Source organism: Verrucomicrobiia bacterium (assembly GCA_035629175.1).
Classification (GTDB): domain Bacteria; phylum Verrucomicrobiota; class Verrucomicrobiia; order Limisphaerales; family DASXHY01; genus DASXHY01.
This window is the reverse complement of record DASPIL010000071.1, coordinates 1-48,594: the sequence shown is the minus strand read 5'-3', so window position 1 is coordinate 48,594 and position 48,594 is coordinate 1. Positions and strand designations below refer to the sequence as shown.

The following is a 48,594-nucleotide window of genomic DNA, read 5'->3' as shown; positions in this document are numbered from 1 at the left end:
ATCGGTTCCGGCCCAGTTGAATCCGCGTGTCGCAAGAGACAGTGCCGATTCAAACGTCCCGGACAAAGTTGGACCCCTTTAGGCATGCGCCATCTCGGCTCCCTCATGGAAGCCCGCTACAACGATCATTGGGATGAGTTGCTGAACCCGTGATCTGGGGCAGTGTCAGAATGCACCCGCCGATGCAGCGCAGTGCGTTGAGCGAGCGCAAGATGACAAATAACGACCAACGCCAGCGCCGATGCAACAAACCACCCGTACGCGAGCAGTTCCGGATTCCGAAACCAATCAAACCAAACGAGCGAGCAAAGTCCAGCCATTGAGACCCACGAAGCGAAGCCAAGCATTCGACGAACCCACGCTTGGATCGGCATCAGTCCTGATGAAAACGCGAGGCCTCCCAGGCTGCCGAGCAAAAGGGAATCGGCGCGCGTGTCGAGACCGAGGTTGGCGCGGCGCAGCAGCTTCAGCGAGGTCGGGTCCATTTGAATGACAATCACGCGCAAAACCATCGCGAGAAAGCACAGCAGAAATATCCAGGAGAGCGCCGAGGATCGCGTGGTTTTCTTCAGGAACAGGCCGAGCACAAGCGGCCACAGCAGATAAAACTGTTCTTCGATGGCGAGGGACCATGTGTGGTTGAACGGGTTGTGACGGCTGTAATGCGAAATCTGCGCCCAATTGGTCCAGTAAAACAGGGCGTGCAGCGCGTCCGCTCCCAGCGCGCTGAAACGGCGGGAAATATCGGAAAACGCGCCGAGCAGCACAAAAACCATCAGCATGGCAATTAGCGCAGGCAGCAATCGTAGCGCGCGCCGCAGATAGAATCTGCGCAGGCTGATCGAACCGTTTTGATTCCATTCCTCGGTGAGCAGGGCGGTGATCAGGAATCCGCTGAGCACGAAGAACGTGTTTACGGCCACCCCGGAAAAGGTGTCGTCGATCCATCGAACGTGCGAGAACACCACCAGCAGTACCGCGACGCCCCTGATGCCGTCGAGCGATGGCACATAGCCCAGGCGTGGCGTCGATTCGCTTCGGAACGCTGTGGCTGCTGCTGCGGGCTTTGCCGGTTGGGGTTCAAGGCGCATGTAGCAGACGATGTCTCAATGCGGCCAGACTGTGGGACTTTGGAGCAAAGCATTCAAGCCCGCTCAATCCACAGCTGTTGCGGCCGCAGAAATCGAGCCTTGGATGTTCCCAACCGCTGGACTTTCAACAAGGACTGGGTGTGGCCATTCCCGGCATCCGAGCAAAAGCATGTCCTTTTTTAGTTGGCGGCTACACCAGGACGCGGGGTTCCGCGTTGAACCGGCAGCTTCAGGACCGCTGGACGCAACTCCCCGGCACGCGCGGTCAATGTGATCTCACCCGATTCGCTGCCCGCCTGAACAATGATCTGCGCGAGGCCATTGAACACGCTGCGTTCCCACTGCACTGGAATGACGTCGTCGCGCAAGGCAACCCAGGCGCCCTTGTTGACGCCGCCGCTCCCCGTCCAGTTTGCAAGCGCGACTGCCACCGTGTTTTCGCCTGCTTTTACGAAGCGTTTGATATCGAAGACCGGAGCTGCGCGCCAATCGCGCGATTCGCCAACCTTCTGCCCATTCACGTAAACGAATCCCTCTTCATCAATCATTCCGAAACAGAGTTCAATGCTTGCCTTCTCCATGTCCTGATGCGAGAGGGTGAAACGCGCCCGAAAGGCTGCCTTGCTGTTTTGCCCCAGCGGTCCTGACTCTTGCGTGACATCCACTCGCTGCCAGCTGGAATCGTTCACAGCGATTTGCATCTCGGGAATGTTTGCCTGGTAGGGATCCGCAACGGGAGCCATCCGCCAGCCACCAATTGGCCTTGTGGTGATCGGCTGCCGCGGGATGAAGACGTCGGGCTCGTGAGAACTCGGATCGCCGTTGCCGGCACCGAGAATTTTTCCAGGCCCCGAAAGATCGAACTGCACCGGGCGATTCCCTGTGGGAATCACGCGTCCCTCGCCATCGTGCAGGGAAACCGTGATTACCGCGATATCCTCGTTGTCTGCCTTCAACGCAGGTTTGTGCGGGTGCAAGCGCAACGCCGCTGCCTGTCCCGTTGTTTCCCGCTTCGTTTCGGCAACCACCTTGCCGTCACGATAGCCCTTGGCCGATAGCGTTCCCGGGGCATACTTCACGAGCCATGCAGCGTGGGAATTGCGGGCAACGCTCTTCGTCCCGAGGCTTTGACCGTTGAGGAACAGCTCCACCGAATCGCAGTTGCTCAAAGCCCTCACCTCGATTTCGCTTCCCTCCCTGCCCTGCCAGTTCCAATGCGGCAGCAGATGCAGCACGGTTTTGTCGCTCCACCAGGATTGGTAATAATAGAAGTTGTCCTTGGGAAAACCGCACAGGTCGAAGATGCCGAAATGCGAATTAATGCACGGCCAGTGATACGGCGTCGGCTCGCCTCGATAATCAAATCCCGTCCACACGAACCCGCCCGAGAGCCAGGGCCGCGCTGCGAAGTAGCTCCACCATTGCTCGGCAGTGTTCGACCACGACGTCACGTTTGTATCGTAGGCGCTCACGTAACCGCGCGCGGGATCATTCACGTAAATACCGCGCGTGCTGACCGTGCTTCCCTGTTCCGTGCCGATGTTCGGTTGCTGCGGATGCTCGGCATGATACTGGTCCATGCCCTTGGCCAGATGATAATTCCACCCGCGTACCTGGATCACGCTGTTGATTCCCCAGAAGTCGTTTCCTTGCGGCGCGGCGTACGTCACGGGCCGGGTCGGATCAAGGCGCAAAACCAGTTCCTGCATCGCAGCCGCCGCCCGCGCGCCTGACAGCGAACTCTGCACTGTGAACTCCTCGTTCGCGATGCACCAGAAGACCACCGACGGATGATTACGATCGCGTCTCACGAGCCGCTCCAATTCGCCCATATGCTTCGCATCCGCACCCAGCAGGCGATTCTCATCCATCACGAGCATCCCCAACCTGTCACACGCCTCGAGCAATTCAGGCGTGGGCGGATTGTGCGACGTGCGATAGGCGTTGCTTCCCATTTCCTTCAGGCGCGACACTCGAAAATAGTGCAATTCATCGGGCATCGCCGTGCCCACTCCTGCGTGGTCCTGATGATTGCAGGTCCCCTTGATCACGTAAGGCTCGCCATTGAGGATGAAACCCCGGTTGGGATCCATCGCGATGGTGCGAATGCCAAAGACTGTTTCCTTCCGATCGATCCGCTGGCCTCCTTCGTGAACGGTGGTGATGAGGCGATACAGATCAGGTTTCTCGGGCGACCAAAGCTGCGGCTGCGTCACCTTCGCGGTGCCGTTCAATTCCAAATCCGCCTTCCCCCGAACGGGGCCGGACTGTTCGATGCGAGCGACGGATTGGCCTGCAGGATTTACGATTTCATGCACCACGGCGACGTTGGCGCTGTTCGTCGTCGAATTGTGAACGAGCGTTTGAACGACGACCTCGGCTTCGGGTCCCGGGCGGTTTCCGGGAAACTGCGAGCGCACAAAAATGCCGTCAGGCGCGATTGCGACAGGGCCTGTCTTCACGAGCCAGACGTGTCGATAGATACCTGCGCCTTCGTAGAACCAGCCTTCGAATTGCGACGCGTCGACTTTCACCGCAACCAGGTTTGGTCCGCCAGCATGGATCACATCCGTGATGTCGTAACGGAAGCTGCTGTAGCCGCTTTCGTGCCGGCCTACGAACCATCCGTTCACGAATACCTCGCTGTCGCGAAAAACGCCGTCGAATTCGATCCAGATGCGCTTGTGCTGGTCCTGTTCGGGAAGGACGAAGGTCCGGCGATACCACGCGACGCTGTTCGAATCAAAACCGCGTCCGAGCGCCTTGAATCCATGGGCGCTGTCGGCGTTGATGTTGAACGGCAATTCCACGGCCCAATCGTGCGGCAGATTCACCACACGCCAGCTTGCATCACTGAACGAAGCGCTGGCCGGACCGCTCCCCGTTCCCGCCTTGGAAAGGTTCTGGGCGATTCCCCACTCGTTCCCCAGGAAAAAGCGCCAGCCGGAATCCATCAACAGCCGTTCGCGCGGCGGATTGGCGGGCGTCTGGCCGGAAGCCGGCAGGACTGTTCCAACGATGACAAACACGCACGCGCCAATGACGAGCTGGATTGAACGCCACGCCCACGGGTAGAGAGGACGACACTTCATTGATTTGATTTACGGGTTGGACAGGAGCACTGTCCAGCGGACACTTCCCAGCCGGGCCGAGAAGCAGTTAATTGGTTCCATCCATCTGAGGCTCGCGGCCCTGACACGAATGTCAACGGAACCAGCGCTGGCGTCTTGTCATCAAAACCTGGTAGCTGACGCCGCAATTGCTGCGAAGGATCAGATGATCAGATCCGACTGAGGTCTGCGCGACTCCGCCCGGCTGCGGATCTTCTTCGAAACGCCGTTCAGGATGGCCTGTTCCTCCGCGGTCAGGCTATGAATGCCTTCGCGGGAAATCTTATCCAGAATCGCATCCACCTCGGCCGACTCCTTCTGCGGCTTGGACGGCTTCCGAGTGAGTGGAGAACTGGAAGTGCGGCGGAACGCTTCCAAGGGCAGCATCAACGGGTTGCGCAACAGGTACAAAATCAACACGACGCCAACCGCCGACAGCGCCGCAAATAGCATCCTGTTTTCCTGAACAGCCGAACGTTGCATGGCAGCCGTGATCCACAATCCGGCGAGGGCCCCTCCGATGTGGGCCTCGTGCCCTATGTTTCCAAGTTGTCGTCGCATGGCATAAATCGACCCTCCCAAATACAGCAACCCGTAGAGCCATCCAGGGATCCAGATCGGCAGCATGAAGAGAGACAGGCTCGCTCCCGGAAAGAGCAGAATGAACGCGAACACCAGCCCGCATACGCCCCCCGACGCGCCATAAGCCCGGTACTCATGCTGTCGATGCATCCACAGCGGCAGCAGGTTCCCGCCAATGACCGCAGCGAAATAGATGGCCAGGAAGCGGGCGGGTCCGAGGTGCTGTTCGATCAGGCTGCCAAATAAATACAGCGTGACCATGTTCAAGATCAGGTGCGCGGCGTCCGCATGAAGAAACGCCGCGGTAATCATCCGATGCCATTCCTTGCCGGCGAGGATCTCGCGCACGGAAAACAGATATCGATCTGAGAAATACGGCTGGCGAAAACCCTGGATGGAAACCAGGGCCGTCGCCACGATCACTGAAACGGTGCATGGGATTTCCGATGCGGCCATACCTGCGTTTACAATTACGGAATCAGCCCTTCATCGCGAACAAAAATCTCCGCAAGGGGAGTGTCCCCGTCTCGGACAAGCGCGAAAGGCAGAATGTGTTGCACGGTTCCGGGCCAGGCAGGAACGGGAAACCCGGAGAACACAGCGCGGCAGAGCCGCAACCGAATGGGAAGGGGAAAAACGGGTTCACGCGAATTGCGCCAGTTTTCGCAAATTGCCTGCGGGTTTCGTGTAATTAGTGTGTTTCGTGGTTTTCGATTCTTCTACTGTTCCGTAGGCAAACGGGATTTGTTCAAGAACGTGTCCAGCTGCGCCTGCATCAACGGCCAAGTCGCTTTCCGCTTTCACAGGCCAGGCTTCGACACTACCTTTCGCCCGCATGATTACGCGTTATTCGCGCCCCGAGATGCGGGCGATCTGGACCGATGAAAACAAGCTGCGCCTCTGGCTCGAAATTGAGTTGCTCGCCAGCGAGGCGCTTGTGAAGGAAGGCATCGTGCCCCAGGCGGATTTCGCAAAGATCACGGAGGGGTGCAATGCTTGGTTTGCTGACTTGAACGGACTTGTTGCGCGCCAGAAGGAACTGGAAAAGACGCTGAACCATGACGTCATTGGTTTTACAACAGCAGTCGCTGAAAAGATCAATCACCGCGCCAGCCGCTGGTTTCACTTTGGTCTCACGAGCAGCGATGTCGGCGACACCTGCTACGCCGTGCAGATGCAGCAATCGGCCGACGTCCTGATCGCAGACGTGAAAGTGGCGTTGAAGTCGATTGCGAAGCGCGCGAAGGAACACAAGTTCACTCCCTGCATCGGGCGCAGCCATGGCATTCACGCGGAGCCTACAACCTTTGGCTTGAAGCTCGCGTTGATGCACGATGAATTCACGCGCGCGCTTGAACGGCTCGTGCGTGTGCGCGAAACAGTTTCCGTCGGCAAAATTTCCGGAGCCGTTGGCACGAGCGCGCATTTGTCACCGCGTGTCGAAGCCCACGTCTGCAAAAAACTGGGCTTGCGCCCTGCCCCGATTGCCACGCAAGTCGTACAGCGGGATATTCATGCTGAGTTTCAAATGACAATGGCATTGGTTGGGGCCAGCATCGAACGCTGGGCGGTTGAGTTTCGGCATCTGCAGCGCACCGAGGTTTTGGAAGCGGAAGAGCCTTTCACGAAAGGACAGAAGGGATCGAGCGCGATGCCGCACAAGCGGAATCCCATCACGTGGGAACGCCTGACTGGCCTTGCCCGCGTACTCCGCGGGAACGCGCTGGCGTCGCTCGAAAACGTCGCGCTTTGGCACGAGCGCGACATCAGCCACAGTTCCGTCGAGCGCATCATCTTTCCCGATTCGTGCACGCTCCTCGATTACATGTTCGGCCTGCTGACGCGGATGATGGATGGTCTGGCGGTTTATCCCGAAAACATGAAGCGCAACCTTGGACTGAGCCTCGGCATGTGGAACAGCCAGACCGTGCTGCTGGCGCTCATCCGGAAAGGTCTGACCCGCGAGCAGGCTTACAAGTTGGTTCAGGATGCGGCGATGAAAACGTGGGAAGTGAAACACGCCGGGCGCGACGACGCTGATTTCCTGAAGCAGCTGCAGGCAGATCCTGCTGTGTCACAGCATTTCAAGAAGGGCGAGCTGGAGAAGCTCTGTTCCCTGGATTTCCATTTCAAGGAAGTGAACAGCCGCTTCAAGAAACTCGGCTTAAGCTGAAATCGGGACTACAGGTGGCCGTCGCGAGACAACGCCCGCGCGCCACATCAATTGGCCCACACCCGCGCACGGTAGTATCGAATCGCCTGGGTCGCGAACGGGTCTTTGAAGATAAACGGCTGCGTGGAAATTCGGTTCGTCCCGAGGGGCGCCCAATGAAGCAAGTTCGTGGACACTTCGATGACGGCGACGTGGCCGAAGCTGCCGTGCACGCCGAAGGCAAAGTCACCGCTGGATTCAGGCGCGCCCGCAATGGCTGAGAGCGAGATTTCCGAAACCGGACCTGTCGGCACCACGCTTTCCAACAGCCACGAGGATTTTCCGTTTCCAATCCTGCCCCGCGCACGAAGCAACGCATTCGGGGCCGTGGTGGTTCCATCCCAACGCCAATCGGTTTCGGTTCGCTCCGCGTCGCCCAACTGGACCCACGTGACGCCGTCGACAGAGCCTTCGAGCCCCGCCGCGTTCAGTTCCTGGACGGATCCGGAACGATTCCACCAAACATCAGATCCATCCCACGAAAGCGTCTGCGATCCCGGTTGGATATGATTCAGCCGTGCAAGGCGAGGGCGATTGACTCCGGCGATTCGGCTGAAGCTGCCGCCCGCCATCAATCTTCCGTCCGGTTCGATTGCCAGGGCGTGAACGGCGCCTGAATTTGTCGGGCTGAGAGTGAACGTCCAATCCACAGTTCCATCCGGGTGCAACCGTGCCAGCGAGTCGCGGGCGACTCCATTGATCGTTTTGAAATATCCGCCAACGATGATTTTTCCATCTGCCTGCACGGCTGAGCAGAGGATCACCGAATCGGCAGAGACGTTAAAGTTGGTGTCCCGATTGCCATCCGCGTGCCATCGCGAAAGCCCATAACCAACACCCGGCACCGAGCCCAGCAAATATTTTCTGTCAGGCAGCAAGGCGCCACATTCCGGAACAAACCCGGGCACGAATGATGGGATCACGAGTAATTCCTGGTTGAATGAACCGTTGGAATTCAATCGCATAGCCAAACGACGCTGGAGAAGATTCGCGCCTTCCCATTGCGGCAAATCCCCGACGGCGATCACGCTGCCCAAGGCTCAATGAGAATAGCCATGAAGCCCCATTGAGGATATTGCCACGGGTGATTGGGCGGAACGAAGTCCTGGTCCACGATGCCGTCGGCATTCAACCCCGCAATGCCCGCGCGCGGCAGGTTATCCACCCGATCAAACCTTCCTCCGACCAGTATCTTTCCATCGGGCTGGATGGCGAGACATCGCACCACTTCGTCAGGCGTTTGGAAAAGGAGATTGGGATGGAACGCTGTATCAAGGCTGCCGTCGGGATGAAGCCTTCCGAGAAGGTAACGTGGTTCACCTCCGAGCCGGCTGAAGGTTCCTCCCACCACGATCTTTCCATCCGCCTGCAAGGCCATCGCCCCGATCACTCCGTTGCTGACGCTTGAAGAGAACGTCGGATCAACAGAACCATCGCGATTCAATCGAGCGATGCCTCGCCCAGGCGAATTGGTGAATCCCCCCGCCACCAAAACTTTGCCATCCGGCTGGAGAACGATCGTGGAAACAATGCCGTCCGCAGTGGCGTTGAATGCTGAATCCGCTCCGTACCGCGCGACCACGAAGGGTTTGCGAATGCCGCCAACGAGGCTGGTCACCTCCACCTCGTAGGTGCCCGGGACGAAAATCGAGATCCACGAATTGGTTTTTCCATCCAGGAGCACACCGTCCTGAAACCATCGGTACGTGAAAGGACCCGTTCCGATGACTTCAGCCGTGAGCACCTTTGTCTGGCCAAAATCAAGAGCCTGGATGGAATCCTGCGGAAGCATCACCGGCGGCCCCAGGCTGGATTCCATCAGGAATTGCGAGCCGCTAAAGTATCCGCCGCTCGAGTGGCCCGTTGCGCGCAAGGTGGCACCAGCAGGAACTTCGGCTTCCGCCAGTTGCCATCCCCCTTCAAACCGCGCCGGAACGGGAAGTTCATTCCAATCGACACCGTTGAACGAGTATTCAAAACGGGCTGACATGATCTCTGGAGCGGCGCCGGAACGGTTCCATGTGATGGTCGAGTTCGTGTAAACCAAATGCTGAACCGCTTCCGCCGTGTTATAAAGCCGGCCGATCCCGGAACGCGTTGCCTCGCGAAGCTTGGAAAACGTGCCTGCCAGGAGCACCCGTCCGTCATCCTGTAAAACAACCGAATACACGCTGCTCAAGGATCCCGAAATCACCGGGCGAAAATCAGGGTCCAAGCTGCCATCCGCAGTCGCCCGGGCAATGCCCGCGCGGGCAGCGCCGCTGATGGAATCAAAAAACCCGCCCAGCAGAATGCCGCCGTCGGTTTGAAGCGCCAGCGTTTGTACCGGAGCGTTCGCATGAAGATTGAAGCTGCGGTCCAGTGACCCGTCCGAATTCAGCCTCGCCATGTTTCGCCGCGAAAACCCGCCAACCAGCAGGAAGTCTCCGCCAAGCACAATTTTTCCATCCGGCTGGACGGCAAGACAGAGAACCGAGGATCCGACCACCACCGAGACCGCGAAGCTGGGATCGATGTCTCCGTTCGAACTCAATCGCGCCAGGCGGGATCGCGGCGTGTTGTTCACGGAATCGAAGGCGCCCCCAATGAGCACCTTGCCGTCGGGCTGGATCGCTACGGCATCGACAGGACCGTTCACCTGCCCCAGGAACGACAGGTCGATCGTGCCGTCCGGATGAATCCGGCCGAGGCGCAACCGCGGCGCTTCGGAAAGATTGGTGAACGTTCCACCAACAATGATTTTTCCGTCGGATTGAACCGCAAGCGCATGAACCTCTTTGTTGGCGAACCCCTTGAATGAGGGATCCGGAGTTCCGTCACTTCTAATCCTCTCCAGATTTGTGGCCGGTTTCCCGGCCGTGTTGGTGAAGCTCCCGCCAACAATCACGCTCCTGTCAGGCAGGACCACGACCGCCCGCCCCATGCTTCCGGCCGCGGCGCGAAAGCCTCCGTTTGTGAGGTGCCGCGCGAGAAGAGGCTTTCCCACAGTGATCACGCTGGCATCTGGAAGTTGACCCGCAACATAACCATTGGCAGTGGGATGACTGACGAACGAATCCGGTCCCAGGAACCAGGCCCGGGCAACGCGGCTGGTCACGACTCCAAGTGCATTGCTGATAACCACCTGATAACGGGTGCTGTTCGTAATGACCGTGCCGTACAAAGCCTGCGTAGCTCCCGCGATGACGACTCCGTCTCGCAACCATGAATACGATACCGGCTCCTGCGTTGCGGCAACTGCGGACATATTGAATCCCTCATTGAATCCCGCCACGACCACATCGCTGGGCTCAAATGAAAAAGCCGGCGGTCCAAGGGCTTGCTCCACAAACCAGCCGGAACCGTTTCGGAACGCCCCTGTCACGGTCCCCCGAGCCCGGATCGTCGCATTGGTCGGAACGGTTACTTCCTCCAACTGCCACCCGCCTTCTATGCGCCCAGGTGTCGGCAGTTCCGTCCAATCCAGACCGTTCAGGGAGTAATCAAAGCGGCACTGGGATAATTCTGGCGCCGTACCGCCCCGCATCCACGTCACCGTCGTGCCGGTCCTGCTCAGATTCTGCGTTGCGCCCGACGTGTTGATGAATAGTGCAAGCGCCAGCCGTGGGAGACCATTGATCTGTGTGAATTTGCCACCGGCCAGCACCTTTCCGTCTCCGAGCAACTGCACCGAATGAACGACACTGATCGCACTGGCATTGAATTCGTCCACTTCACCAGACATGCGCAGACGCGCCATGTTCGACCTGACTTGCGATCCGATTTCACTGAAGCTTCCACCCAGCAGGATCGCGCCGTCTGCCTGAACTGCGATTGAATACACGTTGCCGTTGGCTGCGGGATCGAACGTTTCATCGAGGGAACCATCGGGGTTCAGTCGGGCGATTCCTTGCCGCAGCGCTCCCGCGATTCCACTGAATTCCCCGCCGACCAGCAGTTTTCCGTCAGCCTGAACAGCGATGCACGTGACGGCTCCAGCTGCATTAGGATTGAAGTCCAAGTTAAGACTGCCATCGGAATTGATCCGGGCGATTTTCTGCCGGGACACTTCGCCGATCATGGTGAACTCACCGCCAATGAGAATCGTTCCGCCTTCTTCCAGGACGATAGTGTGGACGGCGCCATTCGGGCTGGCATTAAAGAATTCATCCACACTTCCGTCAGGTTTCAGCCGGGCAATGTGAAGTCGCGAGGCGCCTGACACGTTGGTGAAGCCGCCACCAATAAGAATGTCCCCATCAGGTTGAACCACAATGGCACCCACGTTGGTATCAGTTTGTGCGGAAAACGAGACATCGATCGAACCGTCAACATGGAACCGTGCGATGTGATGCCGGAAATAATGTCCTGTGAGATTGGTAAACGTCCCACCCACAAGAAATCTCCCATCGTGCTGGAAGGCAATGCATTGAGGGTGAGTCAACCCACTGTAAGCTGAACTCGCATTGAATTGGTAATCGAGAGAATAAAACGGAGGCGAAAAACTGATTCGTGCCAGTCCGCGCCGCGGGTTTCCATTCACTGCCGTGAAAGGCCCGGCAACGATCAGGCTGCGATCCGGGTGAATGCCGACGCTCAGGATACTGAGGGGAACTGGCGTGATTGAAAGGACATCCAACGCTTGTCCGCAGGCGCTGTGGCGAAAAGATAGAGCAAGGAGCGCGGTGAACAGAAACGCGACCGCCCTGATGCGACAGTTATGCATGAAGAAGAGTGGTCTTCGAACGGCATAGAAGGATCAGGGTTGCATCAAAGCCGATCAAGACGAATCGGCTTCACAACGAACTGCCAGGGGTGTGATTCTGCATGAGAGGACCCGCTGCACGGATCCGAACGCAGCAGGCGATCTATTAGGCCTAAACCGACTGCACGTCGGGGCTCCGCAATGATTTCCCCCCCGTCGCCGAACGGCGTGTCCGCAATGGTACCGAATTGACACTCATAGGCAACAAGGGGTACAAAGCACGCCGATGACCCCCCGAAACAATGGAATGTCCGTTGTTCGTGCCCACAAACCCAACCTATTTTTTAGGAAGGAATTCATGAATCAGAACCCAATCCAAACCAAAACGTCGGTCTCACGTCGTTCAAGCGCGTGCTTGATCACGAGCGCCTTGGCGCTCATCGCAGCGGGCCACTCCGTCAGTGGAGCAGCCCTTTCAGGCTCAATGTCTGAATCGTTTGATTACGGTGCCGGAACTCAGGTCCCCAACGCCTCGACGCTGAACGGTGGCACTGGGTGGAACCTGAACGGCGATGGCGGCGCGAATGCTGCCGGAGCCAATTGGGGCGCGGCCAACAACGGTGGCGCACCCGAATGGAGGACCGTGACTTCCCCGGGCCTGACCTACAACACCATTGGTTACGTGAACGGCGGCGGCAACAAGCTGACCCTGGACGCCAGCGGGAACAACGTGAATCAAAACGTCGGCCGCAATTTTGGCGGCCAGACGATCGATTCCGGCACCACATACTTCAGCCTGTTGATGGCGAAGAACATCGACAGCTTGCGAACAATTAACTTCGCATTTTTCAACGGCACCACCGAGAGGTTCGCCGTCGGGCAGATCGGCGCGGCCGCCGGCAATAGCGGCGGCAATATCGCGCTGCTGATGAACAATCAGAATCCCGCGGGCCTGATCCAAAACGCAACCAGTCCGGTTGCAATGGGAGTGGACGTGACCCACTTGCTGATCGGGCGTATTGACTGGAATCCGGACGGATTCGAAACCGTTTCCCTCTGGGTCGATCCGGCGAACGTCACCAGCGAAGGCGCGGCGGGAGCCGCTTACCTGTCAACCAGCGGGTTTGAACTCACGGCATTGACCGGCATTCGCCCCTTCGTTGGCAATCTTGGCGGCGGCTTCCCGGCTGTATCCGCTGACTTCGACGAAATCCGGCTCGGAACAACCTGGGCAGCCGTTGTTCCGGAACCCGCCACTGGAACACTGCTCGGACTCGGTGCGTTGGCACTGGCTTTCCGCCGCAAGAACGTCCGCTAATCGCGGCTTCGGTTTTCACATCAACCGCGCTGTCCGGCAAACCCGGCAGCGCGGTTAATCTTTAACGGTTCAAGGATAACGGCCTTGTAAGAGGCGCACCTCACTCGAGAAAACGCGATCACAACAGGCAACTCGCGAACTGTCACTGCAGCCGGGTCCGGAAGAACGCGCGGGAACCTGCTGGAACCTGCACACGTGCCTCGAATTGGCCCGGCGCCAGTTCAACGATCTCCGCGTTCGCGGTATTCCACTGTGTGAAATCCGTGCTGGCTTCGACTGCGAACTGCATGCCCGCCGGACCCGTCCATCGCAAACGAACTTCGACTTGAGGCGCAGTCACAATTCCAAAGCCGTTCGGCACCACCGCAGGCGCGCCCGGCTTCACCGCGGTCAGGGTCAGGATCGAAGGCAGCATCGCGCCGATCTTCACGGGTGCGTTGCCCGCGATGTTCGAGCCGTCGCCAAAATAGTTCCCCAGCACACGCACCTGGCCCGGGTTGTTGAGGAAGCTGCCGGGCTCCAGGGTCAGGTTGCCGTTGATGGTCAGCGTCACATCCGGCGCCGCGATCGTCAGGGTCCCTCCAATCCGGAGTGAACCCGGGAATGTGGTTGTCCGTGTGAACGTGATGGAGCCGCCCGGTTCGTTCGACAATTCAACCGCACCCTGCATCGCACCTGAATTGCTGAACGTAACCTGCAGCGTCCCGAAGTTGACGCCGGCCAGCCACTGGAACACTCCCGAACCAGAGAACACGACGCTGCCCCGTCCACTGAAGGCGGTGCCTGGAACCATCGCGTAACGGACGTTGCTGTTTCCAGTCATCGTAAGCATCGCGTTTGTCGTGACATTCCAGGAACCGGAGTTCGTGCCGCCGTGATCCATGTTGAATGACCCGCTTTCGATATTCACCGTGCCCGTATTATTAAAGAACACCGTGCGCACTTCGAAAACGTTCGTGCCGGTTTTCTTCCATGTGCCAACATTGTTGATGGCGTTGGTGGATCCCGTGTTCTGACGCAGGTCGCCACCCTCTGCGTTCACCACGCCCCGATTGTTCAGGACCCCGTTCTGGAACCAGATCCGTTCACTCCCAAGATTGAACGTTCCGCTGTTTTCCAGAACGCGGCTGATGTATTTCGTGCTTCCAGCGCGGACGTTAAGAACCGCATTGGAGGCAACGACAGTGCGGCCCGAGCCGCTCATGTTCCCGGCATCCCACACGAGTTCGTTTGTGAAGGTCACCACGCCCGACCCGCCGAACTCGCTCGCGTAAACCCACGCGGCACCGAACGTCTGCGGCGCATTGAAGAACACGGATGCGGAATTCGTGATCAACAGCACGCCCTGCGGTTGGATGGGTTCATGAACAGTCACAGTGCCGCCGCGGAAGCTGAGAGGACCCAGCGGCTCGAAAGCGCCAAGCAGGTTGTGCGTGCCGCCAGTGAACCGGATTTCTCCATCGCCACCGAGATATGAGCCTGCGTTGTGGGTCACGCTCGCGCTCAGGGTCGCAAGGACATTTGAACGGACCAGGATTGAACCCGAGTTCGTGCCCGTGCTGCTGATGTTCACGCTGCCCGACTGGACATCGACAATTCCAAGGTTGTTCAGTGTCAGCCCAAACGCCAGCGTGTTAGTGCCCGTCTTCGTGATCACGCCATGATTGTGCAGCGCGCTGGCGGCATTGTTCAGGGTAAAGGTCAATCCGTTCTGCACCTGCATTGCCGCACCTGGCAGGTTGTTCAATGTCCCTGCACTGCAATACAAGGTTGTGTTTTCCGGCACCAAGATGGTTCCCGAATTGTCGAGGCGCCGCTGCAGGTATTTCGCGTTCGCGGCTGTCACCATCAGCGTCACGCCCGCCGGCACGATCGTGCGGCCAGTGCCCGACATGAAGCCTCCCGCCCATACGAGGCTGTTCGTCAGCGTCACGTCGCCACTGCCTTCCAGCGATCCGGAGCTGGCCAGGATCATGTTGCGGATCACTTGGTTCGCGTTGATTCGCACGGTGCCGCCACCGATGTTGAGTGACATTGAACCCGGCATCGTATTGCGGATCGTCACCGTTCCGCCGTTGAACGCGGCCGTGTTCTGCGGCAGGAACGTCCCGAGGATATCATGCGTTCCGCTCGAGAATATGAAGTTGCCGGCGCCGCCAAGGAGGGAACCCGCCGCGTGGCCATGGTTCGAACTAAACGTGACGCTGGCGCCTTCAGCGACATCGATCGTGCCGCTGTTAATGCCATTGCCGCCGAACGTCGCAGTACCGCCGTTCACATGGATCGCGCCGCTGTTGTTTACAGGCAGGCTGCCAAACGAAAGCGCTCCCGAGCCGCCCTTGTTGATCGTGCCAAAATTCTCAACCAGGTTGACGCCGGAATTCCAAGTGAAGCTGCCGCTCTCCGGGATGTTGATGACCCCGTCGAAATCATTCCTAAGCGTGCCGTTTCCGAACAGCAGGTTCACGCCGTTCGTGAGCGTCATCTCACCCCGATTGATGAGGGTTCGATTGAGGAATCGATTGGAGCCTGCAGCGAGGCGCAGCCGGCTGTTCGGGGCCATGATCGTCTTGCCGGTCCCGCGCATCGTTCCCGATTGCCAAAGAAATTCACCCGTGAACGTCACGTCGCCGTTGCCGATGATCTCGCCGCCGTTGAATCGAAAATACCGTGCAAGCGGCGGACGCGGATTGTTGAAGACCAGCGAGCCCGCGTTCAGTTCAGTTGCGATATCAAAGGCGCCGTCGACGTGCAGTGTGTGATTACCGTTCAGCAACAGGCGGCCATCGCCGGTCACCGATGCGAGACTGTTCAGCACGTGCACGCCGCTTGCGAATTGCAGGGTCGAGTTGCTCGCCACCAGGAAAGCGCCCGAATTCGTTGCGCCCGAGTCCAAGCGCAGCGTACCCGTCAGAACTTCAACGATGCCATCATTGCGGAACGTCTGGTTGAACTCGGATGTTCCTGTGCCCGCCGTCTTGACGAATCGTCCAAGGTTCACAATGTAACCCTCAGTCGCCCATCCCCCGATCGCTGTCGATGTAGTGTCATCGTTCTCGACTTCAAATACCCCCACGTTCCTGAATTCGGCCGCGCCGCCAATGGTCCAGTTTCCTGTGCCTGACCACACGCCTTCTCCTACATTGATCAGCTTGCGCTGGATCAAGGACTTCGAGCTGTTGCCACTGATCGTGAGGAAGGCGCTGGCAGGAACCAGCGTCGTGCCTGTCCCGTCCATTGTGCCCGTGCTCCACTGCAAGTGGCTGGCAATGGTAACGTTGTCAGAGCCGCGCAGGTTCCCCGACAAAGCCAGGTTCGTGATGATGATGTCGTTTCCTGAACTGAACTCGAGCCGGCCCGACGTGGAGCTAACCATCGCGTGGCTGATCGGAGCAACGACGGCGCCCGGGCCGAACACGCCGATGCCGGAACTCGCGGTGACGGAACCCGTGACATTAAAGACGCCAAGGTTCGTCACACTGCCGTTTGCGAACACCACTGAACCTTCGCCCGAGACAATGGCCGAGGGTGTCAGTGCGTGCGCGCCTCCCGACCAGCGCAGAGTGGCGCCGTTCGTTAGATAGAATGCGCCGGTGCTGATGCCACCAAGCTGCGTGTCGAATGTGCCCGCTTCGACTGAGACAACGCCGTCATTGAAGAATGTGGCGTCGAGGAGAACGGAGCCGCTGCCGCCCGTCTTGCGAATGGTTCCACTGTTCTTGACTGTGGCGGCGGTTGCCCATCCGCCGACCGTGTTGAAGAACGTCGCATTGGTGTGGAATTCCAGGTACCCGGAATTCTCGAACACACCATTGTTTCCAACGTTCAAGCCTGAGGTCGCAAACCAGTCCGCTTCACCTTCGTTTCGGAAGGTGGATTGATAAATGCCCTTCGGCGAGCTGCCCGAGACTGTGAGCGTGGCATTCGTTAACACACGCATAACGCCGGTTCCGGAGATCGAGCCCTGGGTCCATGTCATTGCCTGCGACACCACAATGGTGTCCGAACCGCTGAGCGAATTTCCCACGGTCAGGCTGCCGATTTGAATCTCCGCGCCCGTGTTGAAGGCCAGGCCGGAGTTGTTGGCCGAGGTGATCGCCACGGCCTGCAACGGTGAGACATTCGCACCCGCGGCAAATGAGGCTGTGCCGCCATTCGCATCGAGACTGCCCGCGATGTCAAACGTGCCGTGAATGGTCACCGTTCCGCCGGCAAACACAGCCGAGCCGTTGCCCTGCACGCGCGCGGTCGATCCCAGCACATGGTTGCCGCCTGACCAGCGCATTTGCGTGCCCGGCGAAATATTGAATGTGCCGCCGCTCGTGCCCGCAATCCCTGCCTGGAACGCCCCGCTCTGAATCACGAGGGCGCCATGGTTGTTGAACGTGGTGCCAAGATGGAACGTTCCGATGCCCGCGCTCTTGCGGATTGTGCCCGTGTTGTTGACGTACGAACTCGTCGCCCAGCCGCCCACCGCGTTTCCAATCTCGGTGTCTGTCAGGATCTCAATGGTTCCTGAGTTGTTGATCGTGGCTTCACCCCCGATTGTGATTCCGGCAGCTGCCGCAAAGATAATCGTTCCCGCGTTTTGAACGGTTCGCGCCACCAACTGCTTCCAGTCAGACGTTGTGATCATCATCTGGCCGCCCGCCGCAATCGTTGTGATGCCGTTGTTATGCATCGAGCCGCCCAGCCAGTTGAACCGGCTGGCAATCGCGATCACACCGGGTCCGCCGAGGCCGCCGCCGCTCTCAAGCGAAACCACGCCGCTGCCCCGCACTTGAAGCGACCCATTCACCGTCAAGGTTCGTCCACTGATGCGGAACGTTTGCGTTCCGCTCTGCGCGCCGAACACCAGTTCGCCCACCGTGCTGTCATTATTCAACGTGACCGTGTAATCGCCATCGACGTCGATGATTCCCGGCTTTGACACGGACGGCAGGCCATCGGTCCAGCGGTTCGTGTCTGAGAAGAGGCCATTCACAGGAGCTTTCCAGCGCGTTACAGGGAACGACGGATTGTCGAGGACCGTCACTGTGATGTTCGTGAAGCCCGACTCCGCGTTCGTTCCCCCCAGGCCCGTCGCCTTGAGCGTCAACTGGTATGTCCCCGCGTCCGCAAGCAGCGGCTTCAACGCGACCGTCCCGGCGGCAAATCCGTTCGTCGCGCTGTTTGTGAATGTCACGCCGTTGATCGACGCGAAGATTGGCGCGCTATTCGAGCCGCCGAAGCTTACCGACACGAGCGGCGCGTTGGACGAACTGACCGTGAACAACACGTTCGTGAATTCACCCTCAGTGAGCGTGATGTTCGGCTCGATGTTGAAAACGATCCCCGTCGTCGCAAACAATGGCAGCGGGTCGACACCGTCCCACAATCCATCCTCGTCCGAGTCAGGATTCAACGGATTGGTTCCGCCAACGATTTCCGCGCCATCCGTCAGTCCGTCATTGTCGCTGTCAGGCCGCGCGGGATCGGTGCCCAACCCGCGTTCCTGCCCGTTTGTCAGCCCGTCACTGTCGAAGTCATTTGCATCCGCGTCCGCAATGAACGCGTTCATGCCGCGATCGGACTCGAACCCATTCAGCCAGCCGTCGCCATCGTCATCGGCCTCACGCGGTCGAATCTCCAGTGCGACGGGCTCCTGGTTCCAACTGCGCGCGAAGGATGCCACGTTCGCTATTCGCACGCTGAATTCCATGGGACCGTGATGGGTTGGAACGGTCAGCTGAACAGCCACATTGGTTGCGTTCTGGTTCACATTGACTGCCGCCTGGGCGTTCGTGCCAAAGCGGAAACCCCAGTACGTCGCAGCCATGCCACGTTCATATCGGACATGAGCCACGGCGCGCTGGCCGGCCACCAGCTTCGTGCCGTTCGTGGGCCATTGTTCAAGAATCCCCGCGGTTCGGAATACAGAGCGCCAGCCTTCTGCTGGGACAGGCAGGCCATTGGCATCCCGGAGCGCATTGGTCGTAGTGTCCGTCACGCCTGCAAACAGCACGTTCGTAAAGTACGCCCCCGGTCGCAACGCCGCCGCAGGTTCGATCTGCAGCTGTGATGAGTTCACGTCGACGACGTACGGAATGGCGTCCCCAAAGTTATTGGTGATTGTCAGCACATTCGTGCCGGGAACCTGGAGGCGAACGGTTTCGCTGAAATTCCATTCGGGCTGCACCCAGAGCGATACCGCAGGGGCGCCGTTGGTTGGGTCAATGCTCGTCAAACGCGGCGCAGTGACGTCAGGCACCTTGAAGATAACGACGTGCGACACAACGTTGCTCGAGTCGTCCGTTGCCCAGAACTGCGCCTGAATCGAGCCGCCGTTCTGCAGAACGTTTGTCAGCCCGAGCTGCAGCGTGTTCGTCTGCAGCGCGTTCGCCACAATTGCGATGTTCGTCTCGAACGCCATGCTGACAAGACTGCTGAGTTGAACCTTGATTCGCAGGTTGCTGCTGTTGTCTCGAAGACCCAGCACAAAACTGAGCGGCTGCGTGGGATCCACGACTTGCCCGGAAATCGGGCTTAAGATGCTGAATGCCGGCGTCGTCGCGTCATGCAGTGTGTAATCCAGCATGACCTCCTCCGACTTGGCGCCCGATGAATCGGTCGCCTGCGCATGGAACTGAAGCGGTGCGCCCGCGAGATTGGTTGCGGGCACGGTGAAGGTCAAATTTGTCAGCGCGCCGCTGCCGAACTGGCGAACGGTCTGAATCGCACCCACACCAACCAGCGTCACATTCGTCACAGCGTTGTCGTCGCTCGCGCTCAGCGCAAATTTGAATTCCTTGCTCGTTCCGACAAGACCGTTCGTCGGATCGATGCGCACAAGGGTGACCGTGGGTGCAAGGTTCGGAACGACTTCCACTTCGAGCTGGCGGATTTCTCCGTCATTTCCGAAGGCGTCCGTTGCAATCGCTTGAAGACGGATGAGGCCATTGGTTGGCAGCTCGACACTGCCGATGTAGGGGGCGGTCGCCGCGAACGAAATGGGTTCGAGTTCCTTGAAGAAACGAACGGTGACTCCCGATTCTGGCTCGGCCAGCACGGCTTCGATTGGAACCGTGGCGCCTGCAACTGGCGAGCCGTTCAACTTCAACGTCGCAATCGCCGGCCCATGAGTGTCGAGCGTTGCGAACGTGGCGGTGAGTGGCTCGGCGGCAAAGCGGTTGCCGGCAAGGTCAATGAGATTGCTGATCACCAGGCTGTAGGTGCGGTTTGGCAACAGCGGCGCCGCGGGCGCAAACGCAAGGATCTTGCCGTCAGCGCTGAGATTGGCGGTGCCCGGAATATTACCGTTCACGTCGCTCAACGAGAAATGGATGTCCGAACTCCGCAGCGGTTCGTTGAACGTCACCCGCAACGCAGCGAGCGGTTCAACCTGAACCATTCCGTTTGTCGGGAACATGGAAACCAGCAACGGCGGATCGTCGTCCCGCGTGGTGAACGAACTCACAAAAAGCGACGGCGTGTAACGGCCCACGAGGTCGGTCGGCCCCGTGGCTATCAACATGCCGAGCGCATCGCGGCGTTCCCCGCTGATGATTGCCAGTTCATACGTGGTCATGCTGCGAAGCGGCTGGTTTGGCATCAGCCGGATCACGCGAGGCTCGCCATCTTGAGAATGCGCAACGAGTGTCACGGTCGCGCGGACAATGTTGGTGGGGCCGCGGAGGTAAATGCCGTTCGTGTTGCCATTCACGCTCTCCGCAAGGAGGGCTTCGTTGAAGGTGATGTCCACTGCAGTGTTGATGGGGACACCGGCCGCCGTGGCCACAGGGTTGAGGTTCGTCACGATCGGATAATCCTCATCCAGCCACAGGGTGCCCATGTCGGCGATCTGGCCGTTGGTGGCGAGCAGCCCGCCTTCATGAATCAAACCGTTGAAGCGAAGCGAGCTCGCATCGATGGTGAAGCTGCCCATCGGAACGTTGGTGAACCCAAACCTTCCGTCGAAATCCGTCGCGACGACGGACACACCCGCCGCGCTGCTCAACGTATTGAACTTCAGTACGACCAGGTTGGTGGGAACGGCTGTGGCTCCATCGGCGCGCACAATTCTGCCAATCACGATGCCGCTCGGCGCGAGCGTCAGACGGCTGTCGTTTGTGGTGTTGTGGGCTGTGATGATGCCGTTGGTGCTGGCCGAAAGAGACTGGCTTTCGGCCACGATTCGAAACTGGCCGACGGGAATGTTTGGAATGACAAATTTGCCTTCTGCGTCGGCGACAAGATTGCCGCGCTTCTGGTTTTGAAACGGCGCGCTTAAGAACTCTACACGCAAGAGCGCGAACGGCACGGGCACCAGACCGCTGCTGTTAAACACCTGGCCTGTTGCAGTGCCAACGCCGTTCAGGCGAACCGTGATTGAGTTGCTTGGGACCGAGGCAGTCAGCGTGATGTTTGAGATGCCGGCGTTGAACGTCTCCGCCGGGTTCAATGCGGAAGCCCGCACGGTCACTCCGCCGATTTTCAAATTGTCAAAGAATGCTTCGCCATTGGGATCGACGTCCTTCACGCCTCCGCCGAAAGCCGAGGCGATGACCTGGACATTTGAAGCTGGCGTCACGCCGTCGGGGCGGACGACCCGCACGAGCAACTGGCCCGTCGGCTCCTTCGCCGGGAGGGTGAGATTCACGGTCAGCGTCGGCGCCGAGTCCGGCAATGTGACGACCTGGTGAACGCCGCGGCTTGGATTCTGCACCTGGGCGGACAAGCTGTAACTTCCGGGCGTGAGGCCGGGGAAGGAGAAGCCGCCGTCCTGACCGGTGGTGACGCTGCGTTGAAGCGAAAGGCCATCGCGCGGCTGCAAACGGACTTCGGTTCCAACAACGGGCTGCGCCGTACCGGCTTCGAAAATCTGGCCGCGGATCTCGCCCAGCGGTTGTTCCGTGAGGTTCACCACCGCGAGCTGATCCACGAAGCTCAGCGTGACCGAACTTGCCGCCGAGCGGCCCGTGACTGGATCCGTTGCCACAACGCGATACGTGCCGAGTGGAACACCCGTGGCGGCGAAAGCGCCCGTTGCGTCGGTGGGCACGTTGGCGACATTGCCAATCGCAATGCGCGCGCTCACAATCGGCGATCCATCCGCCAGGTGGCGGAACGTTCCACGAACGGTTGCGGTGCCGCCGAGCGTCAGGGTCGCGCTCGTCAATTGCCCGTTGGTCACCGACATGCCAATCCGTTTTTCCAGGGTCGTGCTGCCCGTCGTGTAACGCACGAGCAACGAGTACCAGCCCGGAATGAGGCTTCCCGTTTCGTATGTGCCGTTAGTCCCGGTCTGGCCGTCGCGGTTCTCGCGGAAGATTCCGCCGGAGAGGCTCACAAAAGCGCCTGATGCGGGCTGCCCGTTTGCCTGGACCACTGTCAACTTGAGGTCGCCCAATCCGAGCAAGGGAACTTCCACGAAATTCGTACGGCCTGGCGCGACCTGCGCTGAAACACGGCCCTGATAGCCCGTAAGTGGATCGACAGCTGTCACCGTGTAGCCGCCCGCAGGAATCTGCATCTGGTTGTCGAAGAAACCGTTCGTATCGGTCGTGTTCACGATGCCGGGACCGAAGGACGTCGTCACTTCAACGCCGGCGCCCGCAACGGTGCCATCGGGATAAATCACGCGCCCTGTAAGCCGCCCGTGTGTTTCACCACGCGGCGGAAACTTCATCACGAGGTTCGTCACGCTCAGGTCCTGGTCGGTCGTGCGGCCGCTCGTTGACAGCACAACGGTGTAGAAGGGCGATGCCACTTGAATTCCCCAGTCGCCCACCATCAGACGATTCTGGAAAAGAAACTCGCCGGTTGCAGCGTCGCTGTCCCGATCCCCAACAATCGTCATCCCCGGTGCGCCGTTCTCAAGCCGTCCAATGCCAGTCAATCGCACGCGCGCGCCAATCGGAACGGACTGGTCGTTCAACACAATCCCGCCAACTGAACCGACCGGAAAGTAGCGCACATCAGCCGCCGCCGTGTCGCCATCTGCCAGCACGGTTGTTTTCGTGTAGCCCCACGATCCAGGATTCACGTTCGTGGTGGCGGGAGTGACACCCGCATACAACGCGAACGCCTCGCCAACCGCAGCCATGATTTCGTCTTCAGAAGCTGTATCCAGATTTTCAAGCAGCTCGTCGATCGGCTTCTTCACTGGCGGCGCGGGGGCGCTGACCGTGTAGGTGCCGGGCGGGATGTTGATGAACTTGAAAAAGCCGTTGTCGTTGACCTTCGTCCAAAGGAATCCCTTCTCCTGTGGAATGGCGACGTTGATGCCGCTGATCGGAGTGCCCTGGGCATCGCGAACCTGCCCCGCAATGACGCCCGCTGGCCGAAGCCGGACGAGAACGAAGTTCGTCACACCAGGCAGCACCTCCAGTGTGGAGCTGCCGAGACGCGGGAAATTCTGTGGCGCGAGATGGCCCTCGAGACCGGCGCTGATTTTTCGGATGCCGATGGGAACACCTGTGAGCGTAAATAAACCATTGGCATCGGTTCGCACCAATGTAGTGCCGCCCGCAACCAGCGCCTGCGCGACGGGCTGGCCTGAACTGTTCTCCACACGGCCCATGACGACCGCCGTGCCCTGCAGCGCAACACTGACGTAGTTCGCTCCACCCGCGACGAGGTCCACCCCCGCGCGTTCTCCCTTCCGGCGGCCATCCTCGGAAATCGCGAACACCTGATAGCGGCCCAGCGGGATGTCGCTCAGCTGCCAAAAGCCTTCGGCGTCGCTCGTGGTGATGCCCACCACGCCGTCAGCGCCCCGGATGAACACCTGCGCGTTCTGATGCGGCGTCACGTTGTCGGCTTCGTTCACAACGCCGCGAACCGTCGTGCGAACCACTTGTTCAACCGTGGGCGCCGTCAATTGAATCACGAGGTCCGCTGTTTCGCCAACCTGCGTCAGGATTCCGGCCACCGTGCGAAACTGTCCGAGGCCCGTCTTGACTTGAACCGTGAACGGTCCGAGAGGCACGCCGTTGAATTGGAAGCGCCCGTTGCTGTCGGCAAAAATGCCGCGTCCCAATTCCCGCGAGTTTCCGTCGGGGAACAGGTTGACCGCCGCCTGCGCCGCCGGGGTTGCACCGTCTGCCGCAATGACGCGGCCGGAGACCGTTCCGCGTCCGCGGAATCTGAGGGCCACCGCAATCTCCTGTCCCTGCATGCCTTCGCGATATTCAATGCGATCGCTCCAGATGGCGCGATCAAGGCTCTCTGCCAGTGCGACAGCCTGCGTGATATTTGTGGCGCCCAGCGTCGCGACGATATGCGCGTGCGCGGCCTGGAGCAGCAGGCGGTCGCGATCGAAGTAATTTCCGCGATACGACTGCAGGATGAGTTCAATGGCTTCCTGGCTCAGCCCGCCCATGTCAGTCGCGGAAATCGTGTAAGGAACGCCTGCGAGGATGAAGTCGAAAGTGAATCGCCCCGTCTCATCCGTGAACACCTGCGAGATGCTCGACACGTCCTGATCACAACGATCGAACGGATCCTTGTAGAGATCGTTCATCGTCAACGTCACGGGCACATTGGCCGCAGGGCTGCCGTCCGCGCGCAGGACGATGCCGTTCACCGCCACGCCCTCTGTGATGAGATTGCTGATGGGCAGGGAATTGCTGACCATCAAATTGCCGCGCGGATCTGCGACGCCATTCACGGTCATGATGCGCGGACGCACTCCGCCTGTTCCCTGTTTCAGATTCAACAGCGCGACGCGGCCGCCCGGCTGAATGCGCACGGCCTGCGCGGCGTTGCCGTTATCGAGCGTGTAGGCGGACGGCATGTTGACGTTGGTCTGCGTCATCGGCTTGGAGAACAACACACCCAGCACAGTCCCGTAATTCCATGCAGCCGCGCCATGACAGCTCGGCTTCGGGCGAACCGATTCAATCTCCGGCAACTGCCGAACCATGAGCAGCTGGGGCGGCAACTCGCTGATCGGAGTGACTGTTCCTGCGATCACCTGGTTCACCGAGCCATTGCACTCTGGATCGAGCTTCAGCTCGTGTGACGTGTCTCCAACGTTGTAGCGCAGACAACTGCCGACGGGCGGGTTGTCAACCGTCCACCGAATCTGCTCGCCCGTGCCATCAGCCCGCAGCCGCACCACGGCCAGATCAGCCTGCGGCGTTGTTCGATTGATTTCCCAACGCACGACACCATTGGTCGGCTTGAGAACAAGCCAGCTTCCGTTCGTCCCTGAATAACCGCCGGATTGCGGAAGACCCGGGCGGCCGAGATTCACCACGTCATCGTCCCTGCGAAAACGCGGCGCTGCGGAATCAGTATTCGCCGATGCAAAAAACCATGCTTCACCACGCCCCGCGAAATCGCGGGCGCGTTCCACGAGCAACGCGGTGGCGTTCATCGGGTTGTTGGTTTGAATTGCATGGAACACGGCATCGCGCCATTGCTGGCCGGCTTCGGTGCCTGTGATGATTTGGTCAAAGCCCTCGTTGAACACGCGTCCGCCCTGCCAATCCAATGCGACATCCGGCAGCACGCGGGTGAGCGATTCGCCGTAAGCGACGCGTTGACCGGCTTCAGCCAGTTCCAGCACGCGCGTCTGAATCGTGGACCACGAAATGCGCTTCACGCCCGGCGGCAACAGCGGCGCCGTGTAAACACTGAGCGCCTGGCCAAGAACCCGATTGGCGGCGTAGAAGACTTCGCCGGGAAGCTGGTCCACATAATCGGGATAGCCGATGCTGTCGGGTGAAAGCTCCACACCGCGTTCGTCCACGCCCATCGTCAGGCGAAAACGTCCCGTGACACTGTCATCGCCCGTCGTGAGATTCGAAAAACGGATCTGTCCCGTGCGCTCGGCGCGGAGCTGGTAGCGGGCCGTGACAGATTCACCCGGCTTGATGTTGCCGAGTTCCACGCGTTCAGGTGACAGCAACGTGGCGCCACTGACACTTCCCTTGGGCAGCGCAACGCTGACAAGGTTGGCTTCGACCTGTGACGTGTTCAGCACGGTCACGAATGCTTCGTAAGGTTCGCCCGTCCGCACGGTGCGCGGATGCGTGAACGTCAGCGAGAATTTGGGATTCCGCACGAGAACTGAGCCTGCGGCCGCGCCCTTGATCTTAACGAGGCCCGACGCGAGGCCGTCGAGTTCGCCCGTGAGTTCCAGATTCATCACGTGCAAGCCTTCGCGCAAACCTTCAACAAGAAACTCCGCCTGTCCCGATTGTTTCGGATAAAGGCGCAGGATGTCGTCGGCCGTTCCCACAACGCCATCGGCGCCAGGGCGCACGATTGCCTGCGCAGGTTGAATGATCTTGTTCGGGCCGACTCGCGCGAAACGCAAAGGATCGTCGCCTGGCGTTGCGTAATCTTCAGCCGGAATCTGATCCGCGCCCGGCGGCAGCACGAGCTTGGCCTGGAGGTTGAGCACGCTCAGGCCGGAGTTCTGCGGCGCGGCGTTCTCCGTGAAAATCTGGACGCTGAAAAACTGGTTGAGATAACCAATGTTGCCCGGAATCACCATCAATGCCGGAATGGGTGGAATGTCGAGTCGCAGCCGCGGCGAGCTGGGCTCCGCGAGTTCGAAGTTGCAACCCTTCACGACCAGGTTCAAACCGGCGGTCTCCAGTTCGGGCGGCAGCGCGACGTTCTCGCGGCTCGTGAGTTGATCGTTGATGCGCTGAGCCTCAACGAGGCGGCGCTCCAATTCCGCGGCAGGAATCACTTCGGTGCTGCCCTTGAAGTCAGGCGTCACGACCGGGAACTTGATCGGATACGTCTGGCCGTCGAGGACAAACCCGACTTCAAATTCGACGGCGCGGAAGTTTGCTTCGTCAATTGCAATTCCCTTGTCCTGGATTTCCTGCAGCGTCAGCGGACGCGATGTCACTGTGGACACGAGCAGCTCCGCGAAGACGTTTACAGGAACGCTGGAAGGAATGCCTTCCATGCGAACCGCGCCCGTGGTGGCGTCGACGAGCCGGATGTTGTCCAACTGATACTCGCCGACGAGATTCAGCACGGGCAGTTGCAACGCCTGATTCAACTGGCCGACAAGACGGCGCGCAGGGAAGGACGGCCCTCGCAGCGTCGCTTCGACATAGGCGCCCTGCGTGATGCTGTTGTCAGGAGTTTTGGCCGAGCCATCGGCATTGACGAGTTCAACCATCACTGAACCCGCGACGCCCTTCGGGACCGCCACCGCAGCGGGCGACACCCGGAGGTAATTGCCAACGATGCGGTAATCGAGGGACGTGAGCGGCTCAGCGGCGTGAACGGACAGGATGCTGACAAGCGCGAATACAAGTGCAGCGGAAAACTGCATCGCCGCATGCGCCAGGATGAATTGCCACGTTCGCTTCTGAATGCTCATGGAATGGCTCGAGTGTGTCATTTCCGGTTTGCGCGACAATGGGACCAAAGGAGTACTGAATGCGCAGTTCATGTTATTTCGCGTGAAAGAACCGCCGCATCTTGCTGGTGTCGATGCTCTGCGTCACAGGATCGAAGAACATGCTTTGCTGGGCATCGACCCAGTCCTTGCGGAAGCTGCTCCAGCTCTGGCCAGGCCAGCCCGTGGATCCCGGGAAGCTCAGCGCATGCGTCCCCGCCGCGTCGAGTTTGTTCCGCAGCATGCCGCCCATGCGCACCACGTCGCGATGGGTCATCCAATGCGGCGTGTCGAAGGCGGTGAGATTGCCTTTTGAGTCGGCGCGGATCGTGAAGCTTTCGCCTGGATGCCCGACTTCCCGCATGTATTGGCCGTTCACCTTGCCCTTCTTGTCGTACATCTGCGCCATGCTCAGGTGCGAACCATGCTGGAACGGCGGGTTTGCCGGCATTCCCGTCGCTGCGCGGCTGCGCTGATTCCACATCTTGGTGTAATTACGGTTCGCCGTTTGCGTGAACTTCTGGATTTCCTTCAGCGTCGCGGGGCGGCCCTTCACTTCAACATGCAGGATATCCGCGTCCGACACGTAAGTGACGCCATCGCGCGTGATCGTGGAATCAGCGCCTGTCTTGTCCTTGATATGAATCGGCTTTTGTGGAAGGCCCTGCTTCACGCCGAGCTGACGCGCAAAGCGCTTGTCCCCGAAACTGCGAATGCTCAGGCGCGTGATGCCGTGCTTCTTCATCGCTGGGATGATCGCGTCGATTTCAATCTGCGTAAGCCCCGACTTGATCAGATGCTCCCGCACCGCTGACGGGATCTGCGGTGAACTGCGGAACTGGTTCACCAATCCCGCGGCGCGGCGCGTGAGTCCGATTGAACCGTTGATGCCCAATTGCATGACGCCGAACGCTGCACTCGCCGTCTGAACGTCGTTGATGATGAGTTCCGCTCCGCGCATGGCATCGAGCGCGCCCTGTGATCCCGGGTTGCCCGAGTGCAGGAGATCCCAGCCTTTCGCGGCGCCCGTTCCAAGGTTGAGAACGGTTGCCACGAAACCATTGGATTCCGCTGGCCCGCTTTCCTGCGTCGATTCCTTCCCGGCTTCATCGCCGTTGTCCATGCCTTCCGGCGTCGCGTGTCCCGTCGGGTCGCGCAAGCTCACGGGGTTGTTTGCAAAACCTGCGTATTGGTTCACGCCATCGACGTAGCCGCTCGGGTCGCGCGAGAGGAACATGCCTGTTGCGGGGTCATAGAAGCGCGCGCGGCAATAAACCAGGCCGCTGTCGTAATCGAACACCTGCCCGTGGAACAGGAATGGCGAATTCACCGAACTGCGCGCGAGCATCGCAGCCGCCGTGCTTCCTGCAGGCGCTCCCGTGAAGATCACTCCTGGAACCAGGTTCAGGTTCAGGCTGACAGCGAGGTTGGTATTGTTTGCTTCATCCTGAATCGTTCCGGCATTCAACGTGAACTGGATGGCACCAGTGATCGCCTGTGCAGGCACGAAGCGGAAGGCGCTGCCAAACGAGCGGCCTGCAAGGTTCTCTTCGAAAACCACGGTTCCAGCGACGGCATTGCCGCCTGAACGCACTTCAAAGATGCCGCTGGCGCTGACGAGGGACGTCACAAGGTTGGTCATGGAATCGTTGCCATTGAAACCGGGGAGGACGGCTTCAGTGAATTCCACCAGCAGCGAATTGGTCTCGAACAGAATGCGCGAAATCTGAGGCGCCGCATTATCGGCCGCCTCGATCGCCGGCTGGCCCCACGCGTCATAGATCACGCGTTCAACGAGGTTGCCCGCCGCATCTGTGACGCCGAGAACAGAGCGCACCACGTCACTCAGGAAATAATGGCGGACAAGGTTCGTTCCACTCAACGCGATGTCGCCCGCGATCAATTCATCGCCTTCGTCACCGTAGAAATACCGGCCAGTGACAGCGCCATCGTTCAGAAGGTCGCGCTCCTCGATCAGGTTGCCGCCATCATAAATGAACGCCACGTCGGATGGTACACAACGCGACGCGGACCCGCTGACCTTGCGGCGAATGCGCAAGCCTGACGGACCGAATTCGTTGTCGATCACCACGCCGTCATCGCGGCTGATCTTCACCAGCTGGTTCAACGCATTGAACGTATTCGTCGCAGTGACCTCGACGGGTTGCGTGCTGCCCGGGATCCGCACCCACAGACGCGTCGTTGTGATGTTGCCCGCCTCATCGCGCCCTCGAGCGAAGCCGTCAATCGTTGGCACAAACAGCATCGAATCCGGCACTCCAAACGACGCCGCCATCGGAGGAAGCGTCAATCCGTCAGGGTTCAACGTGCTGATGCCCTGAAGCACGTCGGTCGTGTTGTAGCTCATCTCACGGGCGTACTCGCCGGCTGCCCAGGAACCCGTCACGCCTGAAGGAACCGAAAAGCCCGGAATGGTGCGATTTGCATTGGCCCCCGACAACGCCGGGCGAACCCCGATGTCAGCGCGCCTGACGCGATAGCCTTCGTCATAGGCGAAGAAATCCGCGCGGCCGCCGCGATGCATGAACTGCCGCGCCAGTTGCGCGCCATTGGGATCATATGCGTAGCGGACATCGGCCAGCGTGCGGCCCGCTGCGTCTACATAGCGCCGTGCAACAACGCGTTTTAAAGAATCGAACTCGTTGATCTGCAGCACCCGGCCCGCGCCCAACTCGCGTTTTTTCACCAGGGTGTCGCCGAGAAACTCAGTTTCGCGAATGATGGGTTCCCCGCTGTCAGGCGTGAGTGCCGTCAATCGGCCGACGTTGTCGCGAACGTTGTTAAGCCGGATCGCATTCTGCGGATAGACCACGTTCGATCGGAAGCCGCCGGCGTTCGCCATCTGCGTCACCACCGCATCCATGCTCGCCGGTCCGCTGCCTGGAACTGCAAACGTGTAGTGATGCGCGAACGATTTCTTGTAGCCCATCTTGTCGAACGTGAACTCCACCGAACCGGACGGATCGCTGACGCGCTTGAGGCGCTGCAATCCGTCATAGACGTAGCTTTCATTGCGGGCAGGACCAGCGCCGGTGATCACGCGGTTCGTCATCAATCCTTCCGCGTTGTAGCGCGCCTGGATCTGGATGCCGCGCGGCAGGGTCATGGTTTGTGGCGCATTCAGGGCATCGAAATCGCCAAACGTGCTTTGCGCGTTGCTCGGCAGAATGACTTTGGTCACGCGCCCCATCGCGTCGTACTCCGTCTTTTGCTTGTTCTCCGCCGTATCGCTCACGCCGCTCACAAGCCGTTGCAACGAGTAATCAAACTTCGTCACGACATCGTTCGGATCCGTCGATACCGCCTGCTCGCCGAGGATCGTGAACGTCTGCAGGGTTTTGATGCCGGCGCGATCCTCGATTTCCTTCACGCGCCCATCCATGCCCACGTCGAACTTCGTCGTCCTGCCTGCGTTGTCTGTGCTCAAGACGAGCTGATCGCGATCGTTGTAGGCAAACTCCTCGGTATAGATGCGGCCGCCCTCCGTCACCTTGCGGGTTTTAACATTGCCATTTGCGTCATAGGTTTTTTCAACCGTGCGCGTGGGGCTCTCTTCCTTCCAGACGCGGCCGATTTCGTCGTAATACGTCGTCAGCGTTGCGCCCAGAGAATCGGTGAAGATGCGGCGGCGATTCGCAGGATCGTAGGCGTAACTGGCCGTGGAGGTTCCGTCATCCCGCAGTTTGGTTTCGAACTCTGGGCGATCCAGGTCATCGAATTGCGCGGTGCTCTGCGCGAGCAATGTGCCCGTGCGATCGTATGCCGCCTTGCCGATCAGGTTGTTGTTCTCGTCGTAGCTCAGCACGTTCGTCGTGCCGCTGGGCGTGATGATCTGCACCAGCCGATCGTGCCCATCATAAACGCGGGTCTCAGTGGCCCCGCCTATCTCGATCGAAGTCTGGTTGCCGTTCCCGTCGTAGCGATACACCTCGCGATACGTCCCGCCGATCACGTAGTTCGTCAGCTGGCCGACATGGTTGTACTGCAGTTCGTGAACTTCGCCGCCAGGGAAAACCGCGCGCTTCACGCGCCGCATTTGGTCGGGTTCAAACGTGGTCACGAGATCCGTCGGGACGCCGTCCACTTCCACGTTCTTCAGTGTCTTGCCCGTCATGAATCCGACCTGGTCGTAGGTCCGCGTCTCGATTAAGGTCTTGCCTGTGTCCACGGTGCTGCGGACTTCCACGACGTTGCCGCTTTCGTCATAGGCGTAACTCGTCTCCTGCCCCGCGCGCGTGGCGCGGACAAGCTGGTTGCGTTCGTCGTAAATGAACTGCGTAACGATGTCGCGCGGATCGGTCACGGAGGACGGCAGGCCGCGCAGGGTGAAGTCGCTGCGAACACCCGTCGCGGGAGCAAACCCGTAGCGGGTCTCCAAGGTCCCAATCTTCATTGCCTGCAGGAACCCGTCCTCGCGGAACACCCATTCCCGTGTGATGCCATCGATGGCGACGTGCTTCACGATCTGGCCAAAGTCGTTGGCCGTGAATGTTTCGACCTGGCCGGCCTTGGTGACGCGCTCCGTGTCACGCCGATCAAGCCGCAGCGTGATCGCCGCCTCAATGCCGCGAAAATCCGTTTTGATGCCGGAAGGCAGGTTGTACCAATAGTCGTATTCCGCGGTGGCCGTAAGCACGGGCCCGCCGCGCGGGCCCGGCGTCTTCGTCACCTGGCGCACGTTCGCGCGGGCGCGCAGTGCGGGATGATTGGTGTCATAGATGTATTCAATCCGATTTCCCTCAGGATGCGTGACCGATTTGATCAGGCCGTTCGGATAGTATTCGGTCAGCGTTTTCTGCGGTGCATCTCCTGCCGCGCCTGCGAGTTGCACTTCCGTGGGGCGTCCAAACTTGTCGAACTTGTAGCTCGTTGTGGAAGCATCGGGATTCGTGACTTTCGCGTTCGCAATGCCTGATGTCAGCGCGCGTGCGCTGTTCGTCTGACCCAGCTCGAGCTTCACTTCGCCCGTCGCGACTCGCACCTTGCTCACGGTGTCGCGTCCCTTGAGCCCCAGTTCCGTCGCAGCGACGAGCGGTGTGCCGCGATTGTCGCCGCCAATGATTCCCGTCAGCGTCTTGCCTGAACGTCCCGGCTCGCTTGAATCGCTGTATGTGTAGCGCGTGACGGGGCGCCCTGTGAATCCTCCCCCAGCCGTTGTTTCCACGAGCGGACCTTCGCGCCGATCCAGCAAGCCGTCCTCACTGTAGTAGAACAGCACGTCGCGCTTCGAGTAGTCGAGCAGCCTGCAGATCTTGCCTGCGATCGCGGGGCGCAGCGTGGTTTCGTCAATGCCCGGGCGCCGCAGCGGATCCGTCGGGAGCCGCCACCATCCGATTTCAAGCGGACGCCGCAGTTCGTCATGAATGCGGGTCAGTTCCCCGCGCACATTGTAAACGAGCTCGAGCGAATTCTTGTCGTAACGATCGTAGATCTTCGTGAGGCGTCCCGCTGAATTGTACCAATACTGGGTGCCGTCCGGCTCAAGGCGCGCATAACGCCCGTCCTTGAACTTGAACATCAGGTTGAAGGCGCCAGGCGGCGGCAGATAATAGCGCGCAACCTTGTTCGTCCACCCGAGCACTTCGGTCACAAGCGGATCGCCAGCGACTTCAGGCGGCGCATTCGTTCCGGCGAATTTCCAAGCGATCACGCGCCCCGCCCCAGTGTAAAACAACAGGTCCTGGGACACCGCGACTTCGTGGTTGGTATCGCCGTCGCGAATCACGAGCGGCACCTTGGAATCGGGCGCCAACCCGCGGCTCGAGAGCTCGACCACGCGCTGGTTGTAGTTGAAATCCCAACCCCGTCCAAACGGCCCATCGTAGACGCCTTGCCCGCCAATGAAGCGGCGGAATTCAATCGGCAGCCGCCGTCCAGGCAACGCCATGTCGGTGGTTTCATTGCGCAACTCGCCACTGTGCGCAGCGATGGATCCCAACGCATCGGTCAGCGTGACCGCGCCAATCAGCGGGCCGGGGTTCGGCGACTGGATGTAATCCGCGGGATACGCGTAAGCCAGCACTTCAACGCCCGGGTAATGCACATTGTCCTCGGCGCTGATCTTGCCCACGAACCTGCCCAGCACGGGATTGTCCTTCAGCGATGGATCAATGCTCGCGCGCAGATAGGCGCCGCTCCACAGAATGTCGCGATCGATCTCGTCCTGCAGCGTCGCAATCTCCGCCTTGGACATCTCCTCGCTCACGAGCGCGAACGGACGTGAGAGATAGACGTTGTAGAACGGACTGGCAGGATTGCTGGAAAGCCGCCACGCCTTGCTCGCGCGAACAGGCGCTTCATCGGCCAGTGGCGTCTGCTCCAGCTGCGTCAACGCCAGCGTGCTGAATGCATTCACTGGCGGGAACAGGAATCCCTGCTTGCGCAATGGTTGCCCCGCCCAGTTCAAGCTCTCCAGCGCGAGGTCGATTGTCTCGCCGGCGGAACCGGGAGCGTGCACGACCACGTAATAATGCGTGACGCCCAACGCGGGGGACAGAGTGGAAGGCACCACGCCTGGTTCACCTCGATAACGGGAAAGCCAGAGGTCGGCTGCCGGCGCAAAGCCCGCCAGCACGGATTGCAGATTCGGATGATTGACGAGGTCCGCGGGTGCAAAGGGCGTGTTCGTGGGCGCGCTGACAAACTGCAATGTTGGCGAGCCCAGCAGAAGACGATTGTTGGATTCGTCGCTGATGATGTTCAACCCCGCCAGCGTGCCATCAAAGGTGCGAACGCCATTTCCTGCGCCCGGCAGCACTCCCACAACCGCGGGATGAACGCCGTCCTGCCCGATGGGCGAACGGAACCACGCGGGATCGATGATCAAGATGTCCTTCTCCGTCGCGAGAAGGAGCATTCCGTCTTCGCGGCGAATCGCCGAATAAATTGAAGTCCCGTTCTCCGCCGGAATCGGAATCTCCGCAAACAGGGTCGGATCGATCGGCAACGTTACGTCCAGCACAACCAGCCGATTTGTCTGTTGATGTTCAAAGCCAGAGTCAACACGCACTGAGATCAGCGCCAGCCGCGCGAGGCGGAGTTGCTGGTTGTCGATCACAGGAAAATCAGACATCAGCAGCACCCGCCGCGGGCGGGCGTTCGTGAATGTATACGACGCCAGTTCGCCTTCCGGAAACGTTCCCGCGCTGTAGAGGGTGCGGTACTGGGGCGGCATGATTTCAACCGTCGGACTGCCGTTCGTGCCGAAACGATGTCCCGGATCCGTGACGACGCCAAGGAACTGACCGTTGTCCGCGAGTGCGAAATCGTTGATCCACGAGTCGCTGTCATTCAGCGTGAAGCTGAAGATCTTGCCAGCGAAGTTCACAGGTTCGCTCGCTGGCAGTGGCAGTTGATCGCCCGCATCCACGTAGTCGCCGTCGCCGTTCGCGTCCAGGCCTGCAAAGCCTCCTTCGGGCATTCTCAGATATTCCGCCGAACTCATGTTCTCAAACAAAATCAGCGTTTGCAGGTCGATGACGCCGACCGAATTGACGGAGCCGCTTTCGAGATAGCCGAGATAGGGAGCGGACCATTGCACGCGCGAAACCACCGCTTCAGGATTGAGCGAGAGGGCAACGCCCGCTTCCCACTGCGGGTTCAGCGGATCGCTGATGTCGATGACGCGCAGGTACTGGCTGCGTCCAAAGCCCGTGTAGCCGCCCACCACCGCCAGCAAGTCCTTCGTGACGACAGGGCCGTTTGTTGTGCGCACGAATGAGTAATTCGGGATGAGGACGAGGTCGCGGGGATACCCGCCGCCCAGCAGGAACTGCGCGGCGCGGCGCGGCGCTGCAGGATTCGAAAGATCGTAGATGGCGACTGCGCCGCTCGGCTGCGCTGCCCGGTCGAGCACATACGCATAGATCCCGCGAACGACCGCGCCACCACCGGAATTGAGATTCGGCAGCGTGCCCGTCAGCATTTCCGCAGTGGTGAAAGTCAGGACAAAGCTGTTGTTGCCGTCGACCGTGGGATCCTGGTCGAGGCGATTTCCTGACAGATCGCGCACGCCTGAGTTGACGGTCAACGTGTACTCCTTGCCGGGCTGAATTCCCGGGAAGTTAAGCGTGAGTTCCATCTGGTCGTCGCTCAGCCGCGGAGTTGCCCGCAAGTTTCCGGGCATGAGGCTGATGACGGTGGGATCGATCAGAATCGATCGATCGATCGGCTCGTCAAAGCGCAGCACGATGGATTGGCCGGGCGCCACGCCCACGCCGCCGCGGGATGGGATCGACGATATCACAAACGGACCCGTGACGTCATTGGGATCAGGTGCGGGAATGGTGTTGGTCGAGATCGGTTCGCTGCCGCCAAAGAAGATCGGGTACGCGCTGGTGACTTCGTTTCCGGAGTCATCGGTGGCGCGCGCCTGTACGAGCACCCGCGCAGCGAGCGGAGCGGAGACCAGCCACGTCTCGCGCCGCGTGAACGCGCCCAGGTCTTCGCTCACATCGAGGCCCAACTCAATTTCACTGACGGGAATGTTCGTTCCAAACCCAAGCGCAACGGCCTCTGCGATGGAAATCGAAAGTGCAGGACGCGACGCGTTGTCGGTCGCGATAATTTTCACGACAGCATTGCTGCCGGGATCAGGCCGTTCGGGCGAATGCGAAAACAGCAGCGTGGGCGAGCTCAGGTCGAGCGCATCGCGGGTCGGGAACACGATGTCCACCGGCTTGAAGAAGTTGCCGAGTGAAAATCGTTCTGCCTGGGACATGGCTGGAACAAACGCGATCGGCGCGGCGCCAGGGAAACGCGGGTGCGACGCCGTGACAACAGCCGGCGCCGCTTCAGTCACCACAACCATCATTGCGTAACTCGAGTTGGTTCCACCCGCGGCCGCCATGACGGTTCCCGGACGCAAGCGTCCAGGAATTCCCTGCGGCTGGCCGGGCGGCACTGCGCTCACCACAGCGCCCTGCAGGTTTTTTTCCGTTCCTGGAATCGGTTTCCCGTAGTTATCCAACTGCGCGGAATAAACGCGCCCTGCAATCGTCATCTGATGCCCGACGCTCATGAAGAGGGGCACGGTGAGCAGGTCGATGTTCAGCGCGGGCAGCAAGCCGTAGAACGGCGGCGAATGCGTCACCAGCCGCCCGTTCTCGAACTGCATGCGGTCGATGATTTCGTAAATCGTATTGGTGATGCCGTTGACGACATCCTCCCTCGGGATTGCCAGGCAGAACGTGGCATTCGTCGGATGCTCGCCTTCAGGCAAACCCAATTCCGCAACGTTGATTGGAATGGAGACGTCCATCGACTGGTTTAAGGCATCGCCGCTCAGCCGCACCACGAGCCCGCCCAAAGGCTTCGGCGAACCGGGCGGGACATTCGTCACAAACGCCGGGAGAGCCGCGGTGTCCAGTGCCGCAATCTTGAACTTCGTGCGGCCGGGAACGGAGCCTGGCTCCACCAGGACCTGAACCGTGCCTTGCGCATTGGTTGCCTCGATGGTTCCGCCGCCGTTGAACAGGCCCACGCTGCCGTCGCGGTAAATCTGCCGGCTCACAGGAATCACATCACGCGACCCGTTGCCGTTGACGAACACCGCACTCAACAAATCTTCTTCATCAGCCGGAATGGCGTTGTCGAAGCTGCCATCCGACTTCGCAAGCACCGTGCTGGTGTAGCCCGTGGTCTCATTTACAAGCACAACAGGGGCATTCGGTTCAGCGATGCCCAGTGTGCCTCGAATCCGCATCACGCCGTTCGTCGGCTCATGGCTGATGACTTGCGCCGCCAGGTCGCGCTGGGTGGAATCGCTGGTTGTCTTGAAGGTGAAGGCAGTTGGGCCCGAGACCTTCAGGCCGGTCAGATCCGCAAGGTTTGTAGAGATGACGATTGTGTGAACCGTTAACGCGGCAAGTGGATCGATGGGCAACAAATTCGCGACAGTGCCTTTGAGATTAAAAGAGAGGGACGCTGGAACGACCTGGTTGCTCGCGCCCAAGAGCTGAATGCCGTAGGGAAGAACGCTGCCGGGATTGATGGGTTCGCTGAACGTGATGGAAACTGGCGTCACCAGCGAAACCGAACTGGCGTTGTTCGTCGGAAATACGGAGATCACGATCGGAGGTTGCGCGGCGGCGCCGATGTCAATCTGAACCCCGGTTTGCCAGTCATTCAACATGACGTCGGCGAGCGTTGAGTCGCCAGTGTTCACATCGGTGATGGCAACCTGGACCGCGCCCGTGGCCGAGAGCAGCTTGTACTGGCCGTCCAAACCCGAGAAGGTCGTCCACGGCGGAATGCGGATCACAGCGCCCGCGAGCGGCTGGTTCTGCGAATCCCGCGCGACACCGGCAATCACCCCTTGCGGTGCACCGACGCGAATCAGGAGGTATTGCCCGGAACCAGTAAGGCCCGGCAGCCGCACGCCGGAAGCGGGTTCGACGCTCGTCAGTTTACCGGCCGAATCGCTGGTGAAGCGTTCGACGGGTTCCAATCCGTAAACGCCCCCGCGCGAGAGGACGCGCGCCAGAACGAAGAATTTGTTGGTCGTCTGGCTGGCAAACTGGACCGCAAGGCGCCGCCCCTGCGGCAACTTTCCAGCGTTCATCTCGAACGCAACAACAATGTTGCTGGAGAGCGAACTGAAGTTGGTTGGATTCAGCAGCTGCAACTGCATGGCGTATTGCGAATTCAGGTTGCTGACACCCGAAAGGATGCGAACCGGGCCGATTGCAACCTGCCCGCCCTTTTCGTCCAGGATCGTTCCCGTGAAATTTCCAGGCGCAAAAACATCCACATGCACGTTCGCCTGCGAAAGTTCATCGCTGCCGAACAACAACAGCGGACGCAGCGGGAATGTGGCCGTAAGCGTCGAAAGGCTTGAATCTGCGGGGCGTTGATACGCCACGATGTGGCTCTCGTATGCAGGCGTTATGCGTGATGAATGGTCAGCCAGGATGTAATGTTCCGAAACCTCCGTGCGCAGCACCAGGCCGCTGGGCAGCGGGCCGTTCCAGTTCGTGAACACCACTTCCCCGCGGGCGGTCACGAGTTCCGGGACGCGGCTGGCCGGGCTCAGGGATGGGGTCACCGTGCCCAGCGCGGCAACCGTTTGAAAGTTGGTGAAGCTGGACGCAATGCCGGCCAGGGGTGCTCCCGGGACAGCGGCGGGCGGCGCGAAGATTCCGGTGTCGCCAACCACAAGCGAGTATGCCCCGGTTCCGGGCAGGACAAATTCAAGCGCATTAGTTCCCAGCCCGGTCCGCAGCTGGACCACATCCCATGCCGCGGTTGCTTCGTTCCAGCGCACGAGCGCCGCAGTTTCGGAAAATGCAACGCGGTCATTCGGCACAATCGACGCAGCGCCGGCCGATTGCAGGGCCGGTGTCGATTCGAGCCAGAATGCGCAGAGCGGACTCCACCCGAGCGGCAGCAAAGCCGGCAGCGTCTGTCCGTCCAGCATCGTGATGGTTCCCCATCCGTGACCAACGATCGATCCCGGTCCGAACCGAATGGCGACGACCCCGTTGCTGAACGCGCCGCCGGAAATCGGAGTGATCGCAAAGTGATTCGTGGAACGGGGCGTCAGGCGCGGCGCCGTCAATGAAGAAACCCCATTGGTGTTCAACGTCAGCGAACGCCAGACAGGCAGGTATCCTGATTTTGAAAACTTCCAAAGATGCGCGCCCGTGCGGCCGCCAAGGGTCACAGTTCCAGTGACGTCATCCGTGATATTGGTTTTCGAACCTGAAGGGCCCGCTTCCTCGACGATGACATCCGGGAGCGGCTGGCCTGCTTCATTCAGCGAACGCGCGAACGTGATCGCCGCTGCTGGCACAGCCGCCTGCGAATAGACGCGTGTGGTGAGACCGGGCGTTCCGCTGCCCGAACGCAACGTCAAGGTGCGCGACGCGGTCGACTGCCCGCTTTGAAGCAAACCGGCGCCGAGCGAACTGCCCAGATCGAAATACGGCTTCCCACCATCGAGCCCGTCGGGATTCACCAGGCCAGCTGTCCCTGTCCAGGATTCAACGTAAAGAACCAGCGGCGCAGTCAGCGGCGCGCCACCCGTGTTGCGAACGCTCACCTCGACGTTCCAGACGTTCGAGCTGCGGATGAAGCGCATCGATGAATAATTCACCTGCACTTGCGGCGTGATTTCTTGAAGGGCGATCGGCACCCCGCCGACGGTGAGGGTTTTGTCCTGCGCGCAGAGTTCAGTCGCGACGGCGAACAGCGTCACAGTGCGCAGCAACGCACGGAGGAAAGTTCCGGGAATGGTCATTGGAAAAGGGAAGCTCAGGCCTTTTGGGAACGGTTGCGCGCCACGAGCAACAGCGCGCCCAGCAAGACAAACATGCCCGCCGCGGGTTCGGGCACCGCTATCACCTGGCTCATCCAGCCGAGCGAAGGCAAACCGTTGCCGTTGTCAAACAGGTCGAGATACAAGGTCAGACTGTGCCCTGTCATCTCGGCAGGTATCGGCAGAGTCAGCGAATAGGCCGTGCGGTTTGCGGGACTGCCTCCGGGAATTTCCGGGAAATCAATGAGCTCGCGCCCAATCGAATCCGCATCGATAAAGAGACCGCTGCCGGGCGGAGCCCAGAACGTCCCGGTAATATCCATGGTCAGGAACAGCGCGCTGAGCGAAGCCGCCGCGTCTTCGATCGTAAGCGTCAGCGAATCAAAAATCGTTTCTGGCAGGACGATTTCATCGGTGCCGAAACCCACGGCAATCGTGATCTGCTGGGCTTGGGCAGATTGCGGAACGAAGAAAGTCTGGCTTCCGGAGACCAGCGGGCCGCCGGCTCCGGTGCGCAGGACCGAGATCGGTTGGACGGTCCCCTGTCCCGCCGTGCTCCAGGCGAATGCCGGGGAAAAAAAGGCCACCAACAGGCATGCGGCAATGCAATGCCCGATGGAAATTGCCGGGTGACACTTCATGCCCACGACGCTAGGGCAGCGGGCAAGTTCCGGTAAATGGGACTTTAGTAGCAGCGAACGCGGACCGCGCAATGAGGACGCCGTTAAAGCTGATCTGCAACGCGGCGAGGCGAAAATCCAAAAATCTCTAACCCTATTTTGTCATTTCGGCTCATTTCAGCCTCCTCAGGCGCAAACAGTATTGCGTTTGTTGTTTCGTTGACGAAATCTCGCTTCATGCCAAAAGGCGCGGGAACCGAAAAGCCGGAAGGGATCTCCAAGGGGAGGGTGCGGGACAAGGCATTTGGAATCGCGCTGCGAACCGCGTTAATTTACGGGGTGCTGGGCGCCACCTGGATTCTTCTATCCGATCGCATCCTGCACGCACTCGTCCACGATCAAGCCGCCCTGGAACAGTGGCAAATCTACAAGGGATGGGGTTTTATCTGCGTAACTGCCCTGCTGCTGCATTTCGGGCTCCGGGCGCAACTCGCGCTCCTGGAAAAAGAATCGGAAGCGCGCCGCCAGGCGATGGAAGCCCTGCAAATCAGCGAGGAACGCTTTCAGTTCGCGATGCGCGGAACGAACGACGGAATCTGGGACTGGGATCTCGAGACGGACGACCTCTATCTTTCGCCCCGCTACAAGCTCATGCTCGGCTACGAACCGCATGAGCTGGCTGATCACCTCGACACCTGGCGGGCGCTGGTGCATCCCGACGACAGCGGGATTGCGCTGCAGCAGGTAAAGGCGTTCTCGGAGGGACACTCAGACTGCCTCGAGTTCGAGTTCCGAATGCGCCACAAGGATGGCCACTGGGTGCATATCCTTTCCCGCGCATTTGCGGTTCGGCGTGACCAGCGAATTGTCCGGCTCGTGGGAACGCACGTCGACCTCACATTGCGCAAACAGGCGGAGGAGAACCTGCGGCAGCAGGAGGCGCTCTACAGAGACGTGCTCAACAATGTCAGGGACGTTGTGTTCCAGGGAGATCTCAAGGGTCGCTGGACCTTCCTGAACTCTGCGTGGGAGAAGATCACGGGATATTCCGTCGAGGAGAGCATCGGGCGTTCTTTCATGGATTTTGTTCATCCCGAGGACCGGGAGGAAAACTGGAATCTGTTCGAGCCCATGATGCTCGGCCAGGAAGAATACTGCCAGCATGCGGTCCGCTACCTGCACAAAGGGGGAGGCTTCCGATGCATCGAGGTGCATGCGCAGCTCGTTCGCAATCCGATGCACGCGTGCGCGAGCATTTCCGGAACGTTGCGCGATATCACGGATCGGCGAGCCGCCGACGAAGCGTTGCGAAAAAGCGAGGAGCACCTTCGCCATGCGGCCGAGGTCGCCGGCGTGGGAACGTTTGAACACAATCACCTGACGAATATTGTGTACTTGTCGCCTTCCCTTCGGAAAATCCATGAATTCGACGAGTCGGAGCCTGTGACAATGGCTTCATTCATGAACCAGATTTACCCCGATGATCGGCCCTCGGTGGTTGCAGCCATGCACCAGGCCCACCGGCCCGACGGGGACGGACGCGCGGCATTTGATCTGAGGATCGTGACGCCTTCGGCGCAGATTCGCTGGCTGCGTTCGCGCTCGCAATCGTTCTTCGAAGGCGAGGGGAAGGACCGGCGCCTCGTCCGCACAATCGGCGCGGCCGTGGAAATCACGGAGATGAAAGAGGCGGAGCGGGCGCTGCGCGAACGGGAGAACTTATACCGCGCAGTTATAGAAACATCGGCCGATGGATTCCTCATGCTGGATCTCGACGGCCAGATTCTCGAGGCCAACGATTCCTACAGCCGGAGCTCCGGGTATTCGCGCGATGAATTGCTGTCGATGAACGTGGACGACCTGGAGGCCGCATCAGAATCGGAGAGCCTTCGCAGCCGGCTCGATCAAATCCGGCGTAGCGGCTCCGATCTTTTTGAGACTGTCCACCGCACTCAGGACGACACGCTGTGGGAGGCCGAGGTGGACGTCGCCTATTGGCCGATCGCCGGAGGGAGGTTGTTTGCGTTTGTCCGAAATCTCAACGAGCGAAAAAGATCCGAGGCGTTCCTGCGCATCCGTGTGGAATTGTCGCGCCTGGCGGAAGAGGTCTCTCCGGAAGAATTGCTGCAACACGCGCTCGACCGCATCGAACGCGTTACGTCCAGCCGCATCGGATGCATCCATTTCGTGGATCTCCCCGCAAAAGTGATCACGCTTCAGGCGTGCTCCAGCACAGCAAAACAGATCATGGGCCACCAATTTTCCCGGGAGCAGCTTCCCGTGAATGAATCCGCAGTGCTGGCGCGCGCGCTGGAGACACGCGAGCCCGTCATTGAAAACGATTGTGATACCGAACATCTCAGGATCGACGAAGTCACAATGGAACTGCGTTTGTTGCGGCGCGTCGCCGTTCCCGTATTCCAACAGGGGCAAATCACCGCGGTGGTCTGCATCGCGAACAAGAATTCCGATTACACCGCGGACGATGTCAGCGCGATTCAGGAGATCGCAAGCATCGTGATGGACCTCTTCGCCCGCAAACGCGCCGAGGAGGCCTTGCATGAGACCGAGCAGCGGCTTCAGTTGGCGGTGACGGCGGCGGGCATTGGTTATTGGGAAATGTCTTTGCCGTCGGGAAAAATCAAATGGTCCGAAGCGTTCGCGGCGGTGATGGGATGCTCCCCAGAGGATCTGCCGCCGAATCGTGACGAATTTCTTGCGCAGGTTGACCCGCTGGACGCGGAAGCTGTCGCCGGCCAGCTGCAACGAACGATCGAGAAACGGACCCATTTCAACTGCGAGTTCCGCTACAGGTGGCCTGATGGAGCGCAGCGGTGGCATGCGGTCTCAGGGCGCGTGGCAGCGGAACGGGACAGCGAACCAGAGCGGTTGACCGGCGTCGCGATGGATGTTACGTCGCGCAAGGTTGCCGAGGAAGCCCTGCGCAGAAGCGAGGAGAGATATCGCGCCCTCGTGGATACGACCTTCGATTGGATCTGGGAACTGGACGCGGAAATGAAGTTCACGTTCTCCAGCCCGAGAGTCTTCGAAGTCCTGGGTTACCGGCCGGCTGAATTGGCCGGGAAGCACTACGGCGAACTGTTGGACCCGCAAGGCGCGGAACGGGTTCTCAACGAACACCACGCCACACTGGCATTCCACCGTGCGTTCACGGACGTTGAGCTTGAGTGTCTGCACCGCGCCGGCCTGAAGGTCATCCTCGAATCCAGCGCGGTTCCCGTGTTCGGAGCGAATGGCGAGTTTCTCGGTTATCGCGGCAGCAGCCGAAACATCACCGAACGCAAGGTCGCGGAAAAGCATCGCCAGGCCCTGGAAACCCAGTTGCGCCAGTCACAAAAAATGGAAGCGATCGGCACCCTGGCTGGCGGGGTGGCCCACGACTTCAACAACATCCTCACGGTCATTCACGGCAATGCCTCGCTGCTGTTGCTGCCGCAGATGGCGCAAAAGATCGACAAAGGCGATTGCGCGCAGCAGATCGTCCGCGCTGCGGATCGCGCAGCCGGCCTGACCCGCCAGCTGCTCATGTTCAGCCGCAAGCAAATGATGCAGATCTCGAACGTGAACCTGAACAATGTGGTTGCTCACATGACGAAGATGCTCCAACGCATCGTCGGGGAAGATATCACCCTGCAGACGACCTATGCGCCCACTGTGGGACTGATCCGCGGGGATGTGGGAATGCTGGAGCAGATCCTCCTGAACCTGGTGGTCAACGCCCGTGATGCCATGCCGCACGGCGGACAATTGAATATTGGTACAGGCACGGCAACCCTGTCGGAAGCCGAGGCGGGCGACTGCCCGGATGCCGCGCCAGGACCCCATGTCTGGTTGAGCGTCACAGACACGGGCTGCGGCATGGGACCCGACATCGTGCCCAGAATCTTTGAGCCCTTCTTTACAACAAAGGAAGTGGGCAAAGGCACGGGCCTGGGACTCGCCACGGTTTACGGAATCGTGAAACAGCATAACGGCTGGATCACTGTGTCATCAGAACCTGGCAAAGGCTCCGCATTCAAAATTTTCTTTCCGGCAATGCCGCCTGCCGCGGCACAACAGGTCACTGCCCCTGAACCGCAGGAGCTGCCGCGCGGCACCGAAATGCTGATGGTGGTGGAAGATGATCTTGCGGTGCGCAACCTGATGATTCACTTGCTAGAACGTTGCGGTTATCGCGTGCTGCAGGCTTCTTCAGGCCGCGCAGCGCTGGAACTCTGGAAGGAGCATCGCGCCGCGATTGACCTCCTGATCACGGACCTTGTGATGCCCGACGGAGTGACGGGCCTTCAGCTGGCTGACAAAGTCCGCAGCGACAGACCTGATCTTCGCGTGATTTATGTCACCGGCTACAGCGCGGAACTTGCGGCTAAAGGCACGCCGCTTGTGGAAGGCGTCAATTTCCTGCAAAAGCCTTTCTCACCTGAGAGCCTGGTGCGCGCTGTCCGCAAACTGCTGGACAGCCCGATGCTGCCTCCGCCTGGGCCCGAGATTGAGGATTAAGACAAGGGCTCCAAAGCGGCCTGCTTGACGGCGGTCGTGCCGGCTGGAGCCTTCAACTGCAACTGCGTGCCAGGTTGAGCGGCCGCACTGCGGACGTAGCCCAGGCCAACAACCTTTTCAGTTCCGGGGATGCGAATCGCGCTCGTCACGTGACCCAATTCACGATCATTGGCAGATAGCAATTCCCCCCGTGTGGGTGCCGGGATGTCAGAAACAAATTCCAGGCGGCGCAACTCGCGATTCACATGTCCCATCGTGTGAATGCGATTGAGAACCTCCTGGCCGATGTAACATCCCTTGTTGAAACTGACAGCCCGATCGGCAATGCCTGCTTCCATCGGAAAGTTCTGCTCGTCCATGTCGCTGCCGAACCGCGGGATGCCGCGTTCGATGCGCGCTGCCTCAAACGCAGTCCAACCCGCAGGGCGGCCCCCCGCTGCTTTCGCCGCCGTGATCAGTTTATCCGCAACGGCAGCAAGCGCAGGAACAGGCACGAACAGGTCAAACCCAGATGTCGTCAGGCGTGGCTGCCTGATGAGATAGAGTTCGCCCAGCGTCACGTCCTTGACCCGTTCCACCTGATGGTTTGCAGCCGGCAGCGTGGGGAAAAGAGCGAGGGACTGAACGACAGCAGGCGCGGCAGGACCGTGCACATGCAGCAAGCCATAAAGCGGAGCGACATCGACCACCTGCACGTCATCGGCGACGATAAAACCTTCCAGCCTTTGCGACACTCGCGAAGCAAGCCCCGGTTCGAAGTCGAGGAGCACTTCGTTTTCCAGGATGTGCACGTTTAGGTCGCTCTGCATCTTCCCTTTGGCGGTGACCAGCGCGGCGTAGCAGCCTTCCCACGTCCGCAAGCGTTTGATGTCGTTGGTCACCTGACCGTGCAAGAAGCGGATCCGATCCTCACCCAGGAGACACAATCGGCTGCGAAAGCTCAGATCGAGCACGCCAGCGGTGTCGCGAAGCGCAGTGTATTCGGCAGCCGGATCACCGTAGTCCGCAACGACTTCCGTTCCGTCCAATTGGACAAATCGCCCATTCAAGGCCAGGTGCAATTCTCGCAAACCAAGCGGGTGCATGAACCTGTATGGACCGGAAACAGGAGTGAAGGCAATGCGCGATTCATTACAAAGCCAGCTCAATGCCAACGGGACAATGATCCGAGCCTTCGATCTCGCTGCGAATGAACGCACTCTTCAGCCGCGGCAAAAGAGCGCTGCTGATGAGAAAATAATCGAGCCGCCAACCGATGTTCCGCTTGCGCGCTCCCGTCAATGGACTCCACCACGTGTAGTGTCCACCCGCCCTCTCAAAGTGACGGAACGTATCGACAAATCCTGCCTGGATAAACGCATCAAACCCAGCCCGCTCCTCCTTTGTGAAACCGTGGCCTCCGACATTGCTCCTCGGGTTTGCGAGATCCAATTCCGAATGCGCCACATTGAAATCGCCGCAGAAAATGACAGGCTTGGTTTTCTCAAGCTGCCTGAGGTACTGCAGAAAATCGCGGTCCCATTGCTGCCGATACGGCAAACGCGAAAGGTCGCGCTTGGAATTGGGGACATAGACATTGATCACGTAGAAGTCCTGGAATTCAGCCATGAGCACGCGCCCTTCCTGGTCATGTTCGGGGATGGCGATGTGTGGCACGACGTTGAGCGGACGTTCCCGCGTGAAAATCGCGACACCGGAATAGCCCTTCTTTTCAGCACAATTCCAGTAGGTCTTGTAACTGACAGGCCAGAGCTGTTCGACGTCGTCGGGAGAGCATTTGGTTTCCTGGAGGCACAGGATGTCAGGTTGCTCGCGCTCCACGTACTCGAGGAAATTCTTCCGCAGCACCGCGCGCAGCCCGTTGACGTTCCATGAAATCAGTTTCACGGCTGAAGTCTAAGCAGACAACTTCCGTCAACGCATGAACAAACCGTTCGATCCGAATTCCCTGCCTTCTGCAACTCGCGCCGAAGTCGCGCTAAGGCTGCTCGCCCGCGCTTTCCGCCTGTGCCTTCATTTTTGCAATGGCCGGGACCACCATCGCCGAAATCATTGCGGCCCCGCCCACGGCCGGCGCTGCAAGGAAGGCGGTGGCTGAATCCTGGCTTCCCACGCACACACTTTCCCAGCCGGTTGTTGTACGACGGCCCACTGCCATTCCGAACGCGGGCTTCTGGCTCAGCATCAAGCGATCAATCAACTGGGACTGCGCCGCATTGGAATCCCCTTTCGCCAAAAGCGCTTTCTGCACCGATTGAATCGTGCCCATAAATCGCCGATCAACGTAGAAAAATTGGTTCCCGTCAGACGGTAGATACTTCAGCAACTCAGCAACATCTGCCCGTTCACGCAACCCAGGCTGGCGTCCATTCGCGCAATCCAGTGCTCCCCGTACCAAAGCGGACGAACTTGCCACGAAAAGATAACCCTTGGTGCTTGCCACTGTCAGCTCGAGGTCGAGAGGCATCGGAATCGGAACCCGAATTGCAGTCACCTTCAATTCCTTCTCGTCCGTGAGACGTGCCATCCCGCTATCCTTCATCTTGCTGCTGATGACATTATACAGCGCGTCGTCCTTGACCTTGACCACAAGCAACAGCCCCGGCTCGGGAACGTGGAGTCCTTCGCTGAACGGAACGGGCATTGGATGGGATTCATCGAGAGTGATCACCATGCCCACCTCCCCGCCGAGCGATTCGAGGAAATTGGCCCACGCGATCTGGGTATGCTCCTCAAACCACACGGGCCAGTTTGTGAGCGTCTGCGCAACGTCCGGAACGCCCGAGTTCTCCAGCTCCGCCGCGAGGGTCTCCCAAACCATCGGAACATCGACGTCCCCAAACGCAGCCACGGCCGTGTTTGTGGTCAACAGATTTAATCCATCGAGGGCGTGGGATTTGCGGCCCAGGACATTCCAGAAGATCCCGTCACCCTTGCCGCTGCGGTGGTGGAGAACCAGCTTCGTTCGATGCAGTTCGGGAGTGATCTGGATTCCGCTGAACCCAACGCCAGTGAGATGTTCGACGCCGCTCGTCTCAATGATATGTGCAAGGGAATCCATCGCGACGCGCACGTTTTCGCGATCGGAGGGATCAACGCCCGGGAATGTCGATACCAGCTCGCTCCACGCAGCGACGTTCGTGTGAAGCCCGGAGAGCCACTGATCTGTTGCGAGGTAGCCATAGACGGTTCCGCCGGGATCAAGCTGGCTCGTGACTTCCGTGAACGATGTCTCGCGCAGTGGGGTGACGTTGCCGGGAGCGGCGCCATCCTTCTTCCCGCAGCCGGGAACGAGGAGCGCGATTGACACAAATGCGAGCTGGAGCAGTGGCGTTTTCATAATCCTGGCGCCAAGAGAAACCGCCATCGCCGCGATGTAAAGGGCGATCTCGTTCCACTGTTGAGCGGAGTTTGGAACCGCAACACGAATCCCTACCTGGCGAGCTTTGGAAGAATGCGCTCGGCGAGTTCTGCCGCGGCATTCTGCAGCGCGGACTTTGCGGCAATCTGCTCGGTCAGATCCACAGCGACACTTGTCTGGCGATCGACAATGAGCAGGTTGCCCGTCGCTGTCTCGCGAACCTTTAATTCAATCCTGGCCTTGCAAGAGACCAGATTGCCCTTGCGCATGCCAAACTCGCTCAAGGCCTCGCCAGTGATTTCGATCTGCGCTTTCACTTCGGATTTGTTGTCCGTGAGCTTGAAACCACAATCGCCCGCAATCTTGGCCAGTTCCGTTTCCGCCGCTGGATCAATCGTTGGACCGCTGAAGTGGCGTTCCGAGATGCTGACCGAAATGACGGGGCGCGATTCGGAAGCCATGGAT

15 protein-coding genes are annotated in these 48,594 nt (G+C 59.7%); 3 read left to right on the top strand and 12 right to left on the bottom strand.

The features are described from left to right. Positions 1-125: 125 nt before the first annotated feature. The 3 genes from VEH04_13045 to VEH04_13035 form a co-directional block, all read right to left on the bottom strand. Positions 126-1,091 (bottom strand): acyltransferase, encoded by a 966-nt coding sequence (locus VEH04_13045; GenBank protein HYG23703.1) that lies wholly within the window; start codon positions 1,089-1,091, stop codon positions 126-128. Between the two features lie 179 nt (positions 1,092-1,270). After that, on the bottom strand, positions 1,271-4,183 hold the full coding sequence (gene galA / locus VEH04_13040; protein ID HYG23702.1) for a beta-galactosidase GalA: 2,913 nt from the start codon (positions 4,181-4,183) through the stop codon (positions 1,271-1,273). Positions 4,184-4,363: 180 nt separating this feature from the next. After that, a complete protein-coding gene (locus VEH04_13035) occupies positions 4,364-5,131 on the bottom strand; it encodes a rhomboid family intramembrane serine protease (GenBank protein HYG23701.1) in 768 nt (255 codons plus the stop codon). 487 nt (positions 5,132-5,618) lie between these two features. Here VEH04_13035 and purB point away from each other — a divergent pair, with 487 nt between their 5' ends. Then, positions 5,619-6,956: an adenylosuccinate lyase gene (gene purB, locus VEH04_13030; protein ID HYG23700.1), complete on the top strand. Its 1,338-nt coding sequence runs from the start codon at positions 5,619-5,621 to the stop codon at positions 6,954-6,956. Positions 6,957-7,003: 47 nt separating this feature from the next. Here the strand turns inward: purB and VEH04_13025 are convergent, their stop codons facing one another. After that, positions 7,004-7,960 (bottom strand): delta-60 repeat domain-containing protein, encoded by a 957-nt coding sequence (locus tag VEH04_13025; GenBank protein HYG23699.1) that lies wholly within the window; start codon positions 7,958-7,960, stop codon positions 7,004-7,006. A gap of 59 nt (positions 7,961-8,019) precedes the next feature. After that, a complete protein-coding gene (locus VEH04_13020) occupies positions 8,020-11,700 on the bottom strand; it encodes a hypothetical protein (GenBank protein ID HYG23698.1) in 3,681 nt (1,226 codons plus the stop codon). A 337-nt stretch (positions 11,701-12,037) separates the two neighbouring features. On the opposite strand from VEH04_13020, the gene VEH04_13015 reads away from it, so the two are divergent. Further along, positions 12,038-12,997, top strand: coding sequence for a PEP-CTERM sorting domain-containing protein (locus tag VEH04_13015; GenBank protein HYG23697.1), 960 nt, complete (start codon positions 12,038-12,040; stop codon positions 12,995-12,997). A gap of 142 nt (positions 12,998-13,139) precedes the next feature. Here VEH04_13015 and VEH04_13010 read toward each other — a convergent pair whose 3' ends face one another. The 3 genes from VEH04_13010 to VEH04_13000 form a co-directional block, all read right to left on the bottom strand. Beyond that, the gene (locus VEH04_13010; GenBank protein ID HYG23696.1) at positions 13,140-27,332 is read right to left on the bottom strand and encodes a carboxypeptidase regulatory-like domain-containing protein; all 14,193 of its coding nucleotides are present in this window, start codon (positions 27,330-27,332) and stop codon (positions 13,140-13,142) included. A gap of 73 nt (positions 27,333-27,405) precedes the next feature. Continuing rightward, entirely contained in the window at positions 27,406-39,609 is a 12,204-nt protein-coding gene (locus tag VEH04_13005; GenBank protein ID HYG23695.1) for an Ig-like domain-containing protein, read from the bottom strand. A 14-nt stretch (positions 39,610-39,623) separates the two neighbouring features. Further along, positions 39,624-40,268, bottom strand: coding sequence for a hypothetical protein (locus VEH04_13000; protein ID HYG23694.1), 645 nt, complete (start codon positions 40,266-40,268; stop codon positions 39,624-39,626). A gap of 216 nt (positions 40,269-40,484) precedes the next feature. On the opposite strand from VEH04_13000, the gene VEH04_12995 reads away from it, so the two are divergent. Then, positions 40,485-44,768, top strand: a complete 4,284-nt coding sequence (locus VEH04_12995) for a PAS domain S-box protein (protein HYG23693.1) — start codon at positions 40,485-40,487, stop codon at positions 44,766-44,768. Here VEH04_12995 and VEH04_12990 read toward each other — a convergent pair. From VEH04_12990 to VEH04_12975, 4 genes are all read right to left on the bottom strand, one after another. Continuing rightward, on the bottom strand, positions 44,765-45,853 hold the full coding sequence (locus VEH04_12990) for a glycine cleavage T C-terminal barrel domain-containing protein (GenBank protein HYG23692.1): 1,089 nt from the start codon (positions 45,851-45,853) through the stop codon (positions 44,765-44,767). The genes VEH04_12995 and VEH04_12990 overlap by 4 nt on opposite strands. A gap of 46 nt (positions 45,854-45,899) precedes the next feature. Further along, on the bottom strand, positions 45,900-46,655 hold the full coding sequence (locus VEH04_12985) for an exodeoxyribonuclease III (GenBank protein HYG23691.1): 756 nt from the start codon (positions 46,653-46,655) through the stop codon (positions 45,900-45,902). Positions 46,656-46,746: 91 nt separating this feature from the next. Further along, positions 46,747-48,108, bottom strand: coding sequence for a hypothetical protein (locus VEH04_12980; GenBank protein ID HYG23690.1), 1,362 nt, complete (start codon positions 48,106-48,108; stop codon positions 46,747-46,749). Between the two features lie 92 nt (positions 48,109-48,200). After that, the coding region (locus VEH04_12975; GenBank protein HYG23689.1) for a curli assembly protein CsgG at positions 48,201-48,594 on the bottom strand (394 nt) is incomplete at its 5' end.

Coding starts and splice junctions, on each gene's coding strand:
- VEH04_12980 (HYG23690.1), bottom strand. CDS start 48,108: ATGAAAACGCCACTGCTCCAGCTCGCATTTGTGTCAATCGCGCTCCTC.
- VEH04_13000 (HYG23694.1), bottom strand. CDS start 40,268: ATGAAGTGTCACCCGGCAATTTCCATCGGGCATTGCATTGCCGCATGC.
- VEH04_13025 (HYG23699.1), bottom strand. CDS start 7,960: ATGCGATTGAATTCCAACGGTTCATTCAACCAGGAATTACTCGTGATC.
- purB (HYG23700.1), top strand. CDS start 5,619: ATGATTACGCGTTATTCGCGCCCCGAGATGCGGGCGATCTGGACCGAT.
- VEH04_13020 (HYG23698.1), bottom strand. CDS start 11,700: ATGCATAACTGTCGCATCAGGGCGGTCGCGTTTCTGTTCACCGCGCTC.
- VEH04_13015 (HYG23697.1), top strand. CDS start 12,038: ATGAATCAGAACCCAATCCAAACCAAAACGTCGGTCTCACGTCGTTCA.
- VEH04_12990 (HYG23692.1), bottom strand. CDS start 45,853: ATGCACCCGCTTGGTTTGCGAGAATTGCACCTGGCCTTGAATGGGCGA.
- galA (HYG23702.1), bottom strand. CDS start 4,183: ATGAAGTGTCGTCCTCTCTACCCGTGGGCGTGGCGTTCAATCCAGCTC.
- VEH04_13010 (HYG23696.1), bottom strand. CDS start 27,332: ATGAGCATTCAGAAGCGAACGTGGCAATTCATCCTGGCGCATGCGGCG.
- VEH04_12995 (HYG23693.1), top strand. CDS start 40,485: ATGCCAAAAGGCGCGGGAACCGAAAAGCCGGAAGGGATCTCCAAGGGG.
- VEH04_13045 (HYG23703.1), bottom strand. CDS start 1,091: ATGCGCCTTGAACCCCAACCGGCAAAGCCCGCAGCAGCAGCCACAGCG.
- VEH04_13005 (HYG23695.1), bottom strand. CDS start 39,609: ATGACCATTCCCGGAACTTTCCTCCGTGCGTTGCTGCGCACTGTGACG.